Origin of the sequence: Actinomyces sp. S4-C9 (assembly GCF_000758775.1) — a bacterium.
GTDB lineage: Bacteria > Actinomycetota > Actinomycetes > Actinomycetales > Actinomycetaceae > Gleimia > Gleimia europaea.
In genome coordinates, this window is sequence record NZ_JRMU01000001.1 from 57,672 (window position 1) to 115,342 (window position 57,671).

Consider the following 57,671-nt stretch of genomic DNA (forward strand, 5'->3'; position numbering starts at 1 on the left):
AATCCACTACGCCCCTTCGCGTTGAAGGATGCATTGCCGACACCCCGCTGGCCCTCGCCCCCCAGATTTTGGCTTGTGGTGCCGAAGCGCTCAGCGTTGATGTGGATGCTTGCGAGTGCGAGAACCGCGAGCGGGCGAGAAAACGATTCGAGGTATGGCAAAGCCTGCTCGGACCAAGGATCAGCGAATATCAGGGTAAATCCCCTCGATTCCGCCCCGCGCAAGAGGTATTGGCGAACTCTGCCCCAGTTTCACGCCGGGCATTGTTTGGGCTGAGCTCGGATAGTTCATTGCCCGTCGACATTTCCGGCAATGAGAGTGCACAACTGAGCGCCGCCCTCGCAATCCTAGGAATCGAGCCTGAAATAGCTGACGAGTTTGCGACCGCCCCAAGCGCGGCGCGCCTGAAGGTCAGTGGTTGCACTGCCTGCGGCGTATGCGTATCCGCGTGTCCAACCCACGCCCTCGCCCTCGAAAATGCTAATGAAAAAGGTAGTTCCACCGCTGTTTTGATGCACGATCGCACCATCTGTGAAGGCACTGCTAGATGTATCGAACTATGCCCCGAAGATGCGATCAGCCGCGGGGCCACCCTTTCCCTAGCTGAGATGAAACGCGTGGAAGTTGCGCGCCTGCAAACCGCGACATGTCGCAAATGTCAATCGTTATTTGAAGATGACGGCGAAGATCTGTGCCCCACATGCAGGCGTGTTGAACAAGATCCATTTGGGTGCTGGCTGCCACCCGGTTTTGAAAGAAAGTAGAAGCGAAATGAAGTTCACTCACCTTAACAATGCGGGCGAGGCCTACATGGTTGATGTCACCGCAAAAGTGCCTACCGTTCGCGAGGCAACCGCGGTTGGGAAAGTCACCGCATCCGAGGCAGTAATGCAGGCACTCCGCGACGGCACCGTTCCCAAGGGCGATGTACTGGCAGTTGCGCGTATTGCCGGCATTTCAGCCGCTAAACGTGTACCCGAACTATTGCCATTGGCGCACACCATTGGCGTTCATGGCGCAGCGGTTGAGCTGGATCTGCAAGACGATCACGTTGCGATCAAAGCCACGGTTCGCACCGCGGACCGCACCGGCGTAGAGATGGAGGCCCTGACGGCCGTCACCGTTGCCGCCCTCGCAATCATCGACATGGTGAAGGGGGTTGATCGCTCCGCCGCCATTGAAGAGTGCAAGATCATCGCGAAGTCCGGAGGCCGATCCGGCAACTGGGTGCGCGAGGAATAGCGGTTAGTGGTCGCCCCCATCCACCTGAGCCAAGATGTGGGAGGCGACCGTCACCACAACCTCGGCCGCGTCGCGAACGCCACCGGTTGAACCGGGCGCATTAACCACGAGTGTGCCCTCTTTTGTTAAACCAGCCACGCCGCGCGTAATTAGGGCGTGGGGAGTGTTCTGCAATCCCTTAGACACGATCGCACTCATTAGATGGGAAAGCTCGCGCTTAATGAGTGGCGCGGTTGCCTCGGGGGTGAAATCGCGCGGCCCTACCCCGGTGCCACCCGTGGTTAGCACGAGGCGAGCTCCGTCAGCTACGGCCTCACTAATCGAACGCTGGATGGCTTCTATAGAGTCGGGAACTACCACAGGCGCCCCCGTGCTAAATCCCGCCTCCCGCAGAATCTGCACGGCAACGGGCCCAGAGCGGTCTTCATACACCCCTTGGGATGCGCGATCTGAAATCGTAATTACGCAAGCTTTCAGCTCCACGGCGCCTCCTTGATACGCTAGCGTTTTTCACGTCACTGGTTTTAGCTTACGGTTTACCTATGGGTTCACGATACGAACGCAACATTCTAGTTAAAGACTTTGGCGCGGCAGGTCAAGCAGCTTTGCAAAATGCGCGCATCGGCGTGTTAGGGGCCGGAGGTCTGGGCTCGCCCATCCTCTACTATCTTGCGGCGGCAGGCGCCGGTTACCTGAAAGTGGTGGATTTTGACGCCGTTGAGGAATCCAACCTGCAACGTCAAATTCTGCACGACACCGCGCGCATTGGCCGGCGCAAAGCCGAATCCGCGGCAAGAACGATACGCGCTCTCAACCCCGAAATTACTGTAGACGCTATCTGTGAACGCGTAGACGCCGGAAATAAGGCACGTATTTTTGGTGATGTGGACGTGGTTGTCGAAGCCTCAGACAACATGGAAACAAAGTTCATGCTGGCCGATTACTGTGAAACCTCCGGCCAACCCTTGGTTTGGGGAAGCGCAGTGGGAATGCAGGCTATGGTAACCACGTTCACCTCACGCCCGCTTGCCGCGGATCCCAGCGGAAAAACGGCTACTTTGCGCGAGCTGTACCCGCAGTTGCCAGATCCGCAGACCACCCCCACAGCCACAACGCAGGGCGTGCTCGGTCCCCTCGTTGGAGTTGCCGGGTCCCTAATGGCTATGGAAGTCATTAAGATTGTGTGTGACATACCCGGGGTGCTGGTGCGCCGACTCGCTCTTGTGGATGTGCGCGAAACCGGAGTTAGACTCGTCGAGTTTTAGGAGAATCCTTGATTAGCGTTGAAGAGTACGTTTCGCAAGTAACCGCGGGTATTGCTCCCCTTCCTGCCGAAGAACAGCCCCTCGAATCTGCCCTTGGCACCACTTTGACAGCGAGCATCGAGGCCCGAGTTGCAGTACCGCCCTTCACTAACTCCGCGATGGATGGGTTTGCGGTACGCGCAGATGACGTGCACGGAGCGTCAAAAGATGCCGGGGTGAACCTGCCTGTTCTCGAGGACGTTGCCGCCGGCAGCACGGCTAACGGTACGCTAAGGCCTGGTTTTGCAACGCGCATCATGACGGGCGCTCCCCTGCCCGAAGGCGCCGACACGGTGGTGAAAGTTGAAGACACCAACATTGAGCCTGGTCCGGTGCAAATGCCAGATCAAGTCACCATATTCAGCGCGGTCCAGCCCGGAACAAACGTACGTAAAGCAGGCGAAAACGTTGCCGTTGGAGATCTTATTCTTGAGGCAGGAATTACGGTTACTCCCCAGGTGTTGGCCGCGGCCGCCTCGGTAGGCTACGGGAAGCTACCGGTAATCCCGAAGCCTAGGATTGCGATTATTTCTACCGGAACGGAGCTGCAGGATCCGGGGAGCAAGCTCGCGCACGGGCAGATTCCCGACTCGAACGGGATTATGCTCGACGGTTTAGCACGCTCGCTGGGAGCAGAAGTAACGTATCGAGGTCGCACTGGCGACGAGCCTGAGCATCTTGAGCAGATGTTCACCGAGGCTGGACGCTGCGCGGACCTCATCATCACTTCGGGTGGAGTTTCTGCCGGAGCGTTCGATCCTGTCAAAATCGTCGGTAAGACGCACAACTTCAACTTCGAAAAAGTAGCCATGCAGCCCGGAAAACCGCAGGGGCACGGCCTCATCAAGGTGGATGGCAGGGGTGTGCCCGTCATGTGCCTGCCCGGCAATCCCGTCTCTGTCTACGTATCGTTCATGCTATTCGTGCGCCCGATTATCGGCATCCTCGCCGACCGTCCCGGAAGCAAACTACAGGCGGTTCCCGCTCTGGCCGGCGCGTCGTTCAAGTCTGCCAAGAATCGGCGTCAGTATGCCCCCATGCGTGCCGAGCTCAGCACTAGTGGCATCACGGTTTACCCAACTCACTCGCAAGCCTCCGGCTCGCACCTAATCGCCACCTTGCATCAGGCTACCGGCCTCGTGGTGGTTGCGGCTGACGTAGACGAAGTGGCGCAAGGCGACCTCGTGCAATACATTCCGCTCTAAACCGCGCTCTCACCTGACCCCGATCCCGCAAAACCTTCTCATATCAACAACGCGACATAACGCAAACGCGTCACTTCTGCGGTAGTGATAACGCATTTGCTGGTATATGGTTTGGGATATGAAAGATTTACGAGTATCAAATGTGGCCACACTACTGGGCGTATCCACGGACACAGTTCGACGCCTGGTAGAAGATGGCACAATTAAAGGCACGCGCCAAGATGGGCGCATTCTGATCGACGGCAAGTCCCTGGTTGATTACATTCGCCAGATCGCAGCGCAGGACGAGCGTTCTACGCATGGCACGGAAGTTAACTCCATCCGGAACCAGCTGACCGGCATCGTCACAGACATCACCTCCGATAAAGTCATGACCCGAGTCGAGATGATTTGTGGCCCGTTCCGAATCGTTTCCCTAATTTCCACCGAGGCTGCACAAGAGATGAAGCTCGAGGTGGGCTCGCTCGCCGTTGCCGGCGTGAAATCCACCAACGTTTCCGTAAGCCTTCCCTAGATTCACGATGAGGACGAACATGAAGAAAACAGCTAAAATTTTTGCCACCCTCGCCGCCGCATCGATGATGCTCGCAGCATGCTCGGGCTCTCCTGCCCCGGCAGACAAGGAAGGCGCCGAGCCGCAGACGCTAACCGTTTTTGCTGCGGCCTCGCTAAATAAGGTCTTCCCGCAGATCGCTGAGGAAGTTTTTGAGCCCGCAAATGAGGGCGTGAAGGTGTCCTTCTCGTTCGAGGGTTCCTCCACACTCGTGGACCAGCTCAAAAACGGCGCCCCGGCAGATGTATTCGCCTCTGCTGACACGCGCAATATGGATAAGGCAACGGATGCGGACCTCGTTGAGGTGCCAGAACCGTTCGCACTGAACACGCTTACCCTTATCGTTCCGGCAGGAAATCCGGGCGGCGTTACCGGCCTCGACGACTCTTTGAAGTCTGCGAAGGTCATCAAGTGCCATGCGGAAGTACCCTGCGGCAACCTGACCAACAAGGTGCTTGACGAGGCTGGAATCGAGCTAACACCGGTTTCCGAAGAGCAGAAAGTAACCGACGTGCGCGGCAAGATCGAGTCAGGTGAAGGTGATGCAGGCTTTGTCTACATGACCGACGCAATCGCTGCCGGCGACAAGGTAGAGATTATCCCCATCGACGTCAAGGGCGTAAACGAGTACCCCATTGCTGTTGTAAAGGATTCTAAGTCTGGCAAACTCGCACGCAAGTTTATTGAGGCGGTGCTCTCCGACGAGGGCCAGGAGCTGCTGAAGCAGTACGGATTCGCCAGGCCGTAGTCCGCAAGCAACTGAAGAACACAACCGTCCCGGCATATTGGACCAAGCGCCGCTAACCCTGCCACGTGAAACCAAGGTGCCGGGACGGATTGATAAGTCATAGGCATTGCAAAGGTGGAGCATTTTGAATAGGCAGCAAAGCACCAGCAGGCGTGAGACCGCGGCGGGACCGGCACCCTGGCTCGGAGTTCCGGCAGGGATAGCGCTGGCTTTCGTAGTCGTGCCATTTATTGGCATGCTCGCCGAGGTGCAGTGGGCAGACCTCCCTGCGCTGTTGGCCGGTGAAGCTGCACGAGATGCTCTTTGGCTATCCCTAAAAACAACCTTTGCCTCAACCATCATTTCACTGCTTCTTGGCATCCCCGTAGCGCACATACTCGCCCACACCAGCCACGGAGCACGCGCAAGTTTGGGTAGTATCTTACGCCTGCTGGTAACGCTTCCTATGGTTGTACCACCCGTCGTCGCCGGCCTTGCGCTCCTAGTCACGTTTGGTCGGCGCGGCCTCATTGGCTCTTACCTACACGTACTAGGAATTGAAATCGGCTTCAGCGCCATCGCAGTGGTTATGGCACAAGTGTTTGTGTCCATGCCGTTTCTCGTCATCTCACTCGAAGGCGCACTGCGTTCACGCGGACGTGACCTCGAAAAAGCGGCAAGCAACCTGGGAGCTTCTCGCACGCGCATATTCTTTGAGATCACGCTACCCCTCACCGTTCCTGCGATGGCGTCAGGCACAGCGCTAACCTTCGCGCGTGCCCTCGGCGAGTTCGGCGCAACCATCACGTTTGCTGGCTCGCTACAGGGCGTGACCCGCACTCTCCCCCTCGAGATCTATCTGCAGCGCGAAATTGACACCGCCACTGCCCTAGCCCTCGCAACCGTGATACTTCTAGTTGCCGGCCTTGTAATCGCTATAACTAGCGCTATTTCGAAGATATCTGCAAAGAGATCCAGCGAGGAGACGCGTGGAAGGGAACCTGAATCTGCGCACCAGAACCAGTTGGACACCATGTGCGCGTTGAGCGACCTCGATATGTCGCTACAGCAGTGGGAAAATGCGCCCGTTGGGATCGAAATAAACGCGGGCGTATCCGAGCGACATGTTCATATCGATGCCAAACTAAAGCGAGGCGCGATTACGGCCATTGTTGGTCCGAACGGCTCTGGCAAGACCACCGGGATAGAGCTGATTGCAGGAACCCTAACTCCCTCTAATGGAAGCAGGAGCCTAAACCTGGGGGAAGATCCCACCATCGTGTGGCTAGAGCAACGCGCGCTCCTATTCCCGCACCTAACCGCCTGCCAAAACGTGGCGTTCGGGCCGCGAATCAGAGGCCTTAGTTCCGAGGCGGCAACTAAACGAGCCCTCGCTGAGCTCGAAGCCGTAGGTTGCTTGCACTTAAAAGACCGCCTGCCGAGTGAACTCTCCGGAGGCCAAGCACAGCGCATCGCAATCGCCCGCGCCCTAGCTGTAAACCCCGATCTCGTTTTGTTAGATGAGCCTTTTGCCGCCGTTGACTCTGAGATTGCCTGGCCCCTTCGCCTGGTGCTGCGCGAGCGTATTCGCGCAGCCAAAGCCACCGCCGTGATGGTCACTCACGATCTCACAGACGCCGCATTCATGGCAGATCAAATCATCACCCTAGAAGAGGGACAGGTTAGCGAGAGCGGATTCAAAACCCAGGTCTTGCAGGCCCCCTCCTCCGCCTTCCTAACCCGTCTTACAGGCGCAAACACGGTTACTGAGGGCAATCAAGTCTTGGTGGTTCGCCCATCCGATTTCCGTGTCGAGGCGGGGCACACCGAAGGCGGAATCCATGGGCAAATCCTGCGCCGCGTGCTTTCACCAACTGGTGAGATTGCGATTATCAGTGGCGAGGACGGTGAGCTGCTCTCCGTATCAATCAACGCCTACAACGTCGATCTGCTTCAACCGGGCAGCGCCGTAACGCTTCACGCCCAGCCGGTAGAGTCCCTGCAGTAAACCGGGAAACAGCGTAGAAACCAACAAAAGAGGCTCCCGGAAAATCCGGGAGCCTCGAAGCTTTTGCTTAAGAGTTGGGTCGCTTGCCGTGGTTAGCGGCGCTCTTGCGACGTGCCCTGCGTTTGCGGCCTCGCTTGCTCATTTCGACTCCTCTACCTACTTCATTAAACAGCTTTGCTATTTTCGCACAATTTGCGAAGTTTTAACAGCCCGGCCTAAGCGAAATCGCCGAAAAACACGCAAACGTGACCAAATCAACCCGAAACTAGTCCCATTGCCGCGTAATATGCGTTACTCGCACGCTCGCAACCACGCGCGCGCGAAGCGATGATGGCGCCTGCTTTTCGTAGCACTTACGCATCAGTTCACGCACGTGCATTTCCGCATCCACCCGATCTGCGCAGTGCCTGCACGTCTCCAAGTGCTGTGAAAGGCGATACGCCAACTCGTCCTCCAACGCGTCATCAGCAAACGCGTAGAGGAAGGAGCTCAGTTCCTCGCAAGGATCGCAATCATTGTTGTTAAGCATGATCCTCCTTCACTCCAATTCCCATTCGTTTCGCATAATCTGCAAGCGCCGTTCGAAGCTGCGCCCGACCGCGATAGATTCGCGACATCACAGTGCCAACGGGGGTACCCATGATTTGGGCGATCTCTTTGTAAGAAAACCCTTCAACGTCGGCCAGGAGCACCGCCTCGCGATACGTGTCAGAAAGAGACTCGAGGGCTTCGCGAACCGTGTCGTCTGGTAGCGAGTCAAGCGCCGCAGCCTCGGCGGATTCAAGGGCGACCGGATGGTGACTGGAGGCCTCAACTAGTTGCCAGTCCTGCACTCCCTCATCGGAGGTTTGTTGCGGCCGCCGCTGATTCTTGCGGTAGGTGTTAATGAACGAGTTCTTCAAGATTCGATACATCCACGCCTTCAAATTGGTACCCGGCTTGAATGTGTTGAACGAGCTAAATGCACGCACATACGTGTCCTGCACCAGATCTTGAGCATCTGCCTCGTTACCGGTCATACGAAACGCCGCCCCGTACAGCTGGTCTAGCAAAGGGAGCGCCTCTTCTTCGAACCGCGCGCGAAGCTCGGCCTCGTCTACCTGTTCCTTCTTGTCCATCACCATCGAGCATACTTGCACCTCCAACAATTAAGGCAACAACAAAGCCCCCATTTTTCTTCCAACCTCCACTAACGCTGAGATGTAGGTAACATGGACCTATGAAGGTTTTACGGATGATTGCAAGGCCACTAATCGTGGCGCCGTTTATTATCGATGGGCTTTCAGCAGTGAAAGACCCAGATGCCCACGCACGTCAGTTCCAGAAGGTTTCACCTTACCTTGAACGCTTAGGGGTACCTCCGGTAATCACATCGGATGCAAAAATGGCCTCGCGCGCACTCGGTGCTGTCACGGTTCTAGCGGGCACCAGCTTTGCGCTTGGCAAGGCTCCGCGCACCTGCGCAGCCATCCTCGCAGCCACCGCTGTTCCGATTGCACTGGTGCAAAACCCCGTATGGACTGCGAAAGACCATGCCCAAAAAGAGCGCTACCGCCGTGGTTTAGAGCGTTACGGCACAGCCTTAGGCGGCCTAATTCTTGCAACAGTTGACCGTGAAGGTGAGCCCTCCAAGACCTGGCAGCTTGCTAACTGGCGCGAACATCAGCTGGCTCTAACGCAGGCGCGCAACGAAACGTGGGAAGCCGCTAAGGAAGCATTTGACGCCTAACCCTTGGCTCGCGCCACAGGCCACCAAGCCTGTTGATAGCGATGTCACGATTCCCGGTTCGAAGTCTTTGACGAACCGGGAACTCGTGCTGTCGGCGCTGGCGACTTCCTCCTCTACAATTTGCGGCGCACTTAGCGCCCGCGACACGCGCCTCATGGTTGAGGCGTTGCGCTCCTTGGGAGCGCAGGTCGAGACCGGAGCTGACAACTGGGCGATCTCTCCCATTCCAAGCGTTCCCGGTTCTACACCAATCAGCATTGACTGCGGCCTTGCAGGAACCGTCATGCGATTCGTCCCTGCCCTTGCCGCACGCTGTACGCGACCAGTGCGCCTCACGGCTGATAGCCAGGCAAATGCCCGCCCGATGGCTGGCCTGTTCAAGGCTCTGCGTTCCATCGGCGTGAGCGTTACACATGAGAGCGACGAAACCTTCCCCCTCACCGTGCAAGGCCCAGCGCGCGTGCGTGGCCCCATAAGTCTGGATTCATCCGCCTCGTCCCAATATCTATCCGCGCTGTTACTTGTTGCTCCGTTGCTAGAAAGCGATCGGGAGTTTATAGAGATTGAGCTAGAGGGCACACTTCCATCGCGACCACACGTGGAAATGACGCTTGCCGCGATGCGTCTACGTGGCGTAGACGCCGATTGGACGGGTGAGCGCACACTGCGGGTTAAACGCGGCGACATTAGCGGACGCGACGCGGTGATAGAGCCAGATCTTTCTAACGCCGGCCCGTTCCTCGCCGCCGCCGCAGTTACCGGCGGCCACGTTCGCATCCCCTACTGGCCGCTCCAAACCACGCAGGCAGGCAACGAGTGGCTACCTATTTTGCGCCAAATGGGTGCCGACGTAAACCTCGTGCCGCAAGGCACCGTGTACGGCACGCTGTGCCTTCGCGCCGGGGACCTTCAAGGATTTAATGGCGACATGTCCCAGGTTGGAGAACTCGTTCCTACACTTGCCGCAATCTGTGCGTTCACAAACACCCCCTCAAATATCACGGGTATAGAACATCTTCGCGGACACGAAACCGACCGCCTTAAAGCGATCGCCACCGAACTTGCCAAACTGGGTGTGCTCGTTGAAGAGGGAGCCGATTACCTCAGAATTGATGGCACAAACGGCTGGGTGGAAAACCTTCATGAACCGACTCTGCTACATTCCTACGCAGATCACCGGATGGCCACATTCGGTGCCATTATCGGTCTGCGCGCCCCGCAAATCTACGTTGATGACGTGGAAACCGTGGCGAAAACTATGCCAGATTTTGTAAACCTATGGACGAAAATGCTGGAGCTAAATGTCTAGACGAGACATTGGAACCGACGACCCGCGCGTAAAAGTACGCCCCGGAAAAGGCTCGCGCCCGCGCACCAAGCGGCGCCCCAGCTATGAGGATGCCCCCACGGGACGCGTGATTGCGGTTGATCGAGGCCGCTACCACGTTATTGCCGAGGACGGCACGCGTGTCACCGCTGTGAAAGCCCGCGAAATTGAGCGCGGCGGCATCGTTGTGGGAGATAGCGTAAAGCTGACCGGCGATCTAACAGGACGCAAGGACACTCTGGCGCGCATCGTGCAGGTAAACGAGCGCAAGAGCGAACTCACGCGCTCTGCGGAGGACGCGGAGGCAAAAGGCCGCGAGCGCACCATCGTTGCCAATGCCGACATCATGGTGATCGTGGTGGCGAAGACCAATCCGCCGGTTCGTCCCGGGTTTATCGACCGGTGCCTCGTTGCCGCCTACGACGCAGGCTTAACGCCGATAGTGTGCCTCACTAAGGCTGACCTGGGTGATCCGGATGATGTTGCCACGTTCACGGCCTCGTTGGGCATCGAGACCTACACTGTGTCGATGATGCCGGATCACCCTGCACATGCCGGCTACGAGGAGGTCATTGACCGGCTGACCGGGCATACCTCCGTGCTCATCGGCCACTCCGGGGTGGGTAAATCCACGCTCATTAATGCGATCATTCCAAGCGCGGACCGGGCCACGGGCCACGTCAATGAAGTGACGGGGCGCGGACGCCACACCTCCACCTCCGTCGTGGCTCTGCCGATGCCGGGCGGTGGCTGGGTTATTGACACTCCGGGCGTGCGTGGCCTTGGCCTCGCCCACGTCGAGCCGCACACCGTCGTTGCGGCATTTGAGGAACTGTGGGAAGTCACCGAGGAATGTCCGCGCGGTTGCGAACACCTCACTGACTCTCCAGACTGCGCCCTCGACGACTGGGTTCGAAATGGAGGTGAGGACAAGGATATTCGCGATATGCGCGTCCAATCGGTTCGCCGCCTCCTGGCCTCGTTGAAGGTGGCGCAAGAAAAACCCTGGGAGAACTAGCGCGCGTACATGTCGACGAAGTTCGAGATGATTTTGTGTGCGGGCGCAACGTCAACGTCAATGCACTGATCGATGATGCGCTGTTGGTCATCCGGCTGATAGTAGCCTGAAGCGGCATACCCGATGATGCGAAGCTTCAAGGCAAGCCAATCGAGTTCGGGATGGAACTGCGTGCCGTACATGTTCTGTTTTACCTTAAACAACTGGATTGGGCAGGCCTCGCCGCGCGCCAGAAGCGTTGCCGATTCGGGCAGTTGCTCGCACGCCTCCTTGTGGCCTACATAGGCCCGGAATGTGTTTGGAATTCCGCGCGTTATCGGGTCTTCACGCCCCTCTTGCGTGAGCTCAATGACGGGGGCAGAAATAGATTCACCATACTTTTCTGAGATCTTGCCACCCTGGTGACCAAGCAGGGTACCCACGCCATAACAGATGCCAAGAAACGGGAAATCCTTTGCAACCAATTGATCCATGAGGTCCTGAAGCTCTGCTTCTACACGAAGTTGCACATGCGATTTCTTCTCAATCGGGGAGAGCGAGTCGAAGGGAGATCCGCACAGGATCACGCCGGCCCACTCATCCAGGTTGAGCGGCGGGAGCGGGCTCTGTTCAAGCCGGTGCCAGACCAGCTGGTTTGAGTCCAGCCCCGAAAGTTTTCTCAGCATTTCGACCTCGGAAGTCAAAATTGCGGGCTCGGTTCGCGTTGTGATCATTAAGAACTTCGCGTTGGATTTCATTTGCTCAGCTTACGGGATTACCCGGCCATGCGCGCCCGCGCGGGGGTAGTTTGGACACATGGATAAGACTTTGCATGGCAGTGGACAAAATATGGCATCGGCCGCGGATTTAAAGCTGGCACACGCCCTCGCAGATCGCGCTGACGCGGTAACGCTGGACCGCTTTCAATCGGATGATTTGAAGGTAGCGACCAAAGCAGACCTGTCTCCCGTTACCGACGCCGATCGATCTACTGAGGCCGCGATTCGCGAGCTACTGGCCACCCATCGCCCGGACGACTCTATTTTTGGCGAAGAAATGGGAGTTACCGGAAGCTCTACGCGCCAGTGGGTGATTGACCCGATTGATGGCACTAAGAACTTCCTGCGCGGCGTGCCCGTGTGGGCCACCCTTATTGCTCTGGCCCAGGATGGCGAAGTAACAGTTGGAGTGGTATCTGCCCCAGCCCTTGGCAGACGCTGGTGGGCGGGCAAAGGCCTCGGCGCCTACGTAGGAGTACAACAGGCACTGCGTGAGTCTTCAAACTGTTGCGGCGCTAATGATTGCTGCGCTGATACGCCAGCTTCGGGCGCATTTGATTATGTGAGCGCCGGGCAGCGCATTCACGTATCTACCATCGACCGTTTTGAAGATGCCTCACTGTCATACTCTTCCTTGTCAGGATGGAAGGCACGCGGCAGGTTAGATCATTTCCTGGACCTTACTGATCGCATGTGGCGAACTCGCGCGTACGGCGATTTTTGGTCTTACATGATGGTGGCCGAGGGCGTATGCGATATTGCCGCCGAACCGGAGCTAGAAACCTACGATATGGCGGCCCTTGTGCCCATCGTGACCGAGGCCGGGGGCCGTTTCACCTCTTTGCTGGGCGAGGACGGACCGTGGGGCGGCACGGGGGTTGCGACTAATGGCTTGCTCCATGATGAAGTGCTCCAGATACTGGCGTGGGAAGAGGGACTGTAAAATTTTTGTCCGTACCGTTCGCTAACCTGTAGGCATGAAGTTAATTCACACCGCAGATTGGCACCTGGGCAAGACGCTACATAAGCAGTCGCTGGAAGGTTTCCAAGAGACATTTCTTGACCACATGGTCGATTTGGTGGACGCTGAGAGGCCCGATGCGCTCCTAATTGCCGGGGATGTTTACGATCGCGCGATTGCCCCGACCTCGTCAATGAATCTACTCGAGGACGCACTGCAGCGCCTCATTGAGCTCACTCAGGTCATCATGATTCCGGGTAACCACGATTCTGCGGCCAGATTAGGATTCGGATCGAGGCTGTACACGGAGCGATTAAAGATCGTTTCGCGTACGGCAGACGTAGGGAAGCCAATCGTGATCCGAAGCGGATCCGCGGTGGCAAACGTCTACCCTGTCCCCTACCTGGAGCCCGATATAGCCCGTGTTAGCCTCTCCGATGAGGTCGATGACTCTGGAGTACTCACCAGCCTTGCTCGCAGCCATCAGGCCGTTATGGAGGCCGCCCTGCGGCGAGTAGACGCAGACCTCGCAAAGCGCGAAGGCATGGGCATCGCGGTGATTCACGCATTCATTGCCGGATCCGAAACCAGTGATTCTGAGCGCGACATTTCAGTTGGAGGTTCGCAGTCGGTTGCCCCCTCAACCTTCAAGACTATGGGCGCAGACAAACCACTTTCGCGCGGGCTTTCCTACGTTGCTGCCGGTCACCTGCATCGGCCCCAGCAACGCGACACTGACGGGCCGATCATCCGCTACAGCGGGTCTCCCCTACCCTTTTCATTCTCCGAAGCACGCGACAAGAAGTGCACAACCATCCTCGAAATTGAGAACGGAGTTATTGACCTGCGGACCGTGCCTGTGCCCCAACCTTATTCCCTCCATCAGATCCGCGGGACCATTGCAGAGCTTACGTCCGATGTACCCGAATGGGCGAAAACCGGATTCGCCCACGTTGAGGTCACTGACCTCACAAGGCCTGAGCATCTTCACGAACGCATTAAAGCTACTTACCCCAATGCTCTGCTGATTCGGCATACTCCTCCGGCCTCGCAAATCGAAGGAGCGGTAGCTGTAATCGAGAAGAAAACGCCACAAGAGCTTGCCGAAGAGTTCTTCGAACTCGCGCTTGGACGCAAAGTACTGCCTGGAGAGAGCGAAATTATTGAGCAAACGTGGGAAACCGTGTTGCAGGAGGAAGAGTAATGCGACTACTAACACTCGAGTTTCAAGCGCTCGGCCCCTTCGCCGGACACCACCAGATCGACTTCACCCGGTTCGAGCCATCCGGCCTATACCTTCTGCGCGGACAAACCGGTTCGGGTAAATCAACTATTATCGACGCCATCACGTTCGCTCTCTACGGCGATGTTGCTGGAGGGCAAACCTCTACTCGTGACCGATTGCGCTCCAACTTTGCCAGCCGCGACACCGACACGTTTGCGCGGTTGCGCTTTGAAACTTCGCACGGCGCGTTTGAAGTCACCAGGCGTCCTTCCTACACCAAGGAAGGTAACAAAACCGCCACGCCAGCAAGTGCCGTCCTGGTAAAGCTCGACGCCAGCTACGACCCTGTTACCGATCCTTTCTGCGGAACAGGTGAAGAAGTAGCGACCCGGGCAAAAGCCGTCACCGATGAAATTACACGCGTAGTAGGCCTGGGACTAGACCAGTTCCTCCAAACTGTGGTTTTGCCGCAGGGCAAATTCGCCGACTTCATCCACTCCAGCCCAAAGGATCGCAAAGACGTCCTCGAAGACATTTTCGGCACGCAGCACTTTCGCCGTTTCACTGAATCCTTGGCTCTGCAGTCGAAAGCAGCGCGCGCCGAGTTTGACGAGCAACGCGCTTCCGTAGCATTTCAGGCCAGCCAAATCTGTGAAGAAGCCGGTGAGGCAGTCAGGCTGGCCAACTACAAAGAGGCAATCGGCCGCGCACTCACCATCTCTAGAGAGCTCGAGGCTAAAGCACGGCAGGCCGAAGACCAGCTATACCGCGCCATTGCCGACGTACGTGAAGTGGAAGCCACCGAAGCTGAGCGTGAGAGGGTTGAAACCACCACGCTCCGGTGGAAAGCCGCAGCCAAGCAACTCGCCGCGCTCGAAGAAACCGTCGATGAGCACAAGCAACGCGAAGCCAAGTTAAAGCACGCACGCGCAGCACTTGCACTTAACGCAGACCTGCTTGCCAAAGAACGTGCGGCCACAGCCCTCGAACAGGCGAAAACAGGCGCATTTTCCAGCATTGATGCAATTAACAAGGAGGACGCTGACCTGCGTAGCACCGCGCGTGGGGCCCTCGATGGCACCTCCTGGGAAGCGATTCGTAAGCGAGATGAGGAACTTACCAGCGAACTAACTCGGCTCGAAAAAACCGAGCAGAACATCGAGCAAATCGAACATTTATCCACGCAGGTTGAGCAGCTTCACGCGACCATTGTCGAGCTGAAACAGTCCGCATCGTGCCGCCAAGCCGAGATTGATCAGTTCCACCAGGCCGAGCAAAAGGTTGTAGCCGCCGTTGCTCAGATGGAGCAACAAGGACATAGCTACGCAACTCTCGTAGATCAAAGGAATGAGCTCTCACTGCGCCTAGATGCTTCCAAGAGTGCCGACAAAGAAAGAGCGCGCCTGATCGAAAGCTCTGCAGAAATTGGCCGCAAAGCAAAAGAACTCGAGCAGGCTCGTACCCAAGCGCAAGACCTAGCCGCAAAGTGGATAAACAACTCCGCCTTAGAGCTGGCTGCGAAGCTGATCGATGGAGAAGAATGCATAGTTTGCGGGTCTACCAACCATCCTCACCCGCACGAGGGCTCGCCAACCGACGTTCAGCGTGAAGAACTTGACGAAGCCCGGGCCCTCGTAGCGCAGATCGAAGCGTCTCTTACTGCAACCAGAGAAGATCACCAGCGCATCGTTGAAGCTATCAAAGAACTCAACAAGAAGGCAGGCGCGGACACCGCATCACTGCAGATAGCGTATGACGACATCGATACCCAGGTTGTAGCGGCCAAACAAGCAGGCGACACCGCCAGCCAACTGCGTAAAGACCTGGCCGAATCCCGCAGTCAAATTGAAAAGTACAAAACACAGATTGCCAGTGATCACGTCAAGATTGCGGCGAACACCAAAGACGTAGAGAATAAGACCGCTGAAATTGAGCGTCTCTCGCAACTGATAGAACAGGCGCGTGGCTCCTTCACGTCCGTAGCCGAACGACGCGAAAGCATCGCCACCAGGCAAGACCACATTCGGCACATAATCAAAGTAATCACCGCATTTGAAGATGCCCACAACCGGTACACCGAAGTTGCGGCCGTGCTGGCCAAAGCCCTGGCAAATAGTGCCTTCGCCTCGGCTAATGAAGTCCAAGAAGCGCTACTGCCCCAGGCTGAAATCAATGCGCTAGAAGAGCAAATCTCCAACTACAACCTGACCAAACGCCAAGCGGGCGCCACTATCGAAGAAACCGAGCGATCCGGGCTTGTGCGCACCGAATATCCCAAACCTCTTACTAACGCGCTATCTCGGCTTCGTCGTATCCACGAAGAAGCTACGAGCACACACGCCCTCGCAAAGAATGCCCTCGCTCAACACGAGGAGCAAGTGGGCAAGCTCAGAGCAGGGATAGAGAACCTGCAGACGTTAGAAAAGGAGTTGGGACCAATCCGACGCCTCGCTGAGCTTGCGCAGGGAGCAAGACTCGAAGATGGCACCCCAATCCCCTTCGACACTTGGGTAATAATGCGTCAATTCGAACGCGTACTTGAAGCCGCCAACCCTTACCTAGAACGGTTCTCTACCGGTCGGTACCAACTGCGCAGAGTCAGCTTGGACGCTTCTAGGAAGAGCCAGCAAGCCGGACTTGGACTTGCAATCATCGATTTGAACACAGACACCGAACGTTCCCCTGCATCACTATCTGGAGGCGAAACCTTTTACTCTTCGCTCGCACTCGCGCTCGGCCTCGTGGAAGTAATTTCATCTGAAGCGGGCGGCCTGGATCTAAAATCAATGCTCATCGATGAGGGGTTTGGCTCACTGGACCACGACGCGCTAGATAAGGTCATGATTGGTCTTCAGCGCCTGCGCGATTCCGGGCGAACCGTAGGCGTAGTATCACACGTAGCCGAAATGCAACAACGCATCAGTGACGGCATCGAAATCAAACATGCAAAATCGAAAGGATCAACACTTGTAATCCACGCCGCCGACTAGCGCCACCACACTTGAAAGCCATTACTATTCGCGGGCGTTCAACGCCTGGCAGAGCTGTGCGCGCTCACTGACGTCAAACCACTCCAAGAAAGCGTCCATAAGCTCTTCCACCGCTTCATCAGCTTCCTCTTGCGTAGTAGCCGCACATGCGCGACGAACCAGTGGCTCAGACTCAAGACCGTCCACCAAGATAGCCTGCGCATTCTCCCACACCGGCTCCCCCTCAAGGGCTACCACAATGCGTCTTTGCGTGGGTTCCTCTAGATCACGCACAAGCTCCAGCGAAATCAAAGAAGCTGCCACGGCAGCTTCGTACTCGAACCACTCCCGCTCTTCCGCACAGGTCGCTCCAGAAGATGGAGTAACCAACTCGCGGACAGGAAGATCCCCACAAAGCTCCGAAGCAACCAAAGGCAAGAAACAGCGCATAAAACGAGTCTAAAACAGGCCCAAACTATTTGCGACCAAACAACTTGAACCCAGACCGCTTCGATTTACGCCTACTCCGCCTGCGCGCCGGGGTAGACTCGCCCTGGCCAGTACCAATCAGATCAATAATCTGCGCGATCCCAGCGCCAAACTTCGACTCACCAGATGCCATAACCGTGGCGGCAGAAAGCACTGCCTCATCCACATCCGTGCTGTCCTCAATCACCACGCGAGGGGTCACCGGAGCGATCGAGGCAAGCACAGTATCAATCGGGCGACTCACGGATCCACCCGTACCCGCAGATCGTGCTCGATTTACTACCAACACGTCCGGACGCACTCCGGCTTCTTCAGCCTCGTACAAAGTATGCGTAAGCCGGGTCAATCCAATTGCATCACCACGAGCCACAATCAGAACTACATCTGCATCCTCTAAAACCGTGCGGTTAATGTCTTGTGGCGTTGGCACAAAAGTTAGCTGCGACGGATCATCATCAGCAAGACCGTCAGCCAGATCTACAACCACGTCACCCAGCTTGCGCAGTTCGCTCAGCACGTCCGCAACAACCTCAGCGCGAAGCATCCTCCATTTATCCGCGCGCGTGAGGCCAGAAAGCAAGTGGAGATGCTCATCAACCAGCAGGCGCGCATCGTCCAAAGCCAGACGGGTCAGTTCACCCTGGTTGCGCAGATTCGAAGCCTCCAACAGGCCCGACTGCGGGGCGTCAAACCCCAGCATGAACGCCAGCGAAGGGGCATGAGCATCAGCATCAACGAGCGTTACCTCGCGTCCCGCAAGCGCCAATGCGTGAGCCAGATTTAATGCCACCGTAGAGCGCCCCGGCGCACCCGATGTGCCCCACACCGCGATCAAACGTCCTCGATAATCAACAACGTCGGTAGTCACCGCGGGAGCAGAGAACACTTGGCTCTCTTGCCCCATCATCCAGTTTTGGATCCCCATCGTCAGAGTGTCGACCACAAACTCAGCACTGGATGCATCACAACGCGCGTCCTCCCCGATGGAGGCTGCCGTAATCGGATCATCAACCACCAGCAGAACAAAAACGCCGGCCTCGTGAAACTCATCTACAACAGAGCGATCCAAGCCGGGAGCTCCGCCGCGTGCGACCACAACCGAACCGATTCCCGCACGCACGCACGCTCGCGCTTCCGCCAAATCCGCGCACCTGCGTTGAACTGAAAACTTCGACGACTGCGCGTTGAGTTCCCGGATCACTTCCGTCTCAAAGGGCTCGTCAAGCCAAACAATTACACCCTTGATCGCCATCGCTACCCCGCGGGAACCACAATCAGGGAGCTCTTGGACCCCGTTGCCGCCAACACGGTATCCAAATCCGACTCGGGCACAGAAATCTCAACGCTTTGGGCGCGATTAACCAGCGTGGTGTCCGGCTCCGAAATCGAAAGAATAATAGCCGAGGACGCAATCATTCTCGGTTCCGTTTGGCTACTGAGCGGCGTATCCGGCGAATCTACGGCCCACACCTCGACCGTAGAGCCTGTGGAGACGGATGAAGGAATACGTGTAGCCACGTTTATTACAACCTGTCTGCGATCGAGCGAAGCCGCGCTTGCTACCGCGTCACGAGGAAGCAACTCGCCTGCACTGAGGGTACGCGTTGCCACGGCTCCCTCGGGCAGCGCTCCGGCCTCCAAATACGCCGTTGACCCCGTACGGGCGGACACGATTGAAAGAGCAGAGGCTTGAATGGGCTGGCCCTGCGCAACCGGAGCGTTCAACTGGTAAACGCTCTCCCCTCCGCGAGCCTTTTGCACCAGCCAGGTAGTAGCGAGGATTGACGCCACAACCAGGGCAAGTCCAAGAAGAAACCTGGGATCAGTAAACACGTGTGAGCGACGCGCTCTGGGTAAAGCTTTAGACACGTGACAATGATGCAGGAATTTTTGCCGCTTGTGGAAGATATCCACAGTTTGGTCTCGGTAATGACGACTAGCGCCCCGAATCACGCCACTTCTGATTGTTAATTCGCGAAGCTTTTACACAACAGCGCGCGCAGACTATCCAGAACTGCAACGAAGTGAGACAATACGAGCATGAGCCAAAGATTCTTAACCATTGCAGACGTTGCCGAAACCCTTAACCTGTCTCAGTCCGCAACCCGCGCACTCCTATCCTCGGGCGAACTGCCGGCCATACAGGTAGGCGGAAAACGAACTTGGCGAATCGAGGCCTCCGAGCTTGAACGCTACATCGAACGCCAGTACGCCGCCACCCGCGAGCGCATCGAATCGGGCAAGATATAGGCTTCCCACAAATCTGCAGCAACCACCAATCTGCTTAGAATCCCGGCAGGAGGCGAATGCTAAACAGGTGAGATAGCGACACCGAGGACACCCCGCCCTCATGCCCGACATCAACGTGATCCTTATAGACGGAAACTATAAAACCGGTTAGAGAAGCTGCTCCCACCTGCACTGCCACGCGGCGACGCTGCCGCATAATTTGGCGCAATATAGCGGATAACCCCAAGCGCTTGTCTATAAGACTGGGCTCTGGCGCCACTCTTGCAAGGCCTTCAACAACCGCCATCGACGCGGCAGAGACCAGCTCCTGCACTCCCCTATCCTCAAGCAACACCCACGCCGGGTTTGAGCGCACCATTCTTCCCTTCACACTGACGCCAAAGGGAGAGAACACGTTAACTTCGAGGCCTTCTGCGGCCCGCAACCGATCTGACATCCCTGCCGAAACCAGTTCGGCCTCGGCAAGCTCCGCTACCTCTTCACGGCTTTGCAGGGCCTCTTCGCCTGCGAACTCTTGCGCAAGAGCGGCAATAATCGTTTCGAAATCCATCTCCTGATTGAAACACATACAGGATTCAGCATCGGGTTTTCCACCAATTTTCGAAACGCTATTGACTTACTAACCCCGACGTGCAAACATCAATCATCACGAACTGACACGAACTAGCACGAAAGGGGGCAATGGAGTCGAATAGGAACTCAAAATCTAGCGCAAGCATTGCGCTGGTCAGTGCCGCCGCGTTCACTGTTACCGCGGCCGCCTCACTCTCGATCGCGATAGACAACTCAAGTGCGTTAGGCCTTCTTCAAACCGATGCGAATGCGATCTTGCGCAGTTCTTTGAATCCGAACGCACTGGCCCTACCACTGCTCACCGCATTTCTTGGCTTTACCATCGCCACACTGTCGCTATGGAGTCTCACTTCCCTGCTAGTTACTGAGATCCTTCTTATTCTTGCCAAGCGAGGCACACCCATTCAGCGCCTACTCGAACTCGCGGTTAACACCTCCAGCCCTTTGGTTCGATCCTTGTTAAAGAAGAGAGTGGCAACGCTTGCAGCGTCGGCATCTTTCGTGGTGAGCGTTACCTCGGCGTTTGCACCGGCTCCAGCAACGGTTCAAGACAACCTGGGGTGGCAGGCAGTATCTACACAGGAGACTCGTCCGTCCCAAACGAGCGTTCCAACCGACCTCACGCTATCTGATCCATCGGCGCCCACCGCACCGACGCCGCAAGCTTCGCCGCCTACTCAACAAGCGGAAAAGAACACTAGCCACGGCGCTAACCTCCCGGCCTCACATACACATCTGGCCAACGAATCCTCTAGCGCTCAAGCCATCGATGTTTTGCCACAGACACACAAAAGCGCGAATGCGCTCGCCGGGAAATCTGAGCCGGACATTGCCGCGGATGAACAATACGTTGTGCGCAGCGGGGACTCCCTGTGGACCATAGCCGCCCGCCATTTACAAAGCAGTGATCCCACCAAGATTGCTACCGAGTGGCACAGAATCTACAACCTAAACAAATCCGTTATTGGTACCGATCCCGACCTCATCTATCCGGGAACAACTCTGACCTTGCCTGAGGAGGACCTCTAATGTCTACAGCACTTGCAACCCTCGAACCCGTTTACGAACCCGTCAAGCTACGCACTGTCAAGGGCGGCAAAAGCCCTGCTAGGCGGCCCTCCGACATCAAGATCAAGCGCGCACCCAACCCCGTACGAACCCTCAACGGAATCTTGCCGAAGCCCGCACCTACGGGGCGCCACTGGGCAATGATTGAGGCATCGTGGGATTATTCAAAACCCGAGGCTGAAATTGACACCATTGGGAAAGCAGAGCAACTTCCCGACGCACGTAACTGGAGCCGTGCCCTAGCACTCGCGATCGTTGAGACACTCAGCGGACAAAAGTATCCAAGCGCGCTAGAACGTTTCGTGACCCCAGACCTTTACGACGCGATCGAACGAAAAGTTGCTCTCGCTACCAGACTGGATGGGCCGGCGGGACGCTCCGCTAGAACGAAAGCCCTGTCTTCCAGAGTATGCGTGGTCAATGAATCCATTGCGGAGACCACACACGTTGTCGTTAAGGGCGAAACCACCCGAGCCGTTGCCATTCGCCTTGAAGCTCGCAGAAGACAATGGGTAGCCACCGCCCTTGAAATCCTGTAAACGAAAGCCTGCCATCTGCGAATGCAAATGGCGGGCAATCTTAAAACGCTCTTAGCGGCGCTTGCGCTTTTGCGCTCTGCGCTGCGCGCGATTCATCGCAGGAGCCGCTCCACCCTCTGACGGAGCGGAAGCCTGCCCGCGGCCGCTCGGACGGAAAGCAGAACCCTCATCCGGGATTCCATCTGAATCTCCAGAGCCGGCAGGGCCAGACATTTGCATCTTTCCGAAGTGAGAACGGCCCACATCGCCCATCACGTTGTCACTCTTAGGCTGATTCAAAGCCTTTGCCTGACGAGCAACCGCAGACGCCTTCGCTGCGTCAAGCTTCTCCTCCTGCTGCTGCAGCGCAAGCTCAAACTGGCCGGCAAACGAGAACGCGAGCTTCACCGTCTCCTCACGAATGCGCTCCATCATCGCCTGGAACATCTGCGCACCCTCAGACCCGTACTCAACCAGAGGATCACGCTGACCCATTGCGCGAAGGCCAATACCTTCCTTCAAGTAATCCATCTCGTACAGGTGTTCACGCCACAACTTATCCACCGAAGCAAGCACAACGCGGCGCTCCAAAGCCCGCATCGGCTCCTCTCCAAGCTGCGACTTAGCTAGTGGATTTGCGCCAACCTTTTCAGAAATCTTGTCGTACTCATTATGAATATCCGACACGTACTCAAACACGAAATCCTCAGCCGAAGCGCCCGCGCCCTCGCCTACTGCATCCACAATCTCCTGCGGACGAATCGACACGGGATAATACTCATGTAACGTCGAGAACAAGCCGTCGAGATCCCAATCCTGCTCATCATCCGACGGAACGTACTGGGACACCACCTGACGCACAAGTTCTTCCATGAAGAACTTCATCTGCGGGTTCATGTCTTCACCCTCAAGAACCCGGCGACGCTCACCATACACAGATTCGCGCTGGCCGGTCATCACGTCGTCATACTTGAGGACGTTCTTACGAATCTCAAAGTTACGAGCCTCAACCTGGGCCTGCGCCGAAGCAATGGACTTTGAGACCATCTTCGACTCGATTGGCAAATCCTCCGGATAGTTGCCTGAAGCCATGATGCGCTGGGCAAGCCCCGCATTAAACAAGCGCATCAAGTCATCTTCCATCGACAGGTAGAAGCGGGACTCACCCGGGTCACCCTGACGGCCGGAACGGCCCCGCAGCTGGTTATCAATGCGGCGTGACTCATGCCTTTCGGTACCCAGCACGTACAGGCCGCCAAGCTCAACAACCTCATCGTGCTCCGCGGCGACGGCCTCCTTTGCAGACTCCATCACCTTCGGCCACATCTCGTTGTACTTGTCCGCATCCTCCTGCGGATCCAAGCCCTCCGAAGCCATGTGAGCAAGCGCAATATGCTCAGCGTTACCGCCAAGCATGATGTCCGTACCGCGGCCAGCCATGTTCGTAGCCACCGTAACAGCGCCCTTACGACCCGCCATCGCCACAACTGCAGCTTCACGCGCGTGCTGCTTAGCGTTCAAAACCTCGTGCGGAATGCGGCGCTCCTTGAGCATGCGCGAAACCAACTCTGACTTCTCCACCGAAGTCGTACCAACGAGTACGGGCTGGCCCTTCTTGTGGCGCTCCTCGATGTCCTCCACCACGGCCTTCATCTTGCCCGCAAACGTGGGGTAAATCAGGTCCGACTGATCCTTGCGAATCATCGGTCGGTTGGTCGGGATGGGTACAACACCAATACCGTAGGTAGAAACAAACTCCGCAGCCTCAGTCTCTGCCGTACCGGTCATGCCAGCACGCGAGCCCTCTGGGTACAGCCGGAAGTAGTTCTGCAACGTGATCGTAGCGAGAGTCTGGTTCTCCGCCTTAATCTCCACACCCTCTTTAGCCTCAATCGCCTGGTGCATGCCCTCGTTATAACGACGGCCTGGCAACACGCGGCCGGTGTGCTCATCAACGATCAGCACCTCACCGTCCTGCACGATGTAATCCTTATCGCGCTTAAACAGCTCCTTGGCCTTAATCGCGTTGTTCAAGTAGCCAATCAGAGGCGTGTGCGCGGCGTCGTACAGGTTGTCAATGCCAAGCTGGTCCTCAACCTTGTCGATGCCCGGCTCTAGAATGCCGATAGTGCGCTTCTTCTCATCAACCTCGTAATCAACCTCGGGCTCAAGCTGGCGCACCAAACGCGCGAACGTCATATACCAATCATCCGCGTTGCCCTGCGCTGGCCCCGAAATAATCAGCGGCGTACGCGCCTCGTCAATCAAAATCGAGTCAACCTCATCGACGATCACATAGTTATGACCGCGCTGCACCATGTCTTCAGGCACCTGCGCCATGTTGTCACGCAAATAGTCAAAACCGAACTCATTGTTGGTGCCGTACGTGATGTCACAGTTGTACTGCTTGCGACGCTCATCGGGCGTCTGTCCCACCAAAATACACCCGCAAGTAAGACCAAGGAAACGGTAAACGCGGCCCATCAGCTCCGACTGGTAGGAAGCCAAGTAGTCGTTAACCGTAACCACGTGCACGCCCTTGCCATCCAGCGCGCGTAGATAAGCTGGCAACGTTGCAACCAGCGTCTTACCTTCACCGGTCTTCATCTCCGCGATGTTGCCCTTATGCAACGCCGCGCCGCCAATTAGCTGCACGTGGAAGGGGCGCAACCCCAGCACGCGATCCGCCGCCTCGCGAACCGTTGCGAAAGCCTCAACCAGCAAGTCATCAAGCGTCTCGCCCTCTTCTAGGCGCTGCTTGAACTCATCAGTCTTCGCCTTAAGTTCCTCATCAGTGAGGTCCTGAAAATCATCTTCGAGGGCATCAACCTGATCCGCAATCGCTTCAAGTTTGCGAAGGGCTCGGCCCTCGCCCATCCTCAAGATCTTGTCAATAATAGACACGGCGCTCCAAAAGTTGTCCTTACACAGTTGGTTCCCATTGTAGACCGCCAGTCGCGTGAGCGCCGCACCCGATCGGCCCGGACTGATAGCAGCGCCAACTGCCCTGCATCCCACAAACGATCTCACGCCTACTCATCGCGAGGCCGCGTAAAAAAGGGGCGAGGACTGCTCGTCCTCGCCCCTGGTAGTGAAAACCTATTCGGCTTCAACCTTCGTATTCAAACGGATCACACCGTACGTCCAGCCCTCGCGATGGTAAACAACGCACGGCTGCATCGTCTCTTGATCAATGAACAAGAACCACGGGTGGCCCACCAGCTCCATCTGATACAGAGCCTGATCAACCGTCATTGATTCAGCCTCATGCAACTTCTGGCGAACAATTACCGGCGAATCCCCAAGCTGTTCCTCTCTTGGCTCACCGATCTTCAGATCCTCAGCCGAGCGCAACGTATCGCGATGCGCCTCCTCCTTCAGATCCTGTTCCGCCTCCGGCTCTTCATAAATTCCGCCTAGCTCCGGCGCAATCGGAGCGTTGTAACGCCTGCGATGATCCTTCGCACGATCACGTGCACGACGCAGACGCTCAAACAGTTTTGCGGTTGCAATGTCGACCGCCGCATATCGATCCGAGCTGGATGCTTCCGCTCGGATGATTGGGCCCTTGCCAAAGACTGTAAGTTCAATCCGCTCCGCGGTCTCAGCTCGACGCGGGTTTGGCTCGTGAGTGAGCTCAACGTCAATACGCTGTGCGCGCGGGTAGAACAGTGTCACCTTTGACACTTTCTCTTCTACGTACTCGCGGAAATTCGGGTGGATTTCGGCATTGCGTCCGACAACTGTGATGTCCATGGTTCCTCCAGGAATACGAGGGAAAAATCCCAACTGATTCGCCAGACACACATCGCGCCTGGCCGTGCGTTTAGTTACCACCCCCTACCAGACGTTTGCGGCAAAAACCTTGCAAAGATTTTTGCCTGGTTACTTAAGTTTACCCGAATTTGGTGACGGGCGTCACTTTAGCGGGTGGCAATTGTGAACATCCGCGAGCGCTACTCCCACAAAACATTGGCCTCCCGCGTATTCCACAGTCTTTCGGCAAGCCAGCATCGTAGCTCCCGTTGTAACCACATCATCCACCAGGATGCACTGCGCCCCGCGTAACTCCACCAACGCACCAACCGAACTACTGTGCGCGCGGCGTTCAACGCCTGACTTCCCTGCCTGAGTCGACCCCCAAGCCTTGGTGAGCACCGGAGCAACCATTACGTCGACACCTTCACGATCAAGATGAGATGCAAACCCACGAGCGATGTGCGGCGTAACCATCAGGCCGCGCCACGCCCTCGTCCACTGGGATGGAACCGGGACAATGAGCAAGGGGTTACCCGCGAGAGGAACATCCACCACTGCGCGATGCGTCATCCACCCCTGCGCCAGCGACACTCCTGCCTGCACCAACCACTCTTGTAACCTGTTTGCCCGGTCATGTTTCGCAGCGAGGATGATTCTGCGTAGTGCTCCCTCATACTCGCCAAGGCTGATTAGCCGCATCGGCATTTCGCCCTCCACCAGGCCGGCTCTAGCAGGGCGTTTCGCTATGGCAGCGCAACTAGAACACAGCGTCGTATCCCACGCACCACAACCCGCGCAAGAAGCCGGAGCGACGATATTTACTAACTCGCTAAACAATGCCAACACGAGGCAACAATAACTAGGTACGAAAGTAGCAATAGCTCCCGCGGGCGACGGTGTGCAAACCTGAGGGCTTAGCGCCCCTGGGGAAAACCTGTCACTTTGGAGCCAAATAAATAGGCAACGAACTAGTGCGGGTACGATTCCTCTACGAGGTCGGTTGTAGAGCTACGCCAAGACACACCAAACCGCGAGTAAATTGCCTCATCCTTGGTGTCTAAGAGCACCGCCTGCGGGGTGGCTCCTCCCGAAATCCTAATCGCGTCTGCCGGCGCTTCGAGCGTTTCAGGCACCGAACCAAGGCTCGAAATAGTGACCTTGCTAGCCTCATCACCGCGCTGCAAAATCAGTGCCGAAGTGTTGCCAGCCCACGACACGTCCAGCACCTCAGCCGCATCGAGTTCCACACGCCGAGGTACGTCAATACCCGCGGGTTTTCCTTGCGCATTACGTTTCACGGCGGCCATCCACACGCTGGAAGAGCCATCCCCATCGCGGCGCAACAATGCTCGCGCGCCATCTGGAGAAATCGAAATACTTTTTATCGAGCGATCATCCTGCCATGGAGATGCGATCCTTACTGAATCATCCCCCGCCGGATTCGTAACAACGACCTCGTTGCCCACAACCGTCCAAATCCAGTCCAGTCGATCGATCGACGGGCGCGAAATTCCCTCGCTCTCTAAAATCTGCACCGGTTTACCGCCCACGCGGACAGAGAAGAGCTTATCGCCGTTAATGAAAGCCAACGGACTGGAATCAACGGGGCCAACCGAAGCGGCATGAGCTCCCGGCTGTTCACTAGCCGGAACCACCACAGTAGTGAACGACCTATCGCGCAGAACCAAACCCGACTTGTTAAAACCAACGCGCTTATCCATTGTCCACGTGGGGCCGGCCGGGATAGCAACATCGTCCAGGCGCATACCGTTGTTTTGCACACGTACCTCAGTCACGCCCGGCACCTGCGCCAGCGTTGAAGTTACCTGCCACTTCAGAGCTTCCTGTTGCTCTGAGCTAACCAAGTACTCTCCCTCTAGCTGCACGTCCGCAACGCCAGCCGTTACCGCAACCTGTTGAAGCGGGAGGCGCGCCCCCGCGGGAATTGCCGAAACCACAGCCGAAGCAATATCGCTAGAAGGCCCCTCAATAAGCGCCTGCATCAGGTGAGACTCCAAACGGCGCACCGGATACCAACGCCTATCCGGCACCAACGCGCGATAGTCGGGCGCAAAAAAGTACACCGAAGCCTGCGTGTACACCGCGTGGAAAGAGGACTGAGACAGAAGCACTCCGTCTGGGAGCTCATCAATGCGCCACTCGCCTAGCGAATTCGTTGTGAGCTTATACTTCAACGACGTCTTGGATGAGGCAGCCTGCTCCTCATAACTGCCATCAGGAGTCACCACGGCGTTAACTCCTATCGACACCGAGACCGTACTCGCATCCCCAGTCACGAACGGCGTTTGATCATCCGAATAGATCTGCACCTGCGATTCCGGACGCCACGCGGCCTTCGCACGATCAGTCAAATACGAGCGCGCCACCTGAAAATCATCCGACAAGCCCGCCGCAGAAGCGCGCAGAAAATCACGTACCAAAATGTCGGGAGTGGACCCAGCAACCGGGCCGTAACCTTTCAAAACCAGCGATTCTGCATCGGGAATATCCCGCTCAAAACTTGTAACCGGCCCCGAAGAAGGTAGCGACGAACAGCCCGCAAGCACCAGCGTGCAAGCCATGACCATAGTCAAAATCTTGCGCCTCATCGCTCCTCCCACAACTTCAGAGGTGTTTTCGCAATCTCAACACCCTGCCGGCGCGGAACTGTCACCATGAACGCAGCGCCTTGGCCTGGCTCTCCGTACACCTCTATCTTGCCGCCGTGCAAAGCTACGTCCTCACGGGCAATAGACAACCCCAATCCCGTACCGCCGGTTGTTCGCGTGCGCGCCGGATCCGCACGGTAAAAGCGCTCAAACACGTGCGTGCGCGTCTCCTCGTCCAAACCAACACCGAAATCACGCACCCGCACCGAAGTAGCGTCAGGATCCGATCCAACCTCAACCTGCACCGGGCCACCCTCAGCGTGCTCAATCGCATTCACCAAGAAATTACGCAACACCCGCTCCATGCGGCGGCTATCTGCCTCGGCCACATTCCTGCCCTCACCAGAAATGACCTCTACCTGCACCCCAAGTTTGTCCGCAAGCGCGCGATTCGCATCCACAACTTTTTGCGCCAGCTCCGTGAAATTCACGTCATCAAGTTCCAGCGAAGCAGACTTTGAATCGTAACGCGAAATCTCTAGCAGGTCCGCCAGCATTTTTTCGAAACGATCCACCTGCTGGTGAAGTAGCTCCGCCGATCTAGCTGAGATCGGGTCAAACTCTTCACGGCTGTCGTAGAGCATCTCTTCTGCCATACGAATCGTAGTCAAAGGGGTACGCAGCTCATGCGAAACATCCGACACGAAACGCTGCTCCAGCTTCGACAGCTCATCATACTCCGCAATCTTGTCAGCCAATGAGGACGCCATGTTGTTAAACGCGCGCCCGAGCTGCGACATCTCATCCACGCCATCAGCACTCACACGCACACTCAAATCACCATCAGCCAGCTGCGCGGCCGCCTCCGCGGTTCTACGAACCGGCCTAAGCAGACGATAAATCATGTAAATGAGGCCCGCACTAAACAGTAAAATCACGGGCACCGACCCGATTACCAATGTGCGCATGAGCATCGAGATAGTTGCCTGATCGTCACTGAGCGAATAAACGGTGTACAGCTCATACTCACCTGCGAGCGGTAGCGTCACGATATCGCCCACAATGATGCCCGGGCTTGGCTTGCCAATACCGTTATCAATCTCGATCGACTGGTAGTACGGACCACCTCCATCGGCCGTCATCTTGCGCATTTGTGGCGTAAGCGCATCAATCACACTGCTATCGATGAGGTCATTAATCGCAAACGTTGCCGAAGCGCTGGGTGCCCGCAATAGCATCGTGCCAACTGCACCCGCACCCGTGGCCGAGGATCGCAGCGAGGAAATCAACTTGTGCGCCAGATCTTGAACCTGATCCGGAGTGGTAGCAGTGGACTGGTCAAACGTGGACTGCGCCTGCGCTAAACGAACCGTGGCATCATCAAGAACCTGCTCACGCCGCTGCTCGAAAACCTCCGTGCGCACCTGAAACGTCACCGCCACAAACAGTAGCGACAACAGGGTCAACATGAGCAATGTCATGCCAACCGCAACCTTTAGCGACAAGGACTTGCGAATAAACAAAATAGGACGGGCATCTTGGAACGCCCGCACCAACTTGGAGTCGCTCGCCGCCATCAGCTACGCCGGTGTTCCACCCGCACGGTAGCCCACGCCCCGAACGGTCACGATAAGCTCCGGATGCTCCGGATCGCGTTCTATCTTCGCGCGCAAACGCTGCACGTGCACATTAACTAGGCGGGTATCCGCAGCATGCCGGTAACCCCACACGTCCTCTAGTAGCTCCTCGCGAGAAAACACCTTCCACGGCGCCTTAGCCAATGCCACAAGCAAATCAAACTCAAGCGGAGTCAGAGCAATGGGGGCACCGCCACGCGTCACCTCGTGGCCCGGAACGTCGACCTCCAGATCACCGACCTTCAATACCTCATCGAAGTGCTCATCACGGCCTCGCAAACGCGCCTTCACCCGCGCCACGAGCTCCTTTGGCTTGAACGGCTTAGGCACGTAATCATCCGCACCTGCCTCTAGGCCAACAACCACGTCAGTCGTATCCGAACGCGCGGTCAGCATCACGATAGGCACGTCCGAATCAGCTCGGATCTCCTTACAAATCTGGATGCCGTTCTTGCCTGGTAACATCACATCCAACAAGATCAAATCCGGATTGACCTGGTGGAAAACCTCAACAGCTGTCTGGCCATCATGACAAAAAGCGGTCTCGTACCCCTCCGAAGAAAGTACGAGGCCAATCATCTCTGCCAAGGCAACATCGTCGTCCACGACTAACACGTTCGCACTCATATAACGATATTGTCACGACGCCTCGAATTTTTCACGCATTAGAAGCGCTGGCGCGTTAGTGTGATGAGTCTCCATCTTCTACTCCGCCATCAACCACCCGAAAGTTCGCGCGCCGATTCTTAACACGCATAGACTCCGGCTTAACAGAGGGAGGCTGCGGCGCAGGGTTCTTACGGGGTGCGGGGCGATTCCCCACCTTGCGCACAAGATCTGCCAGCGCCATCAGATCGTCCGGTGAAGGCGGTGCGGGCTCAAAATTCGTAGCCAGGCGAATCACCTGCCAGCCGCGCGGGGCCGTGAAATTGTTAGCGTGCATTTCACAAAGCTCCATGGTTCCGGGCTCTCGCGAAGGCGAAAGCGGTCCCAAAACCGCGGTGGCCTCGGAATAGTCATAAGTCAAAGTAGCCACCGCAGGCTCGTTACAAGTGGTCTTACTACACGCACGCATCGCATTCACACCTCCAAGAATAGGAGAACTACAGCACTTGTACTACCTGTCCACGCGGCGGGTGGGTAAAGTAAGCCCCATGCGCCAAACTAGAAGACGCCGTGATCGGCATGGACGAGGAAGCCGCGGACCCCTTTTTGTTCCCGGCATTCCCGCACGGGCTAACTGGCGCGAATCCTTTGACCAAATCGTAGCGCTACAAATAGGTGAAATCACTGCGCGCCACCCCGAACTTGCACGCATCGAGATTGGCATCGATGAAGTTCCAACCTCAAACCCGGCCTCTTGGGAGCACCACTCCGTGGTCCTGTGCCGCACATTCCCCGAAAACCGGCTCGCGCGTCTTGCACCCCGTCTCGTACTCTACCGGCTCCCCATTCAGGCTCGAGCAGGGCGCGTATCCGTTCGCCAAATGGGATCCCCCTTGCATGCCCTCGTGAGAGGACTGCTGGTAGAAAACCTATCCGCACTCAGCGGCCTTTCCATGGGGGAAATCCACGGCGGCCCCATTGAGGACATCTAGCGCCCACCGGTATAAGACGCGGTTGCTAACTGAACCGATTGGCCGTTTAACGCGGGGCGATGAAGCGGAACGTAGGCGTTCCTGAAGTGGAATCTTGTAGCGCAAGAGCAGAAATTAGATTGCCTGAGGCAACCTCGGAAATCGCATTGACCGACGCGTGGATGGGGGCATCAGCATCAATCTTTAGATCCGATCCAGATACGGCCTGGCTGATCACATGCCCGGCTGCAAGGCTGATTTCCTTGCCGTTCACGCGCACCGCGACGTCCTCATCACTGGAATTGGCCAGGAAGAGAGTGTAAGAAACCCCGGACGCCGCGGGAAGAGGCTCGTGGTAGGTCGTTGCCGCATCTGCGGGCATCCACACGACGCGATCAGCTAAAGACTTGCCGTCCTGATCCTTCTTACCGGTCATGTAGCCCGATGCGGAAGCCAGCACGGGCTCATTTGACTCGACGAGCACGCTAGCGTATTCATCCTCGAGACCATCGAGATTTAGCTGGAACACCGCGCCGGGGTCAATCACCACGTCATTGCCGCCGGGAAGCGGTGCCCTACCCTTCTGCGAGAGCACGCTGAGAGTAACCTGTGCTTCCTCTTCTCCCACGTTTTGGAGGCGAAGCTTCGGCTCCTCCAGCCCCTTCGCAACTCCGGATATGAGAGCAGTTTTTGTTGCAACCCCCGATCCGGAGACGTGGTCGAGGCCGCGAGGGGTGAGGCCCGCGGTGCTGATAGTGCGGATCGTTGCGGCCACGCCCGGGCCGGACGCCTGCACCTGTACGCCCAGGCGTTCCTCGTCGGGGAAGAAGGCTGCCAGGTTCACCGTCTCAATTGAGCCTGCCCGCACGGTGAATGTGGGTTCACCCTCAACCGGACCAATGCTCGACCACCCGCGCAACGTAACTTCGGAGGCCTGCTTAGACGGGTTCATGACCGTGAGCAATGCGGCTTCACCAACCGTGGTTGCACCCACGTTAAACCAGGAATCATTACGAGCCGTCTGGCACTGATCGAACACTAGGCCGCGCACATCCTCGGTATTAATTTGGCCCAAAATAGCCGAAGGCGCTTTGCTTTCTACCGTGGAATGCACAGATAGGCCGATCGGATTTTTCGATTCAAATTCGATGCCGCCTTCACCTTTTGCGCCCGCGATCTCCTTGCCCGTTACAAGGTCTACGGCTCGAGTCAGTTCAACGCCTGAAATATCGGCAACGAACACCTTAGTGGGGGTCTTGTCGCCGAACTCAGTTTCGATACCCGCTGCGCATGCGAGTTCATAGGTCTGGTCGGGTAAGGTCACGACCTCAGAAATTTGGCGGCCAACGTCCTCGCCAAAATCGATGCTGGACTGCGCAGTTGCCACCAAGCCGAGCGCAACCACGGCAAGCCCGCCGGTAAGTGCGGCGCCACCGGCCCGGGCGGCTGAGCGCGCTGACCATTTACGCTTCATTTTGGCGCCTCCTTCTACGGATCGGCGCACCCGCAATCAGCAGGCTCACAACCGAAAGAGCGCTAAGGGCCCACCAGATAGGCATCCATTCAGCATGGTACGCAACTTTGACCACGCCGTTCGCTCCGTCCAGTTTGAATGCCTGCTGCCAACCGTGGTCTGCGACGTCCAGCAACTGGGCACCAACCGTGGCTCGCCAGTTAGCATCGGCACGTTCTGACAGCACCAGCGTAGCTCCCGGGCCATATTTGTACTTTGAAAGATCTACGGACGCGCCAACTAGACCGGAAGGGACGGGCGTGACTTTTCCTGAATCGTCAATATACATGCGAGCCGGCTCTAGACCCGAGGGGCGCATTCGCCACAGAAGTCCAGCTTCAGATTCACCCGCTCGCTCTAGGTACTCATTCGAATCGAGAGCCGTCTGAGCTGCCGTGTAAGAGGTTCCCTCCCCTGACAATGCGATCTGATCCACTGCGAAGCCAAGCAGGCCCGTTGGCTCAGAATTGTTCAGGACTTCGGCTACCGCGCGGGAGAAGTCAGCATCCGCTTCATCGGGATTTGCCAGCGCCTGGGCTACCCCACCTTGCGGGAGATACTGCATGTTGATCGCGTCTTCGAGGCGGAACCGCGGCGATGAGTCCCCCAGTTCAACGCCGTCACCACGGCGAAGTTGTGCCTGCACTCCCTCGTCATTTACATGCATCACGAGGAAGCGAGCGTGGCGCGGGTAATCCTGAGCGTACTGCGCGGCGGCAGGCGTTTCATACTCTGGCGCAGCTGTGATAGCGCGCGAACGCGCTCCATCAACCGTTATTCCTGCAGCCCATACCGCAACCGGGGTTAGCGCAACCACTAATGTCAAAACCAGGCCCGCCACTGCAAGCGGCCAAACAACCCGTTCAAGGGAGCTTACACGCGACTTGAGAACAGGCACGGACGTCGCATCTTGTACCTCAAGATGTTCGGTTTCGGACTCGTCCGGTTTGATTTCGTCCACGGATTGCGCTGCGTCCACCTCAGATTGCTCGACATCAGCCTGGGCAACCTGAGCATCAGTCTCGTCTAAGACGTCTTTCTTGGGTGCGTTCTGCTGCGAACGCTCCTTGGCTCTCAAGCGACGCTTTGCGGCTACGTCAAGGCGGCGACGCGAACGGTACGAATAGAGGCGCTCTTGCAGAACCAGAGGACTCAGCAGGCCCGACCACGCAGCAATCATGCATATGCCCGCAATGGACAGAGCCGGTCCTGGCCAAGCAGCAACCAGAGTCCCGTCATAGGCGATGACCGTGCGGGCTGCCACAATCGCGATGATGAAAGCGATTGTACCTGTCAGGAAGAAGAAGCGGGTGCGCAACCAAGTGCGGGAAAAGTTCACAAGAGCAAGCATCGCACCCAGGACGCACAGAACGCCGGGAGCCAGAGCCAGCCAAACGCCCACGCTACGCGGATCCAACACCAGGTTTTCCGGCAGGCCGAGCACACTCAGCCAAGTTGGTGGGGCATCAAAAGCGAGTGGACGACCCGAATCGGCAAGCAGGAATCGAAGCGCTCTTGATCCTCCGATCTGCACGGCCGCAATCCACGTGGGTAGCATGATCGCCACGGGCGGAGTAGCTGCGAGTAGCGTTAGTTTCCATTTGCGAGGCCGCACGAGCAACTGGACGATCGTAAACAGTACGAGCGCCAAACCTGCCCATGGTGCGGCGGCAACCACCATCACGAGAGCAGCTGACGCGAGCGCGGCGTAGCTGGTAGCCAAAGCACGATCTTGCACCTCTAGTTCACCGTCTTGCGCGCCGCGGATCCGCAAAGTGGCGCCCAGGCTAAGCATCCTCATCCACCCCAGGAGTACCAGCGGAACAGCCACGTGCACCATCACTGCTGCCATACGTCCATCAGACCAGGACAGCAAGAAAGTGGGAAGCGAAATCCAGATGGTTGCGAACGCAAACCGCCAAATCGGCCGGTGTGTGAGCGTGCTCGTAGCCCAAAACATAGCGAGCCAAGCCGCCAGCGGGGCTAGTAGCCAAAAGCCCACCAGCACGTTTTTGGGGCCGATACCGATTAGAGCAAATGGGGCAGATAGAAGCGCCCAGACCATGAGTAGCGGATCGCCAGGTCCCGCAGCTCCCGCGCCACCAACAACCCAGCCGGCCCACGCCTCGTGCCACAGTTTTGTAAAGGAGGTCGGCAGATTTGCCCAAGCTCCACCCGTTATACCGTTCGTGAGCCCGCTACTAGTAAAGAAAATTGCCACAAGTAATAGCAACGTTCCGACCCCAGCGGCGACGTTTGATGCAATCTTATGTTCGCGAAGTAACTTAGCTGCTACCGGTTCAAGGACTTCAACGGGCTTAGGTTCGCGCTCTCGTTTAGCCAGCGTGCGCTTGGCCTTTGTGATGGTCAGGTTTGATTCCTCGAGACTCGCGAGAGCTTTCGCGGGAACCTTACGAGTGCGGGCCAAGCGCAGACGCGCTGAGATCGCCTGAGGAATCCTGCTAAACGCCCGCGCAAAGCCAACCAGTTCAAGCCAGACCAGGTCAGGTTGTTTGGTAAACAGGCGCATAAGTGCGCGCAGAAGCGTCCAAAATGGGAGCGAAACAAGCATTAGGACGAACAGGATAGGTGGATTCGCAACCATCGCGTTGTACAGTTGCGCGCCGCGCCGCAAGCCGAACGAACGGTTAACGTCCGCTTCCTCACCCTCACGGACATCCCGGTAACTGCCACGCGCGTGCGCGATCTTTGCCCCAGGAGCAACCACCGTACGGTATCCGAGTTGGCGGGTGCGCCTACACAGTTCGAGGCCGTCGCCAAACGGCCCTAGCACAGGATCTGGCCCGCCGGTCAGTTCCCACACCGCTGCTCGAATCAGCATGCCAGCCGTGCCAACCGCAAGCACATCCGAATCTGAATCATGCTGGCCCTGGTCAATCTCACCCGGCATCAAATAATCGAGGCGGCGGCCCGAACGAGACGCCCGCACCCCCACCTCAAGCAGGCGATCCGAGTCAGACCAGGCAACCTGTTTTGGCCCAACAATGCCTACGGTTAGGCCGCGAGCGCCCTCGGCAATAAGATTCGCAAGAGCATCCTCAAAAGGCGCGCTATCGTCATGCAAGGTCCAAAGCCACTGGGCCTGCATTATTGAAGGATCCGCCGATACCGCCTCGCGGATCGCATCACCAAAGTTATTCGCGCCCGGCGCGTCGATTACCTCAACACCGTCAACCGCGGGGAATGATTCTTTACCAACGCGCACCAGCACAATGCGCTCAGGCAGGTGGGACTGCCCCAAAACCGCGTCAAGAGTGCGCCGCAAGAACGGCGAATTCGCGGGGGAAACAATTAGTGCTGCAACGCTTTGGTCAGCCACTTAGAGAGCCTTACACTGCGCGGCGCTTAAGCCGGCGGCGCTCGCGCTCCGACATTCCACCCCAAATTCCAAAGCGCTCATCATTTTGCAGGGCATATTCAAGGCACTGAGCGCGCACTTCACAAGAAGCGCACACCGCTTTGGCCTCCCTAGTAGAGCCGCCCTTTTCTGGGAAGAAAGCTTCGGGATCTGTCTGCGCGCAAAGAGCCTGCTCTTGCCAAGCGAGAGGACCATCATCAAGGTACGCGCTTTCATCAAATGAAAGCGGTCCTTCACCGAGAATATTCCACACGGTTTTCCCCTCACTTAGATATCGTCTTAATGAATTACACGCGTGTTATATACAATAGTCAAACCGAATGGTGTAAAGAAAGTCTTTGAGAACTTTTCCACTCGCCTGAGCGCTCATTTTCGTTTGATATTGCCACACCGGCGTCAAAATTCGCGTTTTTGCGCAGATGAGGTCTGCGACCCTCCTATGCTTAACTTCCCCATCGTATGACTTCGAGCTATGCCTGTGAGAATCTAGGATCATGCTTGAGCCTAATGTTTTGACCTGGATGTCATCCACGCCTTCGGCAGTACTTACGTGGTACTCACAATCTGGACGCCTTGAATTTACGGGCCCCGTCATGGCACGTTGGCTTGCAAAAACTGCGAACTACGTTGACGAGGTGCTCGGCGGAGAACAACCGGGCGTGGCCCTAGCGCTTCCCGCATCTTGGCGAACCCTGGTCTGGGTCACGGGGGCAGGACTTGCGGGAGGGGGCGTATCCATCACCGCTGAGCCTGACCTTTCCAGTTTCGACATCTTCATAACCAGCAACGAGGACGAGGCCCGCGCAGCCGCCGCCGACGATCCAGGTCTCATCGTATTACTGCAGGACTTGGGCATGATGGCCCTGGGATGGAGCGGAGATCTGCCAGATGGAATATCTGACGCGATCGCAGAGGTGGGTAGCCAGCCCGACGGCCTTGCTTTCGCTGGAGCCGTTCCCGCCCAGCTACCCGAGGGTGAGCCTAGCCCGTCCCTCGAGGCCGGTAACCAGCCTGTGGTGGTGTGCGGCGAGCCTTACATCGGCTCCATCTGGGAAGCATGGCGCCTGCACCGGCCAGCAATATGGATTGAACCTGGCCTCGACACCAACGCAATAATGGCGCAGGAAAACCTCGCCTAGCTTTCCTGCGCCTACGTGCCGCGCTACTGCTACCTCAGTTGGAACTGGCTACGGCTTCGCATATGACCTAGCTAAATGTCAGCTACGGTCCGCTTACGCGGATGGAACACCAGTCCTTTCAGGCCGGCCTTCACGAGGCGAAGCTTGAGCGGCAGCGGAATCTGGCGACCGCGCATTTGTTTTAGCATGCTCTCCCCAATCTGGGCGACCATGGCGGGGTTTCGTAGCGACCACGCGGCCGACACTTGGTTGCGCACACCGTATTCGAACTTCCAAATGTTCGATTCGTTGACCTGCCCGTAGTTCACGCCCAAGTTCTCTGCCAACAGGTGATCAACCTTCGAGCTGGGCACGTAAATGCCAGGACGGAACTTAGATAGACGTGTGGTGTACTCGGAGTCGTCGTACCAGATGAAGTACTCGCGGTAAGGCAGGCCAACTTCCTCCACACCCTCACGCGTCACGAGGCAGGATACGAAAGAACACGACTTCACATCCACGTGGTTCTCCCCATCAATGAGGGGGCGCACCCAGTCCCACACGGTTTCAGGCGAGTTCATCTCACACATGCGGCCGTCCGTCCAAAGCACGCTAGAGCAGGCAAACGATGGCATTGCTCCGCGACGCTTTGTGGCAGCGTCAAGACCTGCGAGCAGTTCTTCTAAGGCTTCGGGTTGCGGAACCGTGTCGTCATCCATCAACCAGAACCCGGCAAAGCCGCGCTTGTATGCTTCTTCGATGCCAAGCGTAAAACCGCCCGCACCTCCCGTATTGTTAACGGAGGTGATGACAGCGTGAGGTCGCTTCCACTCGCGACCTAGCAGATACTCGCGCGTGTCGTCAGTTGAGGCGTTGTTAATAACAAGGATCTTGTCAACAGGCCGGGTTTGGGCCTCCAGTCCCGCGATTGTCTTCTCTAACAGCTCACGGCGATTGAATGTAACAACTACAGCTGCGACTTTCACTTCGCTTCCCTGCTTTCTTGCGCGTCGAGTTCCCTCATGATTTGCGCGTAGTGGTTTTCAAAGAATGTTGTTGCTGACTCTAGGCTACGAAGACTGTCGAGTCGGCTGCGCTGCTCTGTATCCAGTCTACGCACGAACTCGGCGTCGGATACCAGGCGCGGGAACAGGTGCTTGGCCGCTCTGAAGAATGCGATAGGCTCGCGTGGAAGTAACGCGCCCCGAGCGATGACGGTCTGCTGTGATCCAACATCGGTAGATACCACCAGAACGCCGGCCGCGTCTGCCTCGATTGTAGTTAGAGTTAGGCCCTCATTTTCAGACGTGATTACGAGGACATCGATATCGTCAAAAAAGTCTGCAACCGGCCCCCAAGGGCGACGCTCAATGGCGGCATCGAGGCGCATACGGCGGATTTGTTTCGACACGATCTCTTCGAGTTCGCCATCGCCCTGCATAACGAACTCGAACTGCCCGGGATAGCGTTTGTTCAGGTATGCTGCGAGCGCAACGAACAGAACAGGTCTCTTTTGCGGAGATAGGCGGCCCAAGAATCCGAGGCGAAGCGGACGGTTTGTTGGCAACTCAACTGGCCGCGGCTGAGCCTGATCAGAGGTGAATGTCGTGAGCGGACGGTATACGACATTCGCCGAGTCAACACCGCCCTCACGGTATAGGCGTTGTAGCTGCGGGGAGATCACGTGGTGCAGAGCCAAGTATGCTCGCGCACCGATCGAGGCTGACACGAAGCCGCCACCGCGGTGCTCAGAAATATGCGTGCTGTCTTCAATGCGCACGCCCGGGTAAAGGGACTTCACCAGCGGGATCATACTGTAGGCAAAAATCGAGTGGTGAATGTGGATGCGGCCGGGCCTATGCGTAGCCATGATTTCAGTGACGAGGGCCGGCCAGTTGCGCCGCGGCACAGCCTGGTCAATCAGGTAGACAAACCGCGACATTGACGAGGCGAGATTGAGTTGCCGCTGGGGCGCACACCGGTCAAAAGTGAAGATCAGGTTGAATCCGGCGGCTTTGGCGATGCGGGCCTGCTCCCACGCCCAGGCTTCTGCTCCCCCGGACTCCGCCCAGTGCATGGCGAGCCACATGGTTTTCGAGTTGAGGTCTCCTCCGGCCTCACCCGCACGCGTCATAGCTGGCAAAACCTGCGGCTTGCGGCCGCGCCCGTGCGTGTTGCGATACTGGCGATACACGTCGAGCGTGAGGGGCACCGCGTGGTAGACCTTCGTGTAGGTCTTCGCAACGAGTGCGGCCAGCTTGGAAGTGTTGAGCTCCATCTTGAAGTTAGCTGGCTTGCCTACTAGCTCCGCGGTAGGCACTGCCATCATGATGCGTTCAAGCGGAACATCGGTTCTGCTTTGTGCGGTGATGACGCCCACCTCAGCGCCATCCTCGTAAACATGTTCGAACGGTTTTTGAAGCTCAGCCGGGTTGGACATGGGCTCCTCATTTCGACAACTGAGGACAACCTCAATCCGTTCGTGAAGTAAAAGCAAGGGGCGAAGCGCACTCTCAATCCATGCATCATCGAGCCGGCCGAGGATGTTCTCACCCTCTTCGCTGAGCATAACGGTGAACTTGTATGCGGGGAAAACGTCGGCTAGCCGCGCTGCTAGCTCCTCGCTATTTTTGCTCACTACGCATCCTTTCAATCGCTTCGTCCACGGTGCCATCGACAACAATTTTGCCTTTTTCAAGCAAGATGCCGCGGTCACAGATATCTGCAATCATGTCGAGGTCGTGGCTAACAATCACAAGAGTGGTGCCAGCGGCTTTCATTTCTTGCACGCGGGCGAGACACTTACGTTGGAACGGTTCGTCACCAACTGCGAGGATCTCATCCACAAGGAAAATGTCTGGATGGGTGTGCACAGCGACGGAGAATGCCAGGCGCAGGAACATGCCGGAGGAATAGAACTTAACCTCGGTGTCAATGAACTTCTCGATTTCCGAGAATGCCACAATCTCGTCGAATGCGTCCTCAACTTCCCTCTTAGACATGCCGAGGATAGCGCCGTTCAAGTACACGTTCTCGCGGCCCGTGAGGTCGGGGTGGAAGCCCGCACCCACCTCGATCAGACCCGCTACCTTACCGCGCACGCCAACGTAGCCCGAGTCTTCGCGCAGCACGCCAGAGATCAACTTCAAACAGGTGGATTTACCCGAACCGTTATAGCCGAGTAGCGCAACCGTGTCCCCCTCGTTCACGGTAAAAGACACATCGTCGAGTGCGCGGAACCGTTCTGAAATCTCAGAGCGTCGCCCAGTCATGGACCAGACGAGGGTTTCTTTCAGCGTGTGGGTGCGTCGGATAATGAACTCTTTGCGAACGTTCTCGACCTTCACCACAGGGCGCGGCTTGTGACTGTTATTCTCCGTACCCATTAGAGCTCCTGCGCAAAACGTGGATCAAGTTTTCTAAACACAATCTCGCCAACCAGTAGCGTCACAATCGCAGACACGCCCGCAATGATGCCCCACATAAACATGTCGGGAGGTCGCGTAGCTGCCTCTTGCATCATCGTTGGCTCCCAAAAAACAATGTGGAACATTTCCACGATTGGGGTCAGAGGGTTCAGTTGATACAGCTTCCACAACCAACCATCACCGAGGAAGTTGTAGACCATCTCCCACTTGTACAGCACTGGCGACGCCCATGTGGTGACCATGAGGATGAGTTCAACGAAGTTTTCAGCATCTCGATAGAACACGTTGAGAGCGCCCATCAGAAGCCCAACGCCAAGGCCGAAGATAGTTAGAACTAAGAACACGTAGATAAACAGCCCCAATTCCATGAGGCCGGGCCTCCACCCAAAAATGAGGGCGCCGCTGGCAAGGATCACCAGCTGCGGCACAAAATGCACGAACGCTACCCACGTGGATGCTACCGGGAAAAGTTCGCGCGGCAAGTAGATTTTCTTAACTAGTGGAGTGTTCCAAACTACCGAACGAGTGTCGTTGTTGAATATCTCAGCAAAGTAGTTCATCGCAACAACGCCAGCAAACATGTAAATCACGTAGTTTTCAATGGCGCGATCCATGCCCATGAACTTGCCGATAGCCAGGTAGAACACGAGGAACTGGACTGCTGGTTTCGCGTAGCTCCACAGCATGCCCAGAACGGAACCGCGGTAGCGTACCCGCAGTTCCTTGTGCACAAGAAGAGAAGCGAGGAACCGCTTATCGAATACTTCCAGTAGTCCTCGTGACCGTCCAGGCCTTACGAACTCGTCAGTGGATGTGGTCAAACCGGCTCCTAGTTCTCACCGTCAAGCAGTGGAGCAAGCTGGTTGTCCCACATCGATAGTGCAGAGGCAATGGCCATGTGCATGTCCAAGTACTTGTAGGTTCCCAGACGGCCTCCGAAGAACACCTTATCTTCGCCATCCATTAGCTCGCGGTAACGGGCCAGACGCTCGCGGTCCTCGTCTGTATTGACCGGGTAGTAAGGTTCTTCGTCTCGGCTTGCAAAACGCGAGTATTCGCGCGCGATAACGGTCTTGTCAGCCGGATATTGTTTTTCTCGCTCGGGATGGAAGTGGCGAAACTCGTGAATGCGAGTGTAGGGAACGTCCTCGTCTCCGTAGTTCATGACGGAGGTTCCTTGAAAGTCACCGGTGTTCACAACTTCGATTTCGAAGTCGAGCGTGCGCCAGGTGAGGTCGCCTTCGCAATAGTCGAAGTAGCGGTCTAGCGGGCCCGTGTACACTACGGGAACCTTGCCAACCACCTGGTCTTTAGACAGCTCGTGGGAGTTGTCAAAGAAATCGGTATCAAGGAAGACATCGATCAGGTCATGGTCTGCCATTCGTTCCAGCCAAGCGGCGTACCCATCCGTGGGCAGGCCTTCATAGGTGTCGGAGAAGTACTTGTCGTTGTACGTGTAGCGCACGGGCAGGCGCGAAACGATGGAGGCCGGTAGCTTCTTCGGATCGGTCTGCCACTGCTTGGCTGTGTACCCCTTGAAAAATGCCTCAAACAAGGGGCGCCCCACCAGGGAAATACCCTTGGATTCAAAATCTTTAACGTCAGAGTCAGCAACTTCAGCGGACTGCTCTTTAACCAGTGCACGCGCTTCATCGGGTGTGTATGCAGCGCGGAAGAACTGGTTAATAGTGCCCAGGTTTACAGGCATTGAGTACACCTCGCCGCCGACCGTGGTTTTCACGTGGTGAACGTAGTTTGTGAATGAGGTGAAGCGGTTGACGTACTCCCACACGCGTTCGTTAGACGTGTGGAAAAGGTGCGCGCCATACTTGTGGACTTCAATACCCGTTTCAGGATCGGCCTCGGAATAGGCGTTTCCGCCGATGTGGCTACGACGCTCCAAAAGCGCAACTTTGAGGCCGCGCTCTTCTGCGCATTGCCGCGCAATTGTTAGGCCAAAAAGGCCCGATCCCACAACTACAACGTCATATTTCAAGGCAAGCTCCTATTTCTTAGCGTAGGTACGCTCCTCTAGTTTAGCCGCGTCGGAACCATGAGAGGGTTCCAACCCCCTGGTACAAGGTTTTTCTTACGACAGTAGGAATGAGTCTATAGCCGGCGCGAATCACCACGTTGCGCACGTATTGCGCGGGAGTGACGAAACCTATACGCAGGAGGTTGCGTTGTAGTTCGAGTTCAGAGTCGAACAGATCGCGCCCTCCCCTACGCGCATATGCACCGGCCCCTACGCGGTATGCAACAAGGGGTTCTTCGATGTTGGCGGTTCGCGCTCCCGATGCAATCATGCGGGCAAACAACCAATAGTCTTCCATTCGGTCCAGGTGCTGATAACCACCGGCGCGCTCTAGCGCACTTTTGCGCATGACCACGGTTGGGTGGTTGAACGGGTCTCGAAATCTTGCGGTCTTAGCAATGGCATGGTGTTTGGCGGGCAGGACGCGGATCATGCCCCACTGGTTCTCATTACGGTCAAATTCAGCGATGGCTGATCCAATAAGGTCGCGCCCGCGCATGAGGGGGAGCTGCTTAGCGAACCGATCCGGCAAGGACACGTCGTCGGCATCTGCGCGCGCAATGATTTCGTGTTTGGCAATTTTCAGCCCAGCTTCGAGGGCGCAGGCAAGCCCCTGGTTTTCAGCTAACCTCACTACGTCGATGGGCTGGCCGGCAATTTCGGTGGCCCTGTCGATGGACTCTTGTAACGCATCAGGCACAGGGCCGTCTTGGACGAGCACCACCTGATCGGGTTTCAACTGCTGTTCACGAGTAATTGATACTAGTGCCCGCTCAAACTGTTGCGGGTCATCCCCCGCGTAAACGGATGTGAGCACGGTGAATGGCTCATTTTCGTTTGCAAATGCTAGATGCGCGTCTGCTTCAACGATCTGGACATCGTGTGCGACGGGCGTGTGGGCAAGCACCTCGACGGTGGCGCGCGGCGGGCGCGTCCCCTGTTTTATACCTTCTACGGCAAAGACAAGCAGGGCCTTCGGGTCGGCAGAGTTCTTCACGGTCAGACCCCAGCGCAACACCGATTTACCGCTATATAGCGCCTTTTCAACCGGGTTGAGTGCGTGCGAGCGCGTGTACATCCACAGCTTGTTACGCACTTCGTTTACAAAGCGCGGGCCGGGGTCGGCGGAAGAATCTCCAAACTTCTTCGTTTTGTGCACCACCACGGAGTAGGGCACGTACAGGCCAACTCGGTGGCGCAGTAGCCTCGCGGTGTATTCGAAGTCGTCATTCCAAAGGAAGTAGTCAGCTTTTGGCAGCCCATCTTCTACAATGGCACGCCGGTCAATCATGATTGAGACGAAGGAGGCCGTGCGAATCGGGATCGTGTCAATCTCTTCAGCTCGGCGCGCAAGTTTCGGATCAAGGAGAGGACGAGGACGCGGCCGGTTCATCGGGTGTTCCCGCCCGTCGGTCCAGATGGCTTTAGAGACGAGGATAGCTGGCTGGCCCGGATATCTACGACGCGCCTCCAGCAGGCCAGCCAGAGCTGTGTCGGTGGGAACCGTGTCGTCATCCATTATCCACACTAGGTCCGCATTCCAATGGTTCACGGCTCGCGCAATGCCCGCAGCGAAACCCCCGGCACCCCCAAGATTTTCAGGCATGGTGAGAACTTCGTCCACCACCTCGTGTTCCTTGGCTATGGCACGCGAGTTGTCGGTGGAGGCGTTGTCGATAACCACCACGGCCTGGGGCACCGTGGTTTGACAGGCAAGACCGTTTAACGTTTGGATCATCAGATCCTGGCGATTCCACGCCACTACTACCGCAACGACGCGGGGGTTGGTGGTTTTCACCTTTCTCCTTTGCTGATCCAAGTCCGATTAGTTCTTTTGGGCATTATCGCACGTATTGATTTCGTAGAGCCGGCTTGCGCCCGCGTGGGCTATAAGTTTGAAATTTTCAGCGAGGTCGTGGGCCGCTTCAAGTCCGATGTATCTGGCGCCTACAGGATTTTCGGGCCAGTAGATGATGTCATCGGTGTAGAAATAGCGGATGTGGTTACTTTCCAGCAGGCCACAAACCACCGGATCAGAATTGGCCGCTAGTTCGAAGTTCTTACCTATTTCTACGGATTCGTCTCTCCACTGGCCTTCAACGTGGCGGTAGAGGACGTCAAGGCCAGTGAGCGCGTAGATGAGCGGTAGGCCGGTACGCGGGTCACCAGCGATGATTTCCCCCTCGTGAACGTATTGGGGCAGCGTTTGGATGAAGTTAAGTTCTTCGGGGCTGACAAGCCCATTGAGGCCAGATTCGTTTTTGAACTCGTAGTTCAGGTGGAGTTGGGAGGATCCGGAGTAGTAGCCCAAGTTGTTTGTGCCTACGATCAGGCCGGCAATCATGACGGTAAGGAGGCCGGCGCGGGCCGGTGTTTTTTGCCCGATTTGCCCGGCCATGCGCAAGGCGGTGTCGAAGATGAACCACGTGCCGATACCGGCGAGCGGGGCGCCGAACAGGGGGACGATGGCACCCAGACGCACCGGGTCCGAGTACCAGGGGCCAACGAGGGCGTAGCCGGGCATGTTCACCACTGTGGAGACAACGAACAGGTAGCTGGCGATGCCGTAGGTAAATACCAGCCACCGCATGTGCGGCACGGTTAGCGCCACGATGATGCCGATGATGGTGAGGAGTCCGAGCACCCAGTCGATGTATGCATCGCCGTATCCCATCCAAGATAGTTGCGATTCAAAGATGACGCCGAATAATTCGCGTTTGAAACTTCCGATAGGTTCCCGCGCCCAGTTGGTCACGGTTTGCCACGCGGGGTGACTCATTGTGAGGTAGAGGACGCCTACGAGCGCTACCACTGCTGTAACAAATGTGATTAGTTGACCGGTGGTGAGTTTGAATGTGCGGGCAATCATGCGGATTATGAGGTCTGCCGCGAGGGTGACAATCGCAATGAGCGCGACGAAGATTCCGGTGGGGTGAATGAGCGCGATGCCGGCAGCGCCAAGCAGGCCGATAAAGGAGGTGCGAAACGCCATGGGTTTTTGGTTGGTGCGTCCAAACCAGTCTGCAAGAACGATGATTATGAGAGGTACGAGGGCATATGCGTAAACGGTTGGCCAGAGCACCCCGTAGGATGCGGGCCGTTCCGGGAAGGAAGAAAAAGTGGCGGCCAACAGCGCAGTGAAGATAGGCAGAGCGAGGGCTTTGGGAAGGAATATGGAGCTGAGCTGGGCAACTGCGAGCGGCCAGAGGATTGTGGAGATGACGATGACTGCCGCGTTGGTGGCGACGATGATGTTGGTATTCCCCACCATGGTGAGTGCAACGAGGTCGTGGAATCCTGCGGGATAGAATCCGCCGCTAGCGGCGTGCCCTTGGTCTAGCGAGGTGGCGACGGCGGAGAGGTTAAGGGCGGATCCGTTTCCGGTTTGGAGGATCCAGCGGATTGCGGACAGGTGGAATACGCCGTCCCAGGTTTGGGTGGGATATTCGGGCCGGCCAATACCGCTGATGAAGGCACCAACGGTAAAGGGAAGTGTGATGAGCATGCCCACGAAGGCCGGCCAGATTGCGGGATTAGCGGGGATTTTGCGCGTGGTTTGTGGTGACTGCGGCGAACGCGAACCGGCGCGAGGCCGGGTTAGGTATCCGATTATATATGCGAGCGCGGCGGCAGCCACTGTGACCCCAAGGTATAGGGGCCAGCCCCAGGGCACAGAAATGAAGGGGCCGGCTACGGCGGCAAGTCCCATGATGCCTGCGGAGACGAGGGGCGCGAATACGAGGGCGCGCCACTTGCCTGGGCGCAGGGCTGAAGTTACCACTAATCCCGGCCCCCACAGTGCTACAACCGTGAGTAGGGCCGGGATTAGAGCTGGAATCCAAGCGCTGATCAAGGTTTAGCCTTGAGCGTCACCAATTACGAGGCGCGGCGTGCCCTTCCATAGCTGCGGGTCAGTTACGCGACGGCCGTCAAACAGCACCTTAATGCCGGGCAAATCAACCGGGGTGATGGTCTTGTATTCGGGGTGATCCGCCTGCACGATGGCGGCATCAACAGGCTCACCCATCTTGTAAGCGTCCCAGCCAAAGCCGGCGAGTTCCTCATCGGTGAACATCGGGTCATGCACAAGCACTTTAGCACCACGCTTGCGCAGTTCATCAACAGTTGCAAAAACGCCTGAGAACGCGGTTTCTTTCACCTTGCCGCGGTAAGAAGCACCAAGCACAACAACGGTCATATTTTCGAGGCCACCGAGAACGCTCTCGAGGCGCTTAACGGAGTATTCCGGCATGGACGCGTTGAACATGCGGGCCGTGCGGACGATCGAGGCGTGCGGGTCGGTGGATAGGTAGAGGCGCGGGTAAACCGGAATACAGTGTCCACCAACGGCAATACCGGGCCGGTGAATGTGCGAGTAGGGCTGGGAGTTAGAGGCGTCGATGACTGCCTGCACGTCGATGCCCTGCTGGTCGGCAAATACTGCGAACTGGTTTGCAAGGCCGATGTTAACGTCCCTGTACGTGGTTTCGGCGAGCTTTGCCATTTCTGCAGCTTCAGCGGAACCGAGGTCCCACACTCCATTGGGGCGATCCAGGTCAGGGCGCTCATCGAACTGAAGAACTGATTCGTAGAACTCAATGGCTTTCTTAGCACCTTCTGTGCTTAGGCCACCAACAAGCTTGGGGTAGCGGCGAAGGTCAGCGAATACGCGGCCGGTAAGAACTCGCTCTGGGGAGAATACCAGGTGGAAGTCTTTGCCCTCTTTAAGGCCGGAGATTTCTTCAATCATTGGCTTCCAGCGACCACGCGTAGTGCCCACCGGTAACGTGGTCTCGTAGGAGATGAGCGTACCGGGCGTGAGGTTTTCTGCCAAAGACTTGGTGGCTGCGTCCATCCAGCCGAAGTCCGGTTCCCAAGTTTCGTCATTGACGAAGAGAGGCACTACGAGCACAACCGCATCCGCGCCAGGGATCGCATCGGAGTAGTCGGTGGTGGCGCGCAGCTTTCCTGCGGGAACGAGCTGCGAAAGCTTTTCCTGTAAGTGTGCTTCACCCGGGAAAGGCTCTTTCGCATCGTTGATCATCTGAACAGTTTTTTCGTTCACGTCAACGCCGATTACCTCATGGCCAGAATCTGCGAACTGTACGGCCAGGGGCAAACCGATCTTTCCCATGGCGACTACGGCGATACGCATGCGCTTCTCCATTTCAAAGATTTTCAAGAATCAAGTCACTGCCAAGTTTAACACCGGGCCGGTTGTCATTTAGGACCCTCCTAAAAGGCCGCGGAACGTGTTGCATATGCTTCAAGAACACTCTCACTGCCCATATTTCGGCGACCTGATTGGCCTCGCAAATTCGTACTTCCCGATGTGCATCCTCTAATACACAAGATCGAACCCACTTAGGAAGACACGCACAGGTTTTTCGTGCGGCGCAGATTCCCCCATATACTCGCTTAGAACGTTGTCGAATGTTGATTGGGTTTGTTGTGAGCGCGGCTTTTCTGAAGTCAGTATCCGAGAGCGAGATTGACCGTTCGATACCTTTTTCAGATGGTCGAAAGTGGAGGGATGAACTCCACGAAATTCGTGGAATCGCAATCCTGCTGGTGGTAAGTTTCCACATTTTCGGCAATGGCCGGGTTTCGGGCGGTATCGACATTTTCCTTGCTATAACCGGCTTCCTTGCCGTCCCCTCACTGTATCGGCGCGCTGTGGCCGGAGGTGGGTTCATTCCGCTGATGTCGCGTTTCGGCGGATTAGCGAGGCGTCTGCTTGTTCCGCTAATACCAGTGTTGCTGTTCATTGGGATCGTTGGCCCATTGGTATTGGGAGTAGCTTTCCATCCACAATTGTTTACCGAGCTGCGAGCATCCGTGCTATTCGCTGAGAATATTGAGCTGGTCAGATCTCAACTTGCCTATGATGCAGCCGGCCCCGGCACTTCTACTTTGCAACACTTGTGGTCCACTTCGATCCAAGTTCAGTTCCACATCCTGATGCCGTTCGTATTCATGCTCTTAACTGTTCCATTGGTCAAGGCTGGACGGGATCCCAAAAAGGTTTTGATGATCTTCCTAGGGGTCGTCACAGTTGGATCGTTCCTTTATGCATGGTGGCATCAAGGCGTGTTTCAACAGGCGAACTATTTTTCTTCTATCTCTAGGCTGTGGGAACTAACGCTGCCTGGCATCCTTGGACTGACCATTCCGAAGTTCCGGCTTAATAGCGTGACGAGGGCCTGCCTGACATGGGTCGGTCTAATCATGTTGCTCTCCACTGGGTTTTTGTTTGACGGTGCTTCGGTGTTCCCCGGCCCGCAAGCACTCCTTCCTGTAGGCGGCCTGCTCCTCTTCCTCACGGGTGGAAAGAGCTACACGAGTTGGGGCGGTGACCGCCTCGTTCAGATCCGGCCCATCAAGTTCCTGGCAGACATCTCATACTCGCTATACCTATGGCACTGGCCGGTAATAATCTTCTACTTGAATTATTTTGCCAAACCAAGGTTGGGCGTTTTCGATGCCCTAATCGTATTCACTGTGAGCCTGACTCTTGGAACAATGGGCAAGAAGCTTTTTGAGGACCGAGTTGCGTCTTTGTCCTTATTGAAGAACAACAACATCGCCGTTCTTCTTGCCATTACCGTAATGATCACAGGCGCGGGAATATTCCATTGGGCCACGCAGGTGAGTCAATCGAGGCTAGAGCAACGGTTATCGACCTATCAGGACCTTATCGACGCGGAACATCCGGGAGCGCAAGCTCTTACATTCAGCCTTGAAACAGCGCCAGCGAAAACCATTCCAGACCTAGACATCGCTTTGATGAAAACACCCGAAGTTTACTCTTTTGATCCAAGTAACTCGGGAATTGAGGAGAGCTGCGTTCCTGGGTACAGTTCCACCCGCACTTTTCCAACCACTTGCGAGTTTGGCGCCGAAAACGCACAGAAGACTGTTGTGCTAACGGGCGGCTCCCACGTTGGACAATGGTGGCCTGCGTTTGCGGAAATGGCAGCGCAATATAAGTGGAGACTCATTCTTTTGGAACGAAGCGGGTGTCAACTAGGCCTGGATCAAGATGTTTACGAACCCGAACTGGAAGTTAGTCCGCACTGTATAGAGTGGAACAAGCAAGCCGTCGATATGATTCGTAACGAAATCAAGCCAGATCTGGTTGTTACCCTCGGCACTTCCTTGCAGTCTGGTACGCCTGAACAAGTACGTGAAAGTCAAGCGGCTGCATGGCAAGAACTCGGAGAAACTCCTCTACTTCTCTTGCGAGACAATCCGATTTTTACCTTTAATCCATCAGAGTGCCTACAGCAAAAGGCAGATTTAGAAAATCCACGAACCTACAGTATATGCGCGCCGCGCAGGGACGAGTACCAGTACTCAGCTAAATTCGACCATAAGCATCCGGCTAGTTTGGCACCTAACAGTTATTATCTAGACATTAATGAGATCTTGGAAGTCGATGGCGAGTTTCAACCGATTATCGGAAACGTAATAGTCTGGCGTAACACTCACCACGTAACAGAGGCATACGCTAGCACCACTCGCCCGTTCTTTGAACAAGCCCTCCAAGAGTTCGTGCCTGACCTATTTCAATAGCGTCCACTAACTGCGCCGGACCTTTCGTAGCAAGAAAAGCCTTTGGTACAACTTGTGTGATGCGCGCCCGCTAAGTCTGTATGGGCAAACGCCTTGTATAAGATAGAGGCATGAAAATCATGTCTGTGGTGGGCGCGCGCCCGCAGTTTGTGAAACTTGCTCCGATTGCTCACGCCTGTGAGCGCGCTGGAGTAGAGCACGTCATTGTTCACACCGGTCAGCACTACGATCCAATGCTTTCGGATGTTTTCTTTGAGGAGTTGAATATTCCGGCCCCTGACGAGCACCTTGGGGTTGGTTCTGGCTCGCACGGCGTGCAGACGGGCGCGATGTTAGCCGCAATGGATGAAGTGATTTTGAAGCATGAGCCCGATTGGGTGCTGGTCTACGGCGATACTAACTCCACTCTTGCAGCCGCGCTCTCCGCGGTGAAACTTCACTTCCCGATAGCTCACCTTGAAGCCGGTTTGCGCTCGTTTAATCGACAGATGCCAGAGGAAATCAACCGCGTGCTCACTGACCATGCTGCGGATCTGCTTCTCGCTCCTACCGAGGTTGGGGCCAAGCATCTTGCTGAAGAGGGGCTGGCTGACCACACTGTGGTGGTGGGTGATGTGATGACGGATGTGCTGATGGAAACCCGCGCCAAGGTGGCAAACCAGCCGAGCCCGATTATGCAAGAGTTTGGCTTTGCTGAGGGTGAGTATTCGTTGGCTACGATCCACCGCCCCGCTAACACCGACACTAAAGCGCAGTTGGACGCGGTGCTTGATTCACTGGGCAAGGTGGACCACCCGGTGGTGATCCTGGCGCATCCTCGCCTGGTAGCTAAAGCCAAGGAACACGGCTTAACTATTGAGCGGGGGAACCTAAAGGTTCACGCTCCCCTGGCCTACCCTGATCTAGTTGCCTCTACAATGCACGCTCGCGGCGTGATTACCGATTCGGGCGGCCTGCAGAAAGAAGCGTTCCTGCTACGCACGCCGTGCACCACGGTTCGTCCACAAACGGAGTGGGTCGAAACTGTTGAAGCTGGCTGGAATGTGCTCGTAGATGCCGGCGCGAAGCTAGTTGAAGCCGCGTCCCGTCCACGTCCGGCCGATACTGATATCGCCCCGTACGGTGATGGCCACGCAGCTGAGCGCGTAGTTGAAGTGCTGCAAGAATCCTCATCTGAGGTGGAACAATGCGGGTGAAAGCACACCCAATAAATCGTAAAGTTTCCATATTTGCTGCAAGTGCTCTATGCGCGGCGCTAGTACACCTAACTGTACGACTACTTGTTGGGATATATCCCTTCGGCACGTACTCCGGTGGGGTCCACGATTTTGTGTACCAATATCTGCCGTTCTACTCGAGGTTTAGAGATCAGATTCTCCAAGGTAGCGGACTTTCAGGGTTGACTTTCTCATGGAACTTAGGATTAGGCGTCTCTTCGGTTCCGGACTACGCCACCTACCTTGGCGGTCCAATAACGCCTCTAGTTCTTCTGCTGGTTCCACGCCATCAGATAATTGCCGCTTTGCTCATCAGTATTTTGTTAAAAGTTGCTTTAGCAGCTGGCTTCATGCGGCTCTTGATGAACTATTTGAGACCCGATTTCACCGGCATCATTCCGCTGATAGTGTCTGTTGGATACGCATGCTCAAGCTGGGTGTTTGAACTGGGACAGATTATTCCTCAATGGCTCGATGTCTTATACGGGATTCCGTTGCTCTTTTTTGCCGCGTTAGAAATGAGGAAATCAAATTCCCGGTGGATCCTAGCCGGTGGCGCAGTAGCTCTGGTGTGGTGGGCAAACTATTACGTAGCTTTTATGGCAAGTGTCTTGGCGGGTCTATTTTCCATCACCTTGGCGTTGGGGTTGGATGATTTTAAACAAGGGCTAAAAAATGTGGCGCGCTTTGTTGCAGTTGGGGTGCTGGGTGTAGCTGCTACTGCTCCTATCCTATTACCAACTATTAGCGCCCTTTTCCAAGGAGTCGGGTACTGGCCCTTGGATAGACTCAGAGTTTTCGGTAAATCTGTTGCAGGGGTCCGAACGTTGCCATTCACGGCCACGATTGCCTACGAACCACCGCTGTACACAGGTTTAGTCGCGTTAACTCTTTTTGCAGCCTTTTTCTTTACGCGGGATTTGGCTTGGCGATTCAAAATAGTCTGGCTGGTCACAAGCGCAGTGCTCTTCCTCTCAGTCACTAACATGGAGACACAGATGGCTTGGAACCTCTTTCAAACGCCACACGGGACGCCGTATCGCTGGGTTTTTGTCATCACCGCGTGGATGGTAGTGACAGCCACCCTGGCATGGGAATCAAAATCCGGTAGCGAGCGGTTCGGTAATGGCAGGCAGCTGGACGGTCCAAACTGGTTCCAAATTGTCACCGTCGCGCTATTTGGCCCAGCTGTCGCATTATTCTTGCTAAGGCGGTGGAACCTAGTTGGCTTCACCACTGCCGGTCTTGTGGTTATCATCGCCTACACGCTTTTACTCTGTGCTTTGCTCGCCGTCATTATGGTTGCAAGGTGGTATCCAATGCGCAACACAGCACTACTGATTGGACGCGCGACTACAGCGCTACTCTTAATAGCAGCATGTTTTGAATACGTCGGAACTGGTGTGCTTGTAAATAAGGATAGGATTCCGCTATTACAAAAAGTTAACACTACCCTTGAGGCGGACCGCCTCGAGTTAAGCGAGCGCCTTACTACAAACGTGTGGCCCACCAACCGGTTAGGTTGGACACACGATGACTCCACGGATCCTGACGCCTCCCGCAACTTTTCTGCTCGCTACATCTACCCAGGCACTGACTACTACTCAACAACAGTCACCTCCCAATATGCCCAGGCCATAGCCACATTGGGCATGGTGACGACTAACGAGGCACGTTTCTCATGGTTACCAGAGGATTCCATCCTGAAGGGCGTCCTTTCAGTTGCCTCCCCAAATGGCCTACCGACGCTTCCGATGGCTCGGGTCTATCCTGACCAGTTCACCCCGAACAACAGTGCAATGCCCACAGAATATGAAAGCCGTTCATCTCTTAGTAACGCACCAAATCTGTACCATTTCGAGCCTGTTAGCGTTAAAAACGCCGCGACTCTTGCAGAGGAAACGGAACTGCGCGAGGGCGAAACCTACTTGTTTTCCACGTCATGTAAGCCGGGCACAACAGTATTTGCCGGTGTGCATAACTATGACCGGCATTCCTCCATGCCAACGGGATACAAAATTGAGGAAGCGAACGGTATTGCCGCTTCTTCGGACGGCCTGCTAGGCGAGATGGGCCGAGCCACCGAAGCTACCCAAAGTTTCACGCTGCATATGACAGCGGACAGAACACTAAATCAAAACCTGTTTGTTGGTTGCGCCGATATTGACGCATACCTGCGCGGCACAGAGAAAATTGTGGGCCCATCTGGCCTTGTGATTCAGGCAGAAAAGGTAACGGCTACTTTTGCGCAGCCAGTTTCTGGGGAATTCGTCTTGGCTACCCCGGCGGTTGATGGGTGGTCTTGTTCCGCTGATAACAAGCCGATTCCGGTGTCTAGTCGAGCTGGTTTACTATCTGCAGCCGTTTCAGATGCTACGACCATTCAATGCGGCTTCACTCTCCCGCTCTTCAAGGCTGGGATCGGTATAGCAACCCTAGCTCTCCTCCTACTATTTACGCCGAATCTGGTAGCTAGGCTACGCAGGCGTCAAACGCATTCGGCTGAGGGAGATCAGCCCGCCACGTAAGTTCAATATTTCGATAACAAAAATGCGGTTGCCTACCATCATTCAGACTGCACGCAACCGCATTTTTGTAACCAAGGATGGCTCCCTACTCGATACAGGCCTCTTGCCTGCCTTCCAAAATGCAGGTGGTAGCAGTGCGTTCGAATGGGTAGTAGTCGGGGCGATCAGGCGAAGAACAGAAGTCGATCTTGTAAATCGCTGCACTGCCACCCTGGTCGACTTTTTCAAAGCCCTTTCGGAGCGGCACGTCATAAAGCCCCGGGCGCATCATGTCTGTGTCCCTCCCGTTATAGTAAGAAGGTTTATCAGCGTAGAAGTATTCAATCCCATGAGTTTCAAGAATCTCGCAGATACGAGCATTCGTCTCAATATCTTTGAAATTTTGCAATAGGAGAACATCGTCTCGATTACCCGGACTGTTAGGGTATGGCCACACCGTTTTCACGTTAGACAAAGGTTGTAGCAACGCGGCTCCAGCCGCTGGGTCACCCATCACCACAGCATTCGGTGGAAGTGTTGCCTTTGCTCGTTTAATCATCGCGATTTCGTCTTTATCCGCCAAGAATCGGACGTTATCGCGATCGGGATAGAACGCCTGATGAACGCTTTGTGCGATTGCTGGAGCTATCCATGCATACATTAGGAGAGTAGAGAGCATTACTACCCCCCACCTGTAGCGGTCTGCCCCTGCACCCCTCGCAACCGCTAACTTGTTCCAGATAGTGTCTGCCAGGAGGGCGAACAGCGGAACCACGAAAATAGCAAGCGCTGCCTTGGGCCGGTCCGGATAGTTGTAGTAGAGGCTGGTAATACGGCTCAAACCTGAAATTGGGAAGAATGTGCCAATCACGAGAAGCCACTGCGATAACCAACCGGCAAGCATAATCCAACGGCGCCGCCTATACGCAACAAACAGAGCCGCTAAAATTAGCAGAAGCACAAAACCGTAGAAAGAAAGTGCCCTAATTCCCCCGTAGGGCATGTAGAGCGTGGCACTGGCAAATAACTTTTCTGGAGCAGAATCCCACCCTACTTTAGGGAATCTATGAAACAGAATATTTCGAGCAGGAGTTGGCCCATCAACAACGAACACCATCAGATAGAAGAGGAACAGGGCGCCAGCAATATTACGCGCTGCCCTCTGTTTGTTGCCGCGCTTATAAAAGATGACTCCAACCCGTATGAGCTCGAACAGCAAGTACACGAAGAAAGCAAAAGACGGTGGAAGCATAGTGGACGGGTGAATCCCGATTAAGCCCAGAATGGGAACCGAGGTTACAAACAGCACCGCAAAAATTGACCCCACAATGTTCCGGATCGAAGTCAGTCTTCTGATGGTCTTTGTTGCGTAATACCAAAGCGCCATCATTCCGGGCATAATGACCATTCCGAGAACGAATGGCCACAGCGTAGTCTCCAGTTGCAATCTAATCATTGCTATTGGCGCCAGAGCAGAGCCAAGTAAGCTCCATTCATACAAGCTCTGTTTACCGCCGATAGCAACCGACCAAGCGCCAACCCCAACCAGCCATAATAGAGGCGTTATCACCAGCAACGAATTAGCCGCAATAATGGCCTGGCTCGGCCCGTTAGTCACGAGGCTAAGCATCGCATGCCAAGTATTTGGGTAGTACCACCCAGCGTCGCTCAAGCCTGCCATGGTTGCATTGGAGTCTAGGGGGAAAGCATTCCCCGTTCTCTCCATGAGCCACAGCTGGTTGTAGTGATAGCTAGAATCCCCGCCCTGCACGATCTCAAAAGGGTTGGTAGTCATGACGATGGGAAGAACTACTGCAATCCAAACGATTATCGTCATGAGCAGGCGAGTTGCGACGTGCCTTCCCGACAGGGTGTTTTGAGGAATCATGGAGGCAACATTTTTACCCAGGCTGGTCCGCGCCAGAATCCAGGCGCCGACAACAGCGAACAAGGTGAAGCCAATGAACGGTATCAGGCCCCATCTAAATGGAAACAGACCATTGAAAAGCGACCATAAAAATATGAGACCTACACTCCAGGCCGGCGCAGTGGCTAACCGCAGTATTGGTGAGGTTTTTGGAAATAGAACTGTTGATATGGCCGCTCCAGGTATCACTACAATTGCCAAGACCGAAAGGAGCATTGGCAGCACGGGAACCCACTGACTTAAAGTTTCCAAAAGAGTCCTTTATCGTAAGTCATTTCGCAGTTCTATCGGCAATGTAAGTAGCCACGGCGTTCCCCACTGCTTTCATAGAGCGGTTCTCCTCCACCCATTTGTGTAGACGCTGCGGATCTCCCGTCTCGCGTGTTTCAGACAGCAGAGTGTCCATAGCCTCAAGCACTGATTCCTCACTATAGGGCACACAAATGCCGAGATCATTATCTTCAATATCGCTTATTGCCGGCCCCACACCAGCATAGAGAACAGGAGTTCCACACGATAAAGCGGTTAGCGCTTTGGTTGGGTACGCAAGGTCATAACCGATTCCCTGCTGAATAGAGACGCAACTCGCAATAGCCTCGCTCTGCCAACTAGCTGCTTCCTGGGGCGGCACGGTCTTCTGGACTACTAGGGGCTCATAGTCCGCACCCGTCGCTTGCGCCTTCTTTGTAAGCCTGCCCGCAATCTTTTCAAGTTCGGGGACGCTGTCTCCCCTTGTCAAATAAAGGAATTGAACGTCACGGCCCGGATTCCAGAACTTCTCAAATGCGTTCGCGAACAATTCGGCGCCCTGCCACCCTGACGCTGTACCCGCATAGATGAAGTATGGATGCGAGATGCGCATCCGGTTCTTTTCTTCTGGAGTAAGCTTTGGAGCCTCTGGATTGAAAAGCTCGGTGTCTGCACCATTTGGCACAACTGCCACCGACTTAGCGCCCATCTCCCGCACTCTTTGCGCTACGCCGTCAGATACGGCGATGCAACCGCGCGCTCCTCTGATCGCGAAAGTCTCGATGCTTCGTACCGTCTTCTTTACAAAGCCGGGAACATCCATGCTGTCTGTTGCATCAGACCACACATCGGCGGCATACCAAAAGTATGGGATGCGGCGAATCGTGCATGCCACGCGTGCAACCGTTCCAGTGGTTGGAGGCGGCTCAACCAGGATGAACTCAACTTTTGGCATTGTGAGTAGCTTCAAGAAAGCTTGAATATCAAATGAGGCGTATGACAAGTAGCCCTTGACGTAGCCTTCTTTGTCGCGCAAGACAGGGACCCGACAGATCGTGCTATCTGGTTCTGCCTCAACCCCCGCGGGTGGTTCAGTGGTAAACACGCGAACCTTCGATCCTGCTTCTTCCAATCCGCTTTTTACTGCCTTAAGGCGTAGTGATGCCGCGGATGGCTCCGGCGCGAAAATGCGGCTAACGATTAGCCCAGTAAGAATC

General features: G+C 56.0%; 51 protein-coding genes (3 of these 51 running past the window's edge). 21 read left to right on the forward strand and 30 right to left on the reverse strand.

What is annotated here, in order from left to right:
- Both HMPREF1628_RS00265 and moaC read left to right on the forward strand, forming a co-directional pair.
- Nucleotides 1-764 carry the 3' portion of an ATP-binding protein gene (locus tag HMPREF1628_RS00265; RefSeq protein ID WP_034506335.1) on the forward strand. Its footprint begins 85 nt before the window's first position, so the window shows 764 of its 849 coding nt (coding positions 86-849); its start codon lies off the left edge, out of view; the stop codon is at nt 762-764.
- A 7-nt stretch (nt 765-771) separates the two neighbouring features.
- Nucleotides 772-1,242 carry a cyclic pyranopterin monophosphate synthase MoaC gene (gene moaC, locus HMPREF1628_RS00270; RefSeq protein ID WP_034506339.1) on the forward strand — a complete coding sequence of 157 codons (471 nt, stop codon included), beginning with the start codon at nt 772-774 and terminating at the stop codon, nt 1,240-1,242.
- 3 nt (nt 1,243-1,245) lie between these two features.
- Here the strand turns inward: moaC and HMPREF1628_RS00275 are convergent, their stop codons facing one another.
- Nucleotides 1,246-1,725: a MogA/MoaB family molybdenum cofactor biosynthesis protein gene (locus HMPREF1628_RS00275; RefSeq protein WP_034506342.1), complete on the reverse strand. Its 480-nt coding sequence runs from the start codon at nt 1,723-1,725 to the stop codon at nt 1,246-1,248.
- A gap of 59 nt (nt 1,726-1,784) precedes the next feature.
- Between HMPREF1628_RS00275 and HMPREF1628_RS00280 the strand changes: the two genes are divergently transcribed.
- The 5 genes from HMPREF1628_RS00280 (at nt 1,785) to HMPREF1628_RS00300 (ending at nt 7,039) form a co-directional block, all read left to right on the forward strand.
- Nucleotides 1,785-2,507: a HesA/MoeB/ThiF family protein gene (locus HMPREF1628_RS00280; RefSeq protein WP_052038716.1), complete on the forward strand. Its 723-nt coding sequence runs from the start codon at nt 1,785-1,787 to the stop codon at nt 2,505-2,507.
- An 8-nt stretch (nt 2,508-2,515) separates the two neighbouring features.
- Nucleotides 2,516-3,751 carry a molybdopterin molybdotransferase MoeA gene (locus tag HMPREF1628_RS00285; protein WP_034506346.1) on the forward strand — a complete coding sequence of 412 codons (1,236 nt, stop codon included), beginning with the start codon at nt 2,516-2,518 and terminating at the stop codon, nt 3,749-3,751.
- A 118-nt stretch (nt 3,752-3,869) separates the two neighbouring features.
- Nucleotides 3,870-4,265, forward strand: coding sequence for a TOBE domain-containing protein (locus HMPREF1628_RS00290; protein ID WP_034506349.1), 396 nt, complete (start codon nt 3,870-3,872; stop codon nt 4,263-4,265).
- Between the two features lie 19 nt (nt 4,266-4,284).
- Nucleotides 4,285-5,052: a molybdate ABC transporter substrate-binding protein gene (gene modA / locus HMPREF1628_RS00295; RefSeq protein ID WP_034506352.1), complete on the forward strand. Its 768-nt coding sequence runs from the start codon at nt 4,285-4,287 to the stop codon at nt 5,050-5,052.
- A 124-nt stretch (nt 5,053-5,176) separates the two neighbouring features.
- Nucleotides 5,177-7,039: an ABC transporter permease gene (locus HMPREF1628_RS00300; RefSeq protein ID WP_052038718.1), complete on the forward strand. Its 1,863-nt coding sequence runs from the start codon at nt 5,177-5,179 to the stop codon at nt 7,037-7,039.
- 67 nt (nt 7,040-7,106) lie between these two features.
- On the opposite strand, the gene HMPREF1628_RS09270 is transcribed toward HMPREF1628_RS00300, so the two are convergent.
- The 3 genes from HMPREF1628_RS09270 to HMPREF1628_RS00310 all read right to left on the reverse strand — a co-directional run bounded on the left by HMPREF1628_RS09270 (nt 7,107) and on the right by HMPREF1628_RS00310 (nt 8,163).
- The gene (locus tag HMPREF1628_RS09270) at nt 7,107-7,181 is read right to left on the reverse strand and encodes a 50S ribosomal protein bL37 (protein WP_370870625.1); all 75 of its coding nucleotides are present in this window, start codon (nt 7,179-7,181) and stop codon (nt 7,107-7,109) included.
- A 123-nt stretch (nt 7,182-7,304) separates the two neighbouring features.
- Entirely contained in the window at nt 7,305-7,568 is a 264-nt protein-coding gene (gene rsrA / locus HMPREF1628_RS00305; RefSeq protein WP_034500396.1) for a mycothiol system anti-sigma-R factor, read from the reverse strand.
- The gene (locus HMPREF1628_RS00310) at nt 7,561-8,163 is read right to left on the reverse strand and encodes a sigma-70 family RNA polymerase sigma factor (protein WP_034506354.1); all 603 of its coding nucleotides are present in this window, start codon (nt 8,161-8,163) and stop codon (nt 7,561-7,563) included. Before HMPREF1628_RS00310 ends, rsrA begins: the two co-directional genes overlap by 8 nt.
- A 95-nt stretch (nt 8,164-8,258) precedes the next feature.
- Here HMPREF1628_RS00310 and HMPREF1628_RS00315 point away from each other — a divergent pair, with 95 nt between their 5' ends.
- From HMPREF1628_RS00315 to rsgA, 3 genes are read left to right on the forward strand one after another with little or no spacing between them, the layout of a single operon-like run.
- Nucleotides 8,259-8,768 (forward strand): DoxX family membrane protein, encoded by a 510-nt coding sequence (locus HMPREF1628_RS00315; protein ID WP_034506356.1) that lies wholly within the window; start codon nt 8,259-8,261, stop codon nt 8,766-8,768.
- A complete protein-coding gene (gene aroA, locus HMPREF1628_RS00320) occupies nt 8,758-10,077 on the forward strand; it encodes a 3-phosphoshikimate 1-carboxyvinyltransferase (protein ID WP_034506358.1) in 1,320 nt (439 codons plus the stop codon). Before HMPREF1628_RS00315 ends, aroA begins: the two co-directional genes overlap by 11 nt.
- Nucleotides 10,070-11,113: a ribosome small subunit-dependent GTPase A gene (gene rsgA / locus HMPREF1628_RS00325; protein WP_034506361.1), complete on the forward strand. Its 1,044-nt coding sequence runs from the start codon at nt 10,070-10,072 to the stop codon at nt 11,111-11,113. The genes aroA and rsgA overlap by 8 nt, the downstream gene beginning before the upstream one ends.
- Here the strand turns inward: rsgA and HMPREF1628_RS00330 are convergent.
- Nucleotides 11,110-11,850 carry a glutamine amidotransferase gene (locus HMPREF1628_RS00330; protein ID WP_034506364.1) on the reverse strand — a complete coding sequence of 247 codons (741 nt, stop codon included), beginning with the start codon at nt 11,848-11,850 and terminating at the stop codon, nt 11,110-11,112. The genes rsgA and HMPREF1628_RS00330 overlap by 4 nt on opposite strands.
- A 58-nt stretch (nt 11,851-11,908) precedes the next feature.
- On the opposite strand from HMPREF1628_RS00330, the gene HMPREF1628_RS00335 reads away from it, so the two are divergent.
- The 3 genes from HMPREF1628_RS00335 to HMPREF1628_RS00345 are packed head-to-tail and all read left to right on the forward strand — an operon-like array spanning nt 11,909 to nt 17,047.
- A complete protein-coding gene (locus HMPREF1628_RS00335) occupies nt 11,909-12,814 on the forward strand; it encodes an inositol monophosphatase family protein (protein WP_232219337.1) in 906 nt (301 codons plus the stop codon).
- A 34-nt stretch (nt 12,815-12,848) separates the two neighbouring features.
- Entirely contained in the window at nt 12,849-14,036 is a 1,188-nt protein-coding gene (locus HMPREF1628_RS00340) for an exonuclease SbcCD subunit D (protein WP_034506369.1), read from the forward strand.
- Nucleotides 14,036-17,047, forward strand: coding sequence for an AAA family ATPase (locus tag HMPREF1628_RS00345; protein ID WP_034506372.1), 3,012 nt, complete (start codon nt 14,036-14,038; stop codon nt 17,045-17,047). Before HMPREF1628_RS00340 ends, HMPREF1628_RS00345 begins: the two co-directional genes overlap by 1 nt.
- A 24-nt stretch (nt 17,048-17,071) precedes the next feature.
- Here the strand turns inward: HMPREF1628_RS00345 and HMPREF1628_RS00350 are convergent, their stop codons facing one another.
- The 3 genes from HMPREF1628_RS00350 to HMPREF1628_RS00360 are packed head-to-tail and all read right to left on the reverse strand — an operon-like array spanning nt 17,072 to nt 19,384.
- The gene (locus tag HMPREF1628_RS00350; RefSeq protein ID WP_034506374.1) at nt 17,072-17,476 is read right to left on the reverse strand and encodes a hypothetical protein; all 405 of its coding nucleotides are present in this window, start codon (nt 17,474-17,476) and stop codon (nt 17,072-17,074) included.
- A gap of 25 nt (nt 17,477-17,501) precedes the next feature.
- Nucleotides 17,502-18,767 (reverse strand): AAA family ATPase, encoded by a 1,266-nt coding sequence (locus tag HMPREF1628_RS00355; RefSeq protein WP_034506378.1) that lies wholly within the window; start codon nt 18,765-18,767, stop codon nt 17,502-17,504.
- Nucleotides 18,768-18,769: 2 nt separating this feature from the next.
- Nucleotides 18,770-19,384, reverse strand: coding sequence for a hypothetical protein (locus tag HMPREF1628_RS00360; protein ID WP_156956789.1), 615 nt, complete (start codon nt 19,382-19,384; stop codon nt 18,770-18,772).
- A gap of 171 nt (nt 19,385-19,555) precedes the next feature.
- Between HMPREF1628_RS00360 and HMPREF1628_RS00365 the strand changes: the two genes are divergently transcribed.
- On the forward strand, nt 19,556-19,765 hold the full coding sequence (locus HMPREF1628_RS00365; RefSeq protein ID WP_016443912.1) for a helix-turn-helix domain-containing protein: 210 nt from the start codon (nt 19,556-19,558) through the stop codon (nt 19,763-19,765).
- Nucleotides 19,766-19,799: 34 nt separating this feature from the next.
- Here HMPREF1628_RS00365 and HMPREF1628_RS00370 read toward each other — a convergent pair whose 3' ends face one another.
- Nucleotides 19,800-20,333 carry a hypothetical protein gene (locus HMPREF1628_RS00370; protein WP_034506384.1) on the reverse strand — a complete coding sequence of 178 codons (534 nt, stop codon included), beginning with the start codon at nt 20,331-20,333 and terminating at the stop codon, nt 19,800-19,802.
- A gap of 113 nt (nt 20,334-20,446) precedes the next feature.
- Between HMPREF1628_RS00370 and HMPREF1628_RS08790 the strand changes: the two genes are divergently transcribed.
- Both HMPREF1628_RS08790 and HMPREF1628_RS08550 read left to right on the forward strand, forming a co-directional pair.
- Nucleotides 20,447-21,367: a LysM peptidoglycan-binding domain-containing protein gene (locus HMPREF1628_RS08790; RefSeq protein ID WP_084703125.1), complete on the forward strand. Its 921-nt coding sequence runs from the start codon at nt 20,447-20,449 to the stop codon at nt 21,365-21,367.
- Entirely contained in the window at nt 21,367-21,945 is a 579-nt protein-coding gene (locus tag HMPREF1628_RS08550) for an Rv3235 family protein (protein ID WP_052038719.1), read from the forward strand. Before HMPREF1628_RS08790 ends, HMPREF1628_RS08550 begins: the two co-directional genes overlap by 1 nt.
- Nucleotides 21,946-21,996: 51 nt before the next feature.
- On the opposite strand, the gene secA is transcribed toward HMPREF1628_RS08550, so the two are convergent.
- The 7 genes from secA to HMPREF1628_RS00415 all read right to left on the reverse strand — a co-directional run bounded on the left by secA (nt 21,997) and on the right by HMPREF1628_RS00415 (nt 31,004).
- Nucleotides 21,997-24,828 (reverse strand): preprotein translocase subunit SecA, encoded by a 2,832-nt coding sequence (secA, locus tag HMPREF1628_RS00385; protein ID WP_034506387.1) that lies wholly within the window; start codon nt 24,826-24,828, stop codon nt 21,997-21,999.
- A 195-nt stretch (nt 24,829-25,023) separates the two neighbouring features.
- On the reverse strand, nt 25,024-25,680 hold the full coding sequence (gene hpf / locus HMPREF1628_RS00390; RefSeq protein WP_034506389.1) for a ribosome hibernation-promoting factor, HPF/YfiA family: 657 nt from the start codon (nt 25,678-25,680) through the stop codon (nt 25,024-25,026).
- A gap of 162 nt (nt 25,681-25,842) precedes the next feature.
- On the reverse strand, nt 25,843-26,388 hold the full coding sequence (locus HMPREF1628_RS00395; protein WP_034506393.1) for a ComF family protein: 546 nt from the start codon (nt 26,386-26,388) through the stop codon (nt 25,843-25,845).
- Nucleotides 26,389-26,651: 263 nt separating this feature from the next.
- Nucleotides 26,652-28,292, reverse strand: coding sequence for an LpqB family beta-propeller domain-containing protein (locus tag HMPREF1628_RS00400; protein WP_034506396.1), 1,641 nt, complete (start codon nt 28,290-28,292; stop codon nt 26,652-26,654).
- Entirely contained in the window at nt 28,289-29,869 is a 1,581-nt protein-coding gene (gene mtrB / locus HMPREF1628_RS00405) for an MtrAB system histidine kinase MtrB (protein ID WP_034506399.1), read from the reverse strand. The genes HMPREF1628_RS00400 and mtrB overlap by 4 nt, the downstream gene beginning before the upstream one ends.
- Before the next feature lie 3 nt (nt 29,870-29,872).
- On the reverse strand, nt 29,873-30,556 hold the full coding sequence (gene mtrA, locus HMPREF1628_RS00410; RefSeq protein ID WP_034506402.1) for an MtrAB system response regulator MtrA: 684 nt from the start codon (nt 30,554-30,556) through the stop codon (nt 29,873-29,875).
- A 55-nt stretch (nt 30,557-30,611) separates the two neighbouring features.
- On the reverse strand, nt 30,612-31,004 hold the full coding sequence (locus HMPREF1628_RS00415; RefSeq protein WP_034506701.1) for a DUF3499 domain-containing protein: 393 nt from the start codon (nt 31,002-31,004) through the stop codon (nt 30,612-30,614).
- A 79-nt stretch (nt 31,005-31,083) separates the two neighbouring features.
- On the opposite strand from HMPREF1628_RS00415, the gene HMPREF1628_RS00420 reads away from it, so the two are divergent.
- Complete coding sequence (locus HMPREF1628_RS00420) at nt 31,084-31,527, forward strand: metallopeptidase family protein (RefSeq protein WP_034506405.1); 444 nt, start codon at nt 31,084-31,086, stop codon at nt 31,525-31,527.
- 46 nt (nt 31,528-31,573) lie between these two features.
- Here HMPREF1628_RS00420 and HMPREF1628_RS00425 read toward each other — a convergent pair whose 3' ends face one another.
- Genes HMPREF1628_RS00425 through HMPREF1628_RS00435 form a run of 3 tightly spaced genes read right to left on the reverse strand, consistent with a single transcriptional unit; the run spans nt 31,574 to nt 36,651 of the window.
- Complete coding sequence (locus HMPREF1628_RS00425) at nt 31,574-32,980, reverse strand: DUF5719 family protein (RefSeq protein ID WP_034506408.1); 1,407 nt, start codon at nt 32,978-32,980, stop codon at nt 31,574-31,576.
- Nucleotides 32,970-36,359, reverse strand: a complete 3,390-nt coding sequence (locus HMPREF1628_RS00430) for a glycosyltransferase family 2 protein (RefSeq protein ID WP_034506410.1) — start codon at nt 36,357-36,359, stop codon at nt 32,970-32,972. Before HMPREF1628_RS00430 ends, HMPREF1628_RS00425 begins: the two co-directional genes overlap by 11 nt.
- Before the next feature lie 10 nt (nt 36,360-36,369).
- Nucleotides 36,370-36,651 (reverse strand): WhiB family transcriptional regulator, encoded by a 282-nt coding sequence (locus tag HMPREF1628_RS00435; RefSeq protein WP_034506413.1) that lies wholly within the window; start codon nt 36,649-36,651, stop codon nt 36,370-36,372.
- A gap of 241 nt (nt 36,652-36,892) precedes the next feature.
- Between HMPREF1628_RS00435 and HMPREF1628_RS00445 the strand changes: the two genes are divergently transcribed.
- Nucleotides 36,893-37,537 (forward strand): TIGR03089 family protein, encoded by a 645-nt coding sequence (locus HMPREF1628_RS00445; RefSeq protein WP_034506419.1) that lies wholly within the window; start codon nt 36,893-36,895, stop codon nt 37,535-37,537.
- Between the two features lie 71 nt (nt 37,538-37,608).
- Here HMPREF1628_RS00445 and HMPREF1628_RS00450 read toward each other — a convergent pair whose 3' ends face one another.
- Genes HMPREF1628_RS00450 through HMPREF1628_RS00485 form a run of 8 tightly spaced genes read right to left on the reverse strand, consistent with a single transcriptional unit; the run spans nt 37,609 to nt 48,134 of the window.
- Entirely contained in the window at nt 37,609-38,502 is an 894-nt protein-coding gene (locus HMPREF1628_RS00450) for a glycosyltransferase family 2 protein (protein ID WP_034506422.1), read from the reverse strand.
- Entirely contained in the window at nt 38,499-40,154 is a 1,656-nt protein-coding gene (locus HMPREF1628_RS00455; RefSeq protein WP_034506425.1) for a glycosyltransferase, read from the reverse strand. Before HMPREF1628_RS00455 ends, HMPREF1628_RS00450 begins: the two co-directional genes overlap by 4 nt.
- A complete protein-coding gene (locus tag HMPREF1628_RS00460; RefSeq protein ID WP_052038720.1) occupies nt 40,141-40,902 on the reverse strand; it encodes an ABC transporter ATP-binding protein in 762 nt (253 codons plus the stop codon). Before HMPREF1628_RS00460 ends, HMPREF1628_RS00455 begins: the two co-directional genes overlap by 14 nt.
- On the reverse strand, nt 40,902-41,765 hold the full coding sequence (locus tag HMPREF1628_RS00465; RefSeq protein WP_034506427.1) for an ABC transporter permease: 864 nt from the start codon (nt 41,763-41,765) through the stop codon (nt 40,902-40,904). Before HMPREF1628_RS00465 ends, HMPREF1628_RS00460 begins: the two co-directional genes overlap by 1 nt.
- 8 nt (nt 41,766-41,773) lie before the next feature.
- Entirely contained in the window at nt 41,774-42,940 is a 1,167-nt protein-coding gene (gene glf, locus HMPREF1628_RS00470) for a UDP-galactopyranose mutase (RefSeq protein WP_034506429.1), read from the reverse strand.
- A 40-nt stretch (nt 42,941-42,980) separates the two neighbouring features.
- Complete coding sequence (locus HMPREF1628_RS00475) at nt 42,981-44,777, reverse strand: glycosyltransferase (protein ID WP_034506433.1); 1,797 nt, start codon at nt 44,775-44,777, stop codon at nt 42,981-42,983.
- 27 nt (nt 44,778-44,804) lie between these two features.
- Nucleotides 44,805-46,832, reverse strand: coding sequence for a DUF6541 family protein (locus HMPREF1628_RS00480; RefSeq protein WP_156956793.1), 2,028 nt, complete (start codon nt 46,830-46,832; stop codon nt 44,805-44,807).
- 3 nt (nt 46,833-46,835) lie between these two features.
- Nucleotides 46,836-48,134, reverse strand: a complete 1,299-nt coding sequence (locus HMPREF1628_RS00485; RefSeq protein ID WP_034506706.1) for a nucleotide sugar dehydrogenase — start codon at nt 48,132-48,134, stop codon at nt 46,836-46,838.
- A gap of 296 nt (nt 48,135-48,430) precedes the next feature.
- On the opposite strand from HMPREF1628_RS00485, the gene HMPREF1628_RS00490 reads away from it, so the two are divergent.
- From HMPREF1628_RS00490 to HMPREF1628_RS00500, 3 genes are all read left to right on the forward strand, one after another.
- The gene (locus HMPREF1628_RS00490) at nt 48,431-50,554 is read left to right on the forward strand and encodes an acyltransferase family protein (RefSeq protein WP_232219338.1); all 2,124 of its coding nucleotides are present in this window, start codon (nt 48,431-48,433) and stop codon (nt 50,552-50,554) included.
- 110 nt (nt 50,555-50,664) lie between these two features.
- Nucleotides 50,665-51,750 (forward strand): non-hydrolyzing UDP-N-acetylglucosamine 2-epimerase, encoded by a 1,086-nt coding sequence (gene wecB / locus HMPREF1628_RS00495; protein ID WP_034506442.1) that lies wholly within the window; start codon nt 50,665-50,667, stop codon nt 51,748-51,750.
- Complete coding sequence (locus tag HMPREF1628_RS00500; protein WP_034506446.1) at nt 51,741-54,299, forward strand: YfhO family protein; 2,559 nt, start codon at nt 51,741-51,743, stop codon at nt 54,297-54,299. Before wecB ends, HMPREF1628_RS00500 begins: the two co-directional genes overlap by 10 nt.
- A gap of 85 nt (nt 54,300-54,384) precedes the next feature.
- Here HMPREF1628_RS00500 and HMPREF1628_RS00505 read toward each other — a convergent pair whose 3' ends face one another.
- The gene (locus HMPREF1628_RS00505) at nt 54,385-56,421 is read right to left on the reverse strand and encodes a DUF6541 family protein (protein WP_034506448.1); all 2,037 of its coding nucleotides are present in this window, start codon (nt 56,419-56,421) and stop codon (nt 54,385-54,387) included.
- 55 nt (nt 56,422-56,476) lie between these two features.
- On the reverse strand, nt 56,477-57,671 hold the 3' portion of the coding sequence (locus HMPREF1628_RS00510; RefSeq protein WP_052038721.1) for a glycosyltransferase. Its footprint extends 2 nt past the window's final position; the window shows 1,195 of its 1,197 coding nt (coding positions 3-1,197); the start codon is cut by the window's right edge — 1 of its three bases falls inside, at nt 57,671; its stop codon occupies nt 56,477-56,479.
- On the reverse strand, nt 57,670-57,671 hold a 2-nt sliver of the coding sequence (locus tag HMPREF1628_RS00515; RefSeq protein WP_084703126.1) for a glycosyltransferase. 1,153 nt of this gene lie beyond the right edge of the window; just 2 of its 1,155 coding nucleotides fall inside the window; its start codon lies beyond the right edge, outside the window; the stop codon is cut by the window's right edge — 2 of its three bases fall inside, at nt 57,670-57,671. Before HMPREF1628_RS00515 ends, HMPREF1628_RS00510 begins: the two co-directional genes overlap by 4 nt.

Excerpts from the sequence above, each read along its gene's own strand:
- wecB (WP_034506442.1), top strand. The coding sequence starts at position 50,665 with ATGAAAATCATGTCTGTGGTGGGCGCGCGCCCGCAGTTTGTGAAACTT.
- HMPREF1628_RS00485 (WP_034506706.1), bottom strand. The coding sequence starts at position 48,134 with ATGCGTATCGCCGTAGTCGCCATGGGAAAGATCGGTTTGCCCCTGGCC.
- HMPREF1628_RS00415 (WP_034506701.1), bottom strand. The coding sequence starts at position 31,004 with ATGCGTGCGTGTAGTAAGACCACTTGTAACGAGCCTGCGGTGGCTACT.
- modA (WP_034506352.1), top strand. The coding sequence starts at position 4,285 with ATGAAGAAAACAGCTAAAATTTTTGCCACCCTCGCCGCCGCATCGATG.
- HMPREF1628_RS00310 (WP_034506354.1), bottom strand. The coding sequence starts at position 8,163 with ATGGTGATGGACAAGAAGGAACAGGTAGACGAGGCCGAGCTTCGCGCG.
- HMPREF1628_RS00355 (WP_034506378.1), bottom strand. The coding sequence starts at position 18,767 with ATGGCGATCAAGGGTGTAATTGTTTGGCTTGACGAGCCCTTTGAGACG.
- HMPREF1628_RS00345 (WP_034506372.1), top strand. The coding sequence starts at position 14,036 with ATGCGACTACTAACACTCGAGTTTCAAGCGCTCGGCCCCTTCGCCGGA.
- rsrA (WP_034500396.1), bottom strand. The coding sequence starts at position 7,568 with ATGCTTAACAACAATGATTGCGATCCTTGCGAGGAACTGAGCTCCTTC.
- HMPREF1628_RS00335 (WP_232219337.1), top strand. The coding sequence starts at position 11,909 with ATGGATAAGACTTTGCATGGCAGTGGACAAAATATGGCATCGGCCGCG.
- HMPREF1628_RS00425 (WP_034506408.1), bottom strand. The coding sequence starts at position 32,980 with ATGAAGCGTAAATGGTCAGCGCGCTCAGCCGCCCGGGCCGGTGGCGCC.
- HMPREF1628_RS00445 (WP_034506419.1), top strand. The coding sequence starts at position 36,893 with ATGCTTGAGCCTAATGTTTTGACCTGGATGTCATCCACGCCTTCGGCA.
- HMPREF1628_RS00420 (WP_034506405.1), top strand. The coding sequence starts at position 31,084 with ATGCGCCAAACTAGAAGACGCCGTGATCGGCATGGACGAGGAAGCCGC.
- HMPREF1628_RS00460 (WP_052038720.1), bottom strand. The coding sequence starts at position 40,902 with ATGGGTACGGAGAATAACAGTCACAAGCCGCGCCCTGTGGTGAAGGTC.
- HMPREF1628_RS08550 (WP_052038719.1), top strand. The coding sequence starts at position 21,367 with ATGTCTACAGCACTTGCAACCCTCGAACCCGTTTACGAACCCGTCAAG.
- mtrA (WP_034506402.1), bottom strand. The coding sequence starts at position 30,556 with ATGAGTGCGAACGTGTTAGTCGTGGACGACGATGTTGCCTTGGCAGAG.
- HMPREF1628_RS00400 (WP_034506396.1), bottom strand. The coding sequence starts at position 28,292 with ATGAGGCGCAAGATTTTGACTATGGTCATGGCTTGCACGCTGGTGCTT.
- HMPREF1628_RS00280 (WP_052038716.1), top strand. The coding sequence starts at position 1,785 with ATGGGTTCACGATACGAACGCAACATTCTAGTTAAAGACTTTGGCGCG.
- mtrB (WP_034506399.1), bottom strand. The coding sequence starts at position 29,869 with ATGGCGGCGAGCGACTCCAAGTTGGTGCGGGCGTTCCAAGATGCCCGT.
- HMPREF1628_RS00370 (WP_034506384.1), bottom strand. The coding sequence starts at position 20,333 with ATGTGTTTCAATCAGGAGATGGATTTCGAAACGATTATTGCCGCTCTT.
- moaC (WP_034506339.1), top strand. The coding sequence starts at position 772 with ATGAAGTTCACTCACCTTAACAATGCGGGCGAGGCCTACATGGTTGAT.
- rsgA (WP_034506361.1), top strand. The coding sequence starts at position 10,070 with ATGTCTAGACGAGACATTGGAACCGACGACCCGCGCGTAAAAGTACGC.
- HMPREF1628_RS00340 (WP_034506369.1), top strand. The coding sequence starts at position 12,849 with ATGAAGTTAATTCACACCGCAGATTGGCACCTGGGCAAGACGCTACAT.
- HMPREF1628_RS00350 (WP_034506374.1), bottom strand. The coding sequence starts at position 17,476 with ATGCGCTGTTTCTTGCCTTTGGTTGCTTCGGAGCTTTGTGGGGATCTT.
- HMPREF1628_RS00365 (WP_016443912.1), top strand. The coding sequence starts at position 19,556 with ATGAGCCAAAGATTCTTAACCATTGCAGACGTTGCCGAAACCCTTAAC.
- HMPREF1628_RS00395 (WP_034506393.1), bottom strand. The coding sequence starts at position 26,388 with ATGCCGATGCGGCTAATCAGCCTTGGCGAGTATGAGGGAGCACTACGC.
- HMPREF1628_RS00330 (WP_034506364.1), bottom strand. The coding sequence starts at position 11,850 with ATGAAATCCAACGCGAAGTTCTTAATGATCACAACGCGAACCGAGCCC.
- HMPREF1628_RS00500 (WP_034506446.1), top strand. The coding sequence starts at position 51,741 with ATGCGGGTGAAAGCACACCCAATAAATCGTAAAGTTTCCATATTTGCT.
- hpf (WP_034506389.1), bottom strand. The coding sequence starts at position 25,680 with ATGGACATCACAGTTGTCGGACGCAATGCCGAAATCCACCCGAATTTC.
- HMPREF1628_RS00290 (WP_034506349.1), top strand. The coding sequence starts at position 3,870 with ATGAAAGATTTACGAGTATCAAATGTGGCCACACTACTGGGCGTATCC.
- HMPREF1628_RS00315 (WP_034506356.1), top strand. The coding sequence starts at position 8,259 with ATGAAGGTTTTACGGATGATTGCAAGGCCACTAATCGTGGCGCCGTTT.
- HMPREF1628_RS08790 (WP_084703125.1), top strand. The coding sequence starts at position 20,447 with ATGGAGTCGAATAGGAACTCAAAATCTAGCGCAAGCATTGCGCTGGTC.
- HMPREF1628_RS00505 (WP_034506448.1), bottom strand. The coding sequence starts at position 56,421 with ATGCTCCTTTCGGTCTTGGCAATTGTAGTGATACCTGGAGCGGCCATA.